At 68.7% G+C, this 57,671-nt stretch carries 51 protein-coding genes and 3 pseudogenes (2 of these 54 cut by a window edge); 25 read left to right on the forward strand and 29 right to left on the reverse strand.

Annotated elements, in window-relative coordinates; genetic code table 11:
- The 3 genes in view from OVA21_RS16470 to OVA21_RS16480 are tightly spaced (at most 42 nt apart) and all read left to right on the forward strand, a layout consistent with a single transcriptional unit that may run on beyond the window.
- A protein-coding gene (locus OVA21_RS16470) for a transglycosylase domain-containing protein (RefSeq protein WP_268092877.1) crosses the window boundary here: on the forward strand, nt 1-1,471 show its 3' portion. It extends 830 nt beyond the left edge of the window; 1,471 of the gene's 2,301 nt are visible here — the last part of the coding sequence; its start codon lies off the left edge, out of view; its stop codon occupies nt 1,469-1,471.
- 42 nt (nt 1,472-1,513) lie between these two features.
- Nucleotides 1,514-3,076, forward strand: a complete 1,563-nt coding sequence (locus tag OVA21_RS16475) for a glycosyltransferase family 87 protein (protein WP_268092878.1) — start codon at nt 1,514-1,516, stop codon at nt 3,074-3,076.
- Nucleotides 3,073-3,264, forward strand: coding sequence for a hypothetical protein (locus tag OVA21_RS16480; RefSeq protein WP_119192320.1), 192 nt, complete (start codon nt 3,073-3,075; stop codon nt 3,262-3,264). The genes OVA21_RS16475 and OVA21_RS16480 overlap by 4 nt, the downstream gene beginning before the upstream one ends.
- A gap of 60 nt (nt 3,265-3,324) precedes the next feature.
- Here OVA21_RS16480 and OVA21_RS16485 read toward each other — a convergent pair whose 3' ends face one another.
- Nucleotides 3,325-7,236, reverse strand: a complete 3,912-nt coding sequence (locus OVA21_RS16485) for an NACHT and WD repeat domain-containing protein (protein ID WP_268092879.1) — start codon at nt 7,234-7,236, stop codon at nt 3,325-3,327.
- 279 nt (nt 7,237-7,515) lie between these two features.
- On the opposite strand from OVA21_RS16485, the gene OVA21_RS16490 reads away from it, so the two are divergent.
- From OVA21_RS16490 to OVA21_RS16515, 6 genes are all read left to right on the forward strand, one after another.
- Nucleotides 7,516-7,776 (forward strand): LuxR C-terminal-related transcriptional regulator, encoded by a 261-nt coding sequence (locus OVA21_RS16490; RefSeq protein WP_067720216.1) that lies wholly within the window; start codon nt 7,516-7,518, stop codon nt 7,774-7,776.
- A gap of 157 nt (nt 7,777-7,933) precedes the next feature.
- A complete protein-coding gene (rpsF, locus tag OVA21_RS16495; protein WP_067720016.1) occupies nt 7,934-8,221 on the forward strand; it encodes a 30S ribosomal protein S6 in 288 nt (95 codons plus the stop codon).
- Between the two features lie 105 nt (nt 8,222-8,326).
- Complete coding sequence (locus tag OVA21_RS16500) at nt 8,327-8,902, forward strand: single-stranded DNA-binding protein (RefSeq protein ID WP_067720013.1); 576 nt, start codon at nt 8,327-8,329, stop codon at nt 8,900-8,902.
- Nucleotides 8,903-9,017: 115 nt separating this feature from the next.
- Entirely contained in the window at nt 9,018-9,470 is a 453-nt protein-coding gene (rplI, locus tag OVA21_RS16505) for a 50S ribosomal protein L9 (protein WP_067720010.1), read from the forward strand.
- Nucleotides 9,471-9,989: 519 nt separating this feature from the next.
- Nucleotides 9,990-11,780 (forward strand): replicative DNA helicase, encoded by a 1,791-nt coding sequence (gene dnaB / locus OVA21_RS16510; RefSeq protein WP_268093179.1) that lies wholly within the window; start codon nt 9,990-9,992, stop codon nt 11,778-11,780.
- A gap of 143 nt (nt 11,781-11,923) precedes the next feature.
- Nucleotides 11,924-13,021, forward strand: a complete 1,098-nt coding sequence (locus OVA21_RS16515; RefSeq protein WP_268092880.1) for an IS630 family transposase — start codon at nt 11,924-11,926, stop codon at nt 13,019-13,021.
- A 221-nt stretch (nt 13,022-13,242) separates the two neighbouring features.
- On the opposite strand, the gene OVA21_RS16520 is transcribed toward OVA21_RS16515, so the two are convergent.
- From OVA21_RS16520 to OVA21_RS16540, 5 genes are read right to left on the reverse strand one after another with little or no spacing between them, the layout of a single operon-like run.
- Nucleotides 13,243-14,181: a hypothetical protein gene (locus OVA21_RS16520; RefSeq protein ID WP_268092881.1), complete on the reverse strand. Its 939-nt coding sequence runs from the start codon at nt 14,179-14,181 to the stop codon at nt 13,243-13,245.
- 33 nt (nt 14,182-14,214) lie between these two features.
- On the reverse strand, nt 14,215-17,325 hold the full coding sequence (locus OVA21_RS16525; protein WP_268092882.1) for a type I restriction endonuclease subunit R: 3,111 nt from the start codon (nt 17,323-17,325) through the stop codon (nt 14,215-14,217).
- Between the two features lie 2 nt (nt 17,326-17,327).
- On the reverse strand, nt 17,328-17,756 hold the full coding sequence (locus OVA21_RS16530; RefSeq protein ID WP_268093180.1) for a restriction endonuclease subunit S: 429 nt from the start codon (nt 17,754-17,756) through the stop codon (nt 17,328-17,330).
- 42 nt (nt 17,757-17,798) lie between these two features.
- The gene (locus tag OVA21_RS16535; protein WP_007633589.1) at nt 17,799-18,683 is read right to left on the reverse strand and encodes an IS3 family transposase; all 885 of its coding nucleotides are present in this window, start codon (nt 18,681-18,683) and stop codon (nt 17,799-17,801) included.
- The gene (locus OVA21_RS16540; RefSeq protein WP_006898371.1) at nt 18,680-18,973 is read right to left on the reverse strand and encodes a transposase; all 294 of its coding nucleotides are present in this window, start codon (nt 18,971-18,973) and stop codon (nt 18,680-18,682) included. Before OVA21_RS16540 ends, OVA21_RS16535 begins: the two co-directional genes overlap by 4 nt.
- Before the next feature lie 462 nt (nt 18,974-19,435).
- On the opposite strand from OVA21_RS16540, the gene OVA21_RS16545 reads away from it, so the two are divergent.
- A complete protein-coding gene (locus tag OVA21_RS16545; protein ID WP_069388925.1) occupies nt 19,436-20,791 on the forward strand; it encodes an IS256 family transposase in 1,356 nt (451 codons plus the stop codon).
- Nucleotides 20,792-21,202: 411 nt separating this feature from the next.
- On the opposite strand, the pseudogene OVA21_RS16550 reads toward OVA21_RS16545, so the two are convergent.
- A pseudogene (locus tag OVA21_RS16550) lies at nt 21,203-23,181 on the reverse strand (type I restriction-modification system subunit M).
- Between OVA21_RS16550 and OVA21_RS16555 the strand changes: the two are divergent.
- Entirely contained in the window at nt 23,147-23,350 is a 204-nt protein-coding gene (locus OVA21_RS16555; protein ID WP_268092883.1) for a hypothetical protein, read from the forward strand. The pseudogene OVA21_RS16550 and the gene OVA21_RS16555 overlap by 35 nt on opposite strands.
- Nucleotides 23,351-23,415: 65 nt before the next feature.
- Here OVA21_RS16555 and OVA21_RS16560 read toward each other — a convergent pair whose 3' ends face one another.
- Entirely contained in the window at nt 23,416-23,580 is a 165-nt protein-coding gene (locus OVA21_RS16560; protein ID WP_268092884.1) for a hypothetical protein, read from the reverse strand.
- Nucleotides 23,581-23,607: 27 nt separating this feature from the next.
- Nucleotides 23,608-24,363, reverse strand: a complete 756-nt coding sequence (locus OVA21_RS16565) for a hypothetical protein (RefSeq protein WP_268092885.1) — start codon at nt 24,361-24,363, stop codon at nt 23,608-23,610.
- A gap of 287 nt (nt 24,364-24,650) precedes the next feature.
- Between OVA21_RS16565 and OVA21_RS16570 the strand changes: the two are divergent.
- The 5 genes and pseudogenes from OVA21_RS16570 to OVA21_RS16590 all read left to right on the forward strand — a co-directional run.
- Nucleotides 24,651-25,223 (forward strand): annotated as a pseudogene (locus OVA21_RS16570) (IS630 family transposase); the annotation flags it as partial.
- Between the two features lie 54 nt (nt 25,224-25,277).
- Nucleotides 25,278-26,633, forward strand: coding sequence for an IS256 family transposase (locus OVA21_RS16575; RefSeq protein ID WP_216824164.1), 1,356 nt, complete (start codon nt 25,278-25,280; stop codon nt 26,631-26,633).
- A 45-nt stretch (nt 26,634-26,678) separates the two neighbouring features.
- Nucleotides 26,679-27,185 (forward strand): IS630 family transposase, encoded by a 507-nt coding sequence (locus OVA21_RS16580; protein ID WP_442778940.1) that lies wholly within the window; start codon nt 26,679-26,681, stop codon nt 27,183-27,185.
- 50 nt (nt 27,186-27,235) lie between these two features.
- Entirely contained in the window at nt 27,236-28,333 is a 1,098-nt protein-coding gene (locus tag OVA21_RS16585; protein ID WP_081470573.1) for an IS630 family transposase, read from the forward strand.
- 502 nt (nt 28,334-28,835) lie between these two features.
- The gene (locus OVA21_RS16590; protein ID WP_268092886.1) at nt 28,836-29,600 is read left to right on the forward strand and encodes a metal-dependent hydrolase; all 765 of its coding nucleotides are present in this window, start codon (nt 28,836-28,838) and stop codon (nt 29,598-29,600) included.
- A 141-nt stretch (nt 29,601-29,741) separates the two neighbouring features.
- Here OVA21_RS16590 and tal read toward each other — a convergent pair whose 3' ends face one another.
- Nucleotides 29,742-30,854: a transaldolase gene (gene tal / locus OVA21_RS16595; protein WP_268092887.1), complete on the reverse strand. Its 1,113-nt coding sequence runs from the start codon at nt 30,852-30,854 to the stop codon at nt 29,742-29,744.
- A gap of 56 nt (nt 30,855-30,910) precedes the next feature.
- Nucleotides 30,911-31,720, reverse strand: coding sequence for an SDR family NAD(P)-dependent oxidoreductase (locus OVA21_RS16600; RefSeq protein ID WP_268092888.1), 810 nt, complete (start codon nt 31,718-31,720; stop codon nt 30,911-30,913).
- A 184-nt stretch (nt 31,721-31,904) separates the two neighbouring features.
- Between OVA21_RS16600 and OVA21_RS16605 the strand changes: the two are divergent.
- A pseudogene (locus OVA21_RS16605) lies at nt 31,905-33,202 on the forward strand (MFS transporter).
- Here the strand turns inward: OVA21_RS16605 and OVA21_RS16610 are convergent.
- Entirely contained in the window at nt 33,150-33,782 is a 633-nt protein-coding gene (locus tag OVA21_RS16610; protein WP_163376877.1) for a response regulator transcription factor, read from the reverse strand. The pseudogene OVA21_RS16605 and the gene OVA21_RS16610 overlap by 53 nt on opposite strands.
- Nucleotides 33,779-35,071 (reverse strand): sensor histidine kinase, encoded by a 1,293-nt coding sequence (locus OVA21_RS16615; protein WP_268092889.1) that lies wholly within the window; start codon nt 35,069-35,071, stop codon nt 33,779-33,781. The genes OVA21_RS16610 and OVA21_RS16615 overlap by 4 nt, the downstream gene beginning before the upstream one ends.
- 168 nt (nt 35,072-35,239) lie before the next feature.
- On the opposite strand from OVA21_RS16615, the gene OVA21_RS16620 reads away from it, so the two are divergent.
- From OVA21_RS16620 to OVA21_RS16645, 6 genes are all read left to right on the forward strand, one after another.
- Entirely contained in the window at nt 35,240-36,292 is a 1,053-nt protein-coding gene (locus OVA21_RS16620; RefSeq protein ID WP_163376879.1) for an FtsX-like permease family protein, read from the forward strand.
- A gap of 161 nt (nt 36,293-36,453) precedes the next feature.
- Complete coding sequence (locus OVA21_RS16625) at nt 36,454-37,158, forward strand: ABC transporter ATP-binding protein (protein WP_268093181.1); 705 nt, start codon at nt 36,454-36,456, stop codon at nt 37,156-37,158.
- Between the two features lie 175 nt (nt 37,159-37,333).
- Nucleotides 37,334-37,543, forward strand: a complete 210-nt coding sequence (locus OVA21_RS16630; RefSeq protein WP_268092890.1) for a hypothetical protein — start codon at nt 37,334-37,336, stop codon at nt 37,541-37,543.
- Nucleotides 37,544-37,605: 62 nt separating this feature from the next.
- Nucleotides 37,606-38,997, forward strand: a complete 1,392-nt coding sequence (locus OVA21_RS16635) for an NAD(P)/FAD-dependent oxidoreductase (RefSeq protein ID WP_268092891.1) — start codon at nt 37,606-37,608, stop codon at nt 38,995-38,997.
- Between the two features lie 123 nt (nt 38,998-39,120).
- Nucleotides 39,121-39,684: a dihydrofolate reductase family protein gene (locus OVA21_RS16640; protein WP_268092892.1), complete on the forward strand. Its 564-nt coding sequence runs from the start codon at nt 39,121-39,123 to the stop codon at nt 39,682-39,684.
- A 264-nt stretch (nt 39,685-39,948) separates the two neighbouring features.
- The gene (locus tag OVA21_RS16645; RefSeq protein ID WP_268092893.1) at nt 39,949-41,379 is read left to right on the forward strand and encodes an MFS transporter; all 1,431 of its coding nucleotides are present in this window, start codon (nt 39,949-39,951) and stop codon (nt 41,377-41,379) included.
- A 90-nt stretch (nt 41,380-41,469) separates the two neighbouring features.
- On the opposite strand, the gene OVA21_RS16650 is transcribed toward OVA21_RS16645, so the two are convergent.
- From OVA21_RS16650 to OVA21_RS16690, 9 genes are all read right to left on the reverse strand, one after another.
- Nucleotides 41,470-41,646: a hypothetical protein gene (locus OVA21_RS16650; RefSeq protein WP_172812101.1), complete on the reverse strand. Its 177-nt coding sequence runs from the start codon at nt 41,644-41,646 to the stop codon at nt 41,470-41,472.
- Nucleotides 41,647-41,814: 168 nt separating this feature from the next.
- Nucleotides 41,815-42,372: an HdeD family acid-resistance protein gene (locus OVA21_RS16655; protein WP_268092894.1), complete on the reverse strand. Its 558-nt coding sequence runs from the start codon at nt 42,370-42,372 to the stop codon at nt 41,815-41,817.
- A gap of 105 nt (nt 42,373-42,477) precedes the next feature.
- On the reverse strand, nt 42,478-42,975 hold the full coding sequence (locus tag OVA21_RS16660) for a beta-class carbonic anhydrase (protein WP_067713089.1): 498 nt from the start codon (nt 42,973-42,975) through the stop codon (nt 42,478-42,480).
- Nucleotides 42,976-43,048: 73 nt separating this feature from the next.
- Entirely contained in the window at nt 43,049-44,263 is a 1,215-nt protein-coding gene (locus tag OVA21_RS16665; protein ID WP_268092895.1) for an oxidoreductase, read from the reverse strand.
- Nucleotides 44,264-44,409: 146 nt separating this feature from the next.
- Nucleotides 44,410-45,321, reverse strand: coding sequence for an NAD(P)H-binding protein (locus OVA21_RS16670; RefSeq protein WP_268092896.1), 912 nt, complete (start codon nt 45,319-45,321; stop codon nt 44,410-44,412).
- Nucleotides 45,318-45,575 (reverse strand): HPr family phosphocarrier protein, encoded by a 258-nt coding sequence (locus OVA21_RS16675; RefSeq protein ID WP_067713081.1) that lies wholly within the window; start codon nt 45,573-45,575, stop codon nt 45,318-45,320. Before OVA21_RS16675 ends, OVA21_RS16670 begins: the two co-directional genes overlap by 4 nt.
- Before the next feature lie 60 nt (nt 45,576-45,635).
- Entirely contained in the window at nt 45,636-47,714 is a 2,079-nt protein-coding gene (locus OVA21_RS16680; protein ID WP_268092897.1) for a PTS fructose transporter subunit IIABC, read from the reverse strand.
- 123 nt (nt 47,715-47,837) lie between these two features.
- Complete coding sequence (locus OVA21_RS16685; protein WP_132064135.1) at nt 47,838-48,797, reverse strand: 1-phosphofructokinase family hexose kinase; 960 nt, start codon at nt 48,795-48,797, stop codon at nt 47,838-47,840.
- A complete protein-coding gene (locus OVA21_RS16690) occupies nt 48,794-49,561 on the reverse strand; it encodes a DeoR/GlpR family DNA-binding transcription regulator (RefSeq protein ID WP_132064136.1) in 768 nt (255 codons plus the stop codon). Before OVA21_RS16690 ends, OVA21_RS16685 begins: the two co-directional genes overlap by 4 nt.
- Before the next feature lie 140 nt (nt 49,562-49,701).
- On the opposite strand from OVA21_RS16690, the gene OVA21_RS16695 reads away from it, so the two are divergent.
- Together OVA21_RS16695 and OVA21_RS16700 are read left to right on the forward strand one after the other, a co-directional pair.
- On the forward strand, nt 49,702-51,471 hold the full coding sequence (locus OVA21_RS16695; RefSeq protein ID WP_268092898.1) for a phosphoenolpyruvate--protein phosphotransferase: 1,770 nt from the start codon (nt 49,702-49,704) through the stop codon (nt 51,469-51,471).
- A gap of 167 nt (nt 51,472-51,638) precedes the next feature.
- Entirely contained in the window at nt 51,639-52,394 is a 756-nt protein-coding gene (locus OVA21_RS16700) for a dienelactone hydrolase family protein (RefSeq protein ID WP_268092899.1), read from the forward strand.
- A 228-nt stretch (nt 52,395-52,622) separates the two neighbouring features.
- On the opposite strand, the gene OVA21_RS16705 is transcribed toward OVA21_RS16700, so the two are convergent.
- The 7 genes from OVA21_RS16705 to OVA21_RS16735 all read right to left on the reverse strand — a co-directional run.
- Nucleotides 52,623-54,794, reverse strand: a complete 2,172-nt coding sequence (locus OVA21_RS16705; protein ID WP_268092900.1) for a bifunctional lysylphosphatidylglycerol flippase/synthetase MprF — start codon at nt 54,792-54,794, stop codon at nt 52,623-52,625.
- Between the two features lie 147 nt (nt 54,795-54,941).
- Nucleotides 54,942-55,472 carry a bifunctional adenosylcobinamide kinase/adenosylcobinamide-phosphate guanylyltransferase gene (locus tag OVA21_RS16710; RefSeq protein ID WP_067713064.1) on the reverse strand — a complete coding sequence of 177 codons (531 nt, stop codon included), beginning with the start codon at nt 55,470-55,472 and terminating at the stop codon, nt 54,942-54,944.
- Nucleotides 55,469-55,765, reverse strand: a complete 297-nt coding sequence (locus tag OVA21_RS16715) for a hypothetical protein (RefSeq protein ID WP_067713061.1) — start codon at nt 55,763-55,765, stop codon at nt 55,469-55,471. The genes OVA21_RS16710 and OVA21_RS16715 overlap by 4 nt, the downstream gene beginning before the upstream one ends.
- A complete protein-coding gene (locus OVA21_RS16720; protein ID WP_067713058.1) occupies nt 55,765-55,980 on the reverse strand; it encodes a hypothetical protein in 216 nt (71 codons plus the stop codon). The genes OVA21_RS16715 and OVA21_RS16720 overlap by 1 nt, the downstream gene beginning before the upstream one ends.
- 26 nt (nt 55,981-56,006) lie before the next feature.
- Nucleotides 56,007-56,915, reverse strand: coding sequence for a cytochrome c oxidase assembly protein (locus OVA21_RS16725; RefSeq protein WP_241504405.1), 909 nt, complete (start codon nt 56,913-56,915; stop codon nt 56,007-56,009).
- Nucleotides 56,916-56,921: 6 nt separating this feature from the next.
- Nucleotides 56,922-57,452, reverse strand: coding sequence for a DUF2243 domain-containing protein (locus OVA21_RS16730; protein ID WP_067713055.1), 531 nt, complete (start codon nt 57,450-57,452; stop codon nt 56,922-56,924).
- 15 nt (nt 57,453-57,467) lie between these two features.
- Nucleotides 57,468-57,671: the end of a sodium/glutamate symporter gene (locus tag OVA21_RS16735; protein ID WP_132063872.1), read on the reverse strand. The gene runs 1,275 nt beyond the window's last position; 204 of the gene's 1,479 nt are visible here — the last part of the coding sequence; its start codon lies off the right edge, out of view; its stop codon occupies nt 57,468-57,470.

Below are 57,671 nucleotides of genomic sequence, written 5' to 3' on the forward strand. Positions count from 1 at the left end.
GCAGGCGATCGAGCAGAACGTCGGCGACCCGAGCAACGGACCCATCCGCCGTCAGGTGCTGGGCGAGCTCGCGGCCGCCGGGATCGACGAGCAGATGCTCAACACGCGGGGCCTGAAGATCACCACGACGATCGACCCCCAGACCCAGTCGGCGGTCGTCGACGCCGCCCGGTCGAACATGCAGGGCGAGAGGCCGGAGAACCGGACCGCCATCGTCTCGATCAATCCCAAGACGGGCGGCGTGATCGGGTACTACGGCGGCGAGGAGGCCGAGGGCTGGGACTACGCCAACGCCCCCCTGCAGACCGGTTCGACGTTCAAGATCTTCGGCGTCGCCGCCGCTCTCGATCAGGGCATCGGCCTGGGGACCCAGATCTCGTCCGCACCGGTGACCACCGGCAACGTCACCGTCACCAACGTCGACGGCCGGTCCTGTGGCTCGTGCTCCATCTCCCAGGCGTTGCTGCTGTCGCTCAACACCTCGTTCATCCGGCTCCAGCGCATGCTGGACAACGGGGCCAACGACGTCCGCGACATGGCCCACCGCACCGGCATCCCCAAGCAGATCCCGGGTCTGCCGTGGGAGACGCTGAGCGAGCAGGGCGAGGATCCCTACGACGGCCTCATCCTGGGCCAGTACCCGATCCGCGTGCGGGACATGGCGACCGGCCTGGCGACCTTCGCCGCAGAGGGCGTCCACCGACCGACCCACTTCATCGAGCGGGTCGAGACCGCCGACGGCGAGGTGCTGCTGGACAACTCCTCGGTCGAGGGCGAAGAGGTTGTCGATCCCGACGTCGCCAACAACCTCACCTCCGCGATGGAGCCCATCGCCGCCTACTCGAACGGTCACTCGCTGGCCGGCGGGCGGCCCTCGGCCTCGAAGTCCGGCACCACCCAGCTCGGCGAGACCGGCTACAACAAGGACGCCTGGTTCGTCGGCTACACCCCGTCGATCGCGACGGCCGTCTGGGTGGGGACCGATGACAACCAGCCGCTGCTCAACGCCTGGGGCGGCACCATGTACGGCGCGTCGCTGCCCGCCGACATCTGGAAGTCCGCGATGGACGGCGCCCTGTCCGGCACGGAGTGGGAGAGTTTCCCCGAACCCGGGTACATCGGCGGCCAGGCCGGCGCGTCCCAGGGGCAGTCCTACGGTAGCGGCTCGGGCACCACGGGCGGGACCGGCACCGGTGCCGGCACCGAGGAGTACGACCCCCAGCCCAGTCAGGCCCCGGCCCCGGCCCAGCCCGCGCCGGCGCCCCAGGCCCCCGGCCCGCTCACGCTCCAGGTCCCCGGCCTGCCGGAGATCGTCATCCCGGGGGCCGGCGCACCGGCACCCGCACCCGCCCCGGCACCCGCACCCGAGCCCGCCCCTGTCCCCGGCGGCGGTGGTGCTGATGCCGGTGGCGGCACCGGCGGAGACGGAGGCACAGGTGGCGCAGACGGCGGCGGGGACGACGGGGCCTGATCCCGGGCGACCGGCCCCCGCCCCCGCCGCTAGGGTGTGATCGTGCAGAGCAACGGCCGTATCTCCCCGCTGCCGCTCGTCGACGACCTCCGCTCCCTGGAGCCGCACGAGCGGGTCCGCCCCGGTGACGGGGTCGGCGCGGAGGCCATCGCGGCGTGGGGTGGGCCGGTCGGTCGTCACGCGGTGGTCGGTCGTCAACGGTTCTGGACGCCGCTGCGCGTGATCATGCTGTTCGCCGTGATCTTCCTGGCGTTCGGGTTCTTCTCCAAGTCCGCCTGCCTGGAGACCACCCACCCCACCGACGGTTCGCAGCCGGGCCTCAACTGGGACGGCCGCCAGTACTACAAGGCGTGTTACGCGGACCCGCTGCCGCTGTACTCGGCCGAGGGGTTGGACACCGGCGCCTTCCCGTACAAGTACATGTGGATCGCCGACAACGGCGAGGTCCGCTACATGGAGTACCCGGTGTTGTCCGGGATGTTCCAGTACGTCACGGCCCAGGCGGCCCAGGCCTGGCACGCGGTCTTCCCCGGCGGGCTCATCGAGGTGGCCAAGTACTTCGTCCTGGGCAGCGTCCTGCTCGCGCTGGCGTGGATGATCGCCGTATGGGCCACCTACCAGTCCGCGGGGCGCAGGCCCTGGGACACGCTGCTCATGGCGGCCAGCCCGCTCATCATCTTCCAGGCCTTCACCAACTACGACCTGATGGCGATCGCGTTCGCCTCCGTCGCGCTGTTGCTGTGGGCCCGTTCGCGCCCGGTCTGGGCCGGGGTCGTGCTGGGCCTGGGCGTGGCGGCGAAGCTGTACCCGCTGTTCCTGTTCGGCGCACTTCTGGTGGTGGCCCTGCGCCGTCGGCGCTTCGCCGAGCTGGGTAAGGCGGCCGCGGCGGCGGTGGTGGCCTGGCTGGCCGTGAACCTGCCGATCATGATCCCGTTCCCCGAGGGCTGGCGGGAGTTCTACCGACTCAACTCGGACAGGCCCGCCAATCCCGAGAGCATCTACGCGGTCATCCAGACCCTCACCGGGTGGCAGGGCTTCGACGCGGCCCGCGCGGCGGGGGAGGCCCCTGCGACCCTCAACCTGGTGTCGTTGGTGCTGTTCGCGCTCGGCTGCATCGCGGTGCTCGTCATCGGACTCACTGCGCCCGTCACCCCCCGGGTCGCGCAGTTGGCGTTCCTCATCGTGGCCTTCTTCCTGCTCACGAACAAGGTGTGGAGTCCGCAGTACTCGCTCTGGCTGGTGCCCCTCGCGGTGCTCGCCGTCCCCCGCGTGCGGCTCCTGCTGCCGTGGATGGCGTTCGACGCCCTGCTCTGGGTGGCGCACATGTCGTACTTCCACGGCGTCGACAACAAGGGGATCGGCGCGGACGTGTTCCACCCACTCGTCCTGGTCCGCGACCTGCTGGTCGTGGCGATCTGCGCAGTGGTCATCCTCGAGATCTACCGCCCCCACCTGGACCGCGTCCGCATGACGCACCAGGGCACACCCGAGGGTCCGGACCCGCTGGCCGGGGTGCTCGCCGACCCGGACGAACCCCTCGTCGTCGCCCCGCCCGCGAGGCGCGACCCCGCCGACGCCCCCCGGAAAGAGGACGCCGCCCCATGAGCACCAACTCCATGATCTGGATGTTCGTCTGCATCCTGATCGGCTTCATCTGCATGGTCACCGCTGCCGGCGGCTACCGGGCCGGGTGGCGCCAGCCCGTGTGGATCGGCTGGACGGTGGCGGCCTTCCTGTTCCTCACCGTCATCCCGGTCACGCAGGCGTTGACGATCGGCCTCCAACACGGCTGACCGCCCCCGCACCGCCCCCGCCCCCGGTCAGCGGCCCGGCGCTCCCACTGCGCGACCCGCTCAGCCGCACAGGTCGAACGGCTCGGTGTCCGGGAAGTGCCGATCCCACTCCTCGGCGGTGAGCTGCACGCCACCGGCGCAGGCCTCGCTCACCACCCGGTCCGGGTCGAGCTGCCACATCCACATGGCGCCCTCGACGCCCACCGCGAGCAGGCCGCCCGTGGGCGAGGCGCTGCGGCCCTGGTAGAGCAGGGGATCGGTGGTCGATCCCAGAACCGCCCACGGTTGCGGCCCGGCAGGGTCGGACACGTCCACCACGGTGACCTGGCCGGTGCTCGAGGTGAGCATGACCAGGTCGTCGTCCGCGGAGAACGCGGTCCAGTAGATCTCCCCGGGCGGCGCGGTGAACGAGGACAGTTCGCGGGGCGCGGTCGCGTCGGCCATGTCCCACAGTCGGATCGTCTTGTCCCCGCCGGAGGTGGCCAGCAGTGGCGAGCCGTGCGCGTACCCGGCGGACGGCGAGGCCCCGATCCCGGTGGTGAGCCGGTGGGCGACGGTCGGCCGGTCGGGGTCGGCGGTGTCGAGGATGACCGTCTCGGGCCCGAGGGTCGGCACGACGAGTTGCCCGGAGTCGGCCGAGAACTCGGCGACGACGCACGGGTCGGGCAGCGGCACCGTGACCCGGAGCGTGGGCTCGGCGGGATCGGTGACGTCGACCAGTCCCAGGTCCGGGCTGGTGTCGCTACACACGGCGAGGGTCCGCCCGTCGGGGCTGAGCGGGCTGGCCACCACCACGCCGGAGGTCACGGGCAGGGCCGCCACCGATCGGGTGGCCGGCCCGAACGGCGCGGTGAACACCTGCAGGCCCCCGTCGGCGAGCCCCGCGTAGACGACGCGGCCGTCGGGGGACATGGCCACGGAGCCGGAGAACCGGGTCCCGGCGTCGGGGATGACGCGGCCGGTCTCGCGCGGGACCGGGCCGGTGGTGTCGACGACGGTGTGGTGCAGTTCCGCGGCGGTGACGCCGAGGACCCCGGTGGTCCGATCCGCCGAGGACGCGGTCTGGAAGATCGAGTTGGACTCCGAGGCCGCCCCTAGGCGCCCCAGCGGCCAGAGCCGGACCAGGCCGTCGACCGAATACGTCACGAGGTGGTCGGAGTCGGTGAAGCGGACCCCGGTCGCGACCTGCGAGGCCGGCAATTCGGTGAGCATCCGCCCGACGGGGTCGTAGACGCGGACCCGCTCGTCCGACCCGGCGGCGGCGAGCCGCCCCCGGTCGTCGTAGGTGACGTCGTGGACGTAGGCGTTCCATCCGGTCAGTTCGGGCAGCGGGCGGGCACCCTCGAGGGCCGCGGCACCGTCAGCACCACCGGCGCCGTCCAGCTGCCAGCGCTGCACCGACCGGTCGGTGGTCCCGGCCGCGATCCGGGTCCCGTCGGGGCTCACCGCGAGGGCGAGCGGGATCGCGACCGGCCCGGTGTCGAGGTCCGGCCCGCGGCGACCCCGGCCGGACGCATCGGCGTCGAGCAGCGTCTTGACGCCCGCGGTGCGGTTGGCCGCCAGCAGGGTCTGGGAGTCGGGCAGCCATGCCAGTGCCTCGACGGGCTTGGCGACCTCGGCCCCGGGATCGGGGACGGCGACCCGCGCGCGCTGGTCGGTGACGGCCAGCGCCCCGCCGCGCATACCCAGCGGCCACCGCAGGACACGGCCGTCACCGGTGCCGGCCGCGAGGGTGGTGCCGTCGGGGGAGAAGGCGACGGAGTGGAACGGCCCGGCGCCCTCCTCGAGGGCGGCCAGGATCGTGGGCCCCGTGGGATCGCGCAGGTCGACCAGGTGCACCGCGCCCTGTCCGGCGACCCCGAGGACCGAGCCGCCCGGCGACAGGGCGGCGGCGTACAGCTCGTGGCGCTCCCCGGCGCCCAGGGCGAGGGTCGCGACCGCGGCGGGGTCGCCCGCGCGGAAGATGCGCAGGACGCCGTCCGAGCTGACGGCGGCGACACCGCCGTCGTCCGGCAGCGCGATGACCCGTCCACTGCCGGGGGCGGCCTCGAACCGCAGTGGCACGTCGGCGCGGCTGGTGTTGAGCAGCGCCGAGCGCGCCTCGGTGGTGGGGTGGATCCGGTAGGCGGCCAGGGCCAACGCGCGGCCCAGGCCGGGGTCGCGGGAGAAGGCGGTGGTGGAGGAGACCGATCCGGAGCGGGACAGGGCCACGTCGCGGGTGTGGCGGGCGTCCGCGCCGGCGCGGAGTGCGACACCGCTCGCGACCAGGGCCAGGACGGTCACCACCGCCAACGACGCCGCCAGCACGGTCAGCGTACGGATGCGCCTGCGGTCCCTCCGGGCGACGGATCGGTGATGGGATTCGGCGGCGGCGAGGAACTGCCGCTCCGATTCCGCCAGGTGGGCGCTGGGGCCGTCGTCGTCGTCCCTCCACCTCAGGTAGTCCGCGGTCGCCGACGCGGGAGGCAACGCGGACTCGTCGCGCCCCGACCCCTCCCAGTCGGCGGCGGCGGAGCGCACGCGCGCCAGGGTGCGCAGGCCCTCCCGGTCCGCGTCGATCCAGTCGACCAGGCGCGGCCACGAGGAGAAGAGCACCTCGTGGGTGGGGGTCACCGCCTCGCCGTCGACGGTGAGCAGGCCCGCGTGGGCGAAGGGGGTGGCGACGACGAGGAGGTCCTCGGACAGCTCGGCGAGCGGGGCGTGGCGGCGGACGGGACGGGCGGAACGGACGTCGACCAGCCGGAGGAACAGGGTCCTGCACGCGGCCCGGCCCGCCGGATCCAGTTCCTGGTAGACCGATTCCGCCGACGCGCGGACGGCGCCTTCCACCCCGCCGGAGGAGTAGTAGTCGTCCACGGTGATGCGACGGCGGCGGCTGCGCTCCCAGCACACCAGCAGCACGTGGGACAGCAGCGGCAGGAGGGAGCGCTCGTCGGCGCCGCCGTCGGCGGGGGCGACCGCGTCGAGCAGCAGGTTCACCAGCGACGGCTCGACCGTGTAGCCGAGGGAGCGTGCGGGCTCGACGATGATCTCGGCGAGCTGCTCGCGGCTGGGCGGGCCGATCACCACCGGGTCGTCCAGGGCGTCGCGCAGGACGGGCTCGGCGAGGGCGGGCTGGAAGAAGTCCGCGCGCAGGGCGAGGATCGTCGGCCGGCCCTCGGCGGCGCGGGTGGCGAGCACGTCGAGCACCTCCGCGCGGCGCGCGGGGCCCACCTCATCCGCCCAGAGCTCCTCGAGTTGGTCGACGACGAGGTGGCCGGTGGCGCTCGCGAGTTCGCCGGTGATCCCGGCCGGGCGCACGATCGCCACGGTCGAACCCTCGGCGACCCACCGCGGGGCGAGTCCGGCGGCGAGCAGTGACGACTTGCCCGACCCGGAGGCGCCCACCACGACGAGCGGCCGCGTCCTTGAGGCGGTCACGCGGGCCAGGACCTGGTCGATCTCGGCCCCGCGACCGTGGAAGAGGGCGGCGTCGTCACTGAGGTACGAGCGCAGGCCGACATACGGGCTGCCGGTGTCATCGGGCTGGGGCACGGCCGAGCGGGGCGTCGGTCGGGCGTCGGTCGGGTCGGTCCCGGCCGGAGCAGCGGGGTCCGTCGACGATCCGGTCTCCCCGGGGCGGGCGCCGTTCTGCGTGCGGCGGGTGGTGCGTCGGGGCCCCGGACGCATCCGGACCCGCTCGACGGCCGCCCGCCACTCGTCGATGGTGGCCGCGGTGGCGGAGTCTGCGCGGGCGGGGTCCGTGCCGGCGGAGTCTGCGCCGGCAGAGCCCGTGCCGGCAGGGCCCGTGCCGGCGGGGTCCGTATCCGAGCCCGCGTCCCCGCCGACCCCGAGCAGGCGGAGCAGCTCCACGAGCGTCACCTCGCTCGCGCGGGTCGGCACGTGCTGGCCCGAGAACCAGCCGGAGGCGGTCCCGAGGGTCAGGGAGGGGACCAGCCGCACGACGTCGCGGACCGAGAGACCGGCCGTCACCCGGAGAGCGGTGAGCGCGGTTCCGAGCTCCTCCCGAGTCTGAATCTGAGAAGGAGCTGATCGTCCAACTGCGCCCTCGACGGGCTCGCGGGGGGTGTGCACGGTCAACATCGTACGGCCGGGCGACCGGCGTACGGAAGGGATTCGGAGGTCATGTGCTGGGGTTTCATACGATCGTAGGACGCATCCGTACGGACTTGTACTGACATTTCGGGGGAAGTTCACGCCGTGACCGGGCGTCGCCAGAATGAGTCGGAACTCATCGAACGAGAGGGCGCCATGACCGCCACGATCCCTTTTCGCCCCGCCGCGGCCCGTCCGGACCTCAGTGACCGGGAGGTCGAGGTCCTCATCGCCTGGCTCGCCTCGGACAGCAAGCGCGAGGTCACCGAGCGGCTGTTCCTGGCCGACTCCACCGTCAGCACGTACATCCAGCGGGTGCGTTCCAAGTACGACGCCGTCGGCCGGCCCGCGCGGACCAAGGTCCGGTTGCTGCTGCGGGCGGTGGAGGACGGTTACGTCAGACTCGACGACCTGTGAGGGGGTTGCACGCCCGCACGGCGGCGCTGCCACCGCCGACGGGGATTTCGTCTGCCGAGGTCACCGGGGTAGCCTTGAGCGGTTGCTGACGCAACGACCCTCCTGCCACGGAGACACCGTGGCCGAATCTGTAGTCCACAGGAGGTGATGAGGTCCCATGCGTCAATACGAAGTGATGGTCATCCTCGATCCGAGTCTCGACGAGCGCACCGTGGCGCCGTCGCTGGACACGTTCCTCAACGTGATCCGGCAAGAGGGCGGATCGGTCGACAAGGTCGATGTCTGGGGGAAGCGCCGCTTCGCCTACGAGATCAACAAGCAGACCGAGGGCATCTACGCCGTCGCGCAGATCAAGTCCGAGCCGGACGCGGTCAAGGAGCTGGATCGTCAGCTCGGTCTGAACGAGAACGTTCTCCGCACCAAGGTGCTCCGCGCCGACAAGTGACCCGGAGTGTCCGACCGCACCGGTAATCTGGGCGCGGTCGGTCGGCCTTCGATCACCATCCACCTCAGGCTGTAATACGCCGGCTTCAACACGGAGGACAAGCGCATGGCACAGGGCGACACCCCTATCACAGTGGTCGGGAACATCGTCGCGGACCCCGAGCTGCGGTTCACGCCGTCGGGCGCCGCGGTGGCGAACTTCCGGATCGCCTCCACGCCACGTCGCTTCAATTCGCAGACCAACCAGTGGGAGGACGGCGAAGGCCTGTTCCTCACCTGCAACGTCTGGCGGCAGGCGGCGGAGAACGTCGCCGAGTCGCTGCAGAAGGGCATGCGCGTCATCGTCAACGGTCGGCTGCGCCAGCGGTCGTACGAAACCCGTGAGGGCGAGAAGCGCACCGTCTACGAGGTGGAGGTCGACGAGGTCGGTCCGTCGCTCAAGTACGCCACCGCCAAGGTGACCCGCACCAACCGTGAAGGCGGCGGGGGCGGAGGCCAGCAGGGCGGCGGCTTCCAGGGTGGCGGCCAGCAGGGCGGCGGCTTCCAGGGTGGCGGTCAGCCGCAGGGCGGTTACGGCGGCGGCCAGGGCCGTGGTCAGCAGAACGACGACCCGTGGGGCAGCGCCCCGCAGGCCGGCGGTTCCGGTGGCTTCGGTGGCATGGACGACGAGCCCCCGTTCTAGAGCGCGTCGATTTCCCCGGGGCGCCACCCGCGTCCCACCCCATAAGCATGAGACATGACCTCGCGACATCCCGGCCCCGGTCGGGTCCGTCGGAGGAAAGAAAGGTAGACGGATCATGAAGCTGATCCTCACCGCCGACGTCGACAAGCTCGGTGCGCCGGGCGACATCGTCGAGGTCAAGGGCGGATACGGTCGTAACTTCCTGCTCCCGCGCGGGCTGGCCATCGTGGCCACCCGTGGCGCCGAGCGCCAGGTCGACTCCATCAAGCGGGCCCAGGAGGCTCGTGAGGTGCGCGACTCGGACCACGCCAACGAGCTCAAGCAGAAGCTCGAGTCGCTGGCCGACGTCAAGGTCGCGGTCAAGACCTCGGACACCGGCAAGCTGTTCGGTTCGGTCACCGCGGGCGATGTCGCCTCCGCCATCAAGGCCGCGGGTGGACCGACCCTCGACAAGCGTGCCGTCGAGATGCCCAAGGAGCACATCAAGTCGACCGGCGCCCACAGCGTCGTCGTCGACCTGGGTCACGACACCACCGCGCGCGTCGCGGTCGAGGTCGTCCCCGCCTGATTCACCGCGAAGGGCCCCGGTCGTCACAGTGACGGTCGGGGCCCTCGCTTTTGTGGACGGCCTGTGGATAACTAGTTGTAATGCCTAGGGTCCGGACGGTTCTCGGATCGGTGCCGTTCATCTTTCGTTATCCATTGTGTCCCTGTTTGTGACGTGGTAAGCGCCGCTCTCCACCGGCGCCACGACCTGCAACGATGATGGTGACCTGCGGATTTGCTGAAAGTGGCCAGCGGTTTCCACCGGTTGTCCACAGTGATACGCCCATCGGCCCTGCGTAACCCATATCCATTCACAGTTGTCCACAGGTGCTCTCTCGCAAATGTGGATAGACCTGTGGATAACCGGGTGGGCAGGGCGCCGGGCGTGTCGGCGGGGTGACCTACAGTGGAGAGGTCGCTCGGCGTCTGTTCAGGGTCGGTGCGCATTCGGGTTGGCGCCCGATCGGGTTCGGTGACGGTACGAGTTCTACGGCGGAGAGGATCGGTCATGGCGCAGGGGGGATTCAGCGGTCCCGGCGAGATGCCGCCTCCGCCGGACGAGGGCGGCGGCGGAGAGTTCGGCCGCACCCCGCCGCAGGACCTCACCGCCGAGCAGTCCGTGCTCGGCGGGATGCTGTTGAGCAAGGACGCCATCGCGGACGTGGTGGAGGAGATCCAGCCGGGCGACTTCTACAAGCCCGCGCACCAGGCGATCTACGATGTCATCCTCGACCTGTACGCACGCGGTGAGCCGGCCGACGCCGTCACCGTGGCCGCCGAGCTCGACCGCCGGGGTGATCTCCGTCGTGCCGGCGGTGCCCCCTACCTGCACACGCTCATCTCCACCGTCCCCACCGCGGCCAACGCCGGGTATTACGCGCAGATCGTCGCGGAGAAGGCGGTGCTGCGCCGCCTGGTCGACGCCGGCACCCGGATCGTGCAGTTCGGCTACTCGGGTTCCGAGGGCGCGGACGTCGCCGAGGTGGTGGACCGCGCCCAGGCGGAGATCTTCGAGGTCACCGAGCGGCGCACCACCGAGGACTTCGTGATCATCGAGGAGCTGCTGCAGCCCACGATGGACGAGATCGACGCGATCCACACCGCGGGCGGGCTCGCCCAGGGTGTGCCCACCGGATTCGCCGACCTGGACGCCGTGACCAACGGCCTGCACGGTGGCCAGATGATCATCATCGCCGCCCGCCCCGGCGTGGGTAAGGCGCTGGCCCTCGACACCGTCCTGCCCACGCCCGACGGCCAGACCACCATGGGCGAAGTCGTCGTGGGGGACCGGGTGCTGGATGCCGACGGGCAGCCCACCGAGGTCGTCGCCGTGACCGCGGTGTGGCAGGACCGCCCGTGCTTCACAGTGCGGTTCAACGACGGGACCGAGCTGGTCGCCGACGCCGAGCACGAGTGGCGTATCGAGATGGGCGGCACCGAGCAGGTCGTCACCACCAAGTCACTCGACACCCTCATGTTGGTCTGCGACTTCGGCATCGTCGTCCCCGAGAATCCCGGTTCCGGCCGGGCGCCCCGGCTCATCACCGACGTGCGCAGCGCGGAGAGCGTCCCTGTCAGGTGCATCGAGGTCGCCGCCGCCGATCACCTGTATCTGGCCGGCCCCACCGCGATCCCCACGCACAACTCGACAATCGGCCTGGACATCATGCGGTCCTGCTCCATCAAGCACGGGCTCTCCTCGGTGGTGTTCTCGCTGGAGATGAGCCGTACCGAGATCGTCATGCGCCTCATGAGCGCCGAGGCGCGCGTGAAGTTGTCCGATATGAAGTCCGGCAAGATGAGCGATGAGGACTGGACCCGGATGGCCCGGCGCATGGGGGAGATCTCCGAGGCGCCGCTGTTCATCGATGACTCGCCCAATATGACGATGATGGAGATCCGCGCCAAGGCCCGCCGGCTCAAGCAGAAGCACGACCTGCGGCTGATCGTGGTGGACTACCTCCAGCTGATGTCGTCGGGCAAGAAGGTGGAGTCCCGTCAGCAGGAGGTCTCCGAGTTCTCTCGTCAGCTCAAGCTGTTGGCCAAGGAGATCGACGTCCCATTGATCGCGATCTCCCAGCTGAACCGTGGCCCTGAGCAGCGAACCGACAAGCGGCCCCAGGTGTCCGACCTCCGTGAGTCCGGCTCACTGGAGCAGGACGCCGACATCGTCATGCTGCTGCACCGCCCGGACGCCTCCGAGCGCGACGACCCGCGGGCCGGAGAGGCCGACCTGATCCTGGGTAAGCACCGTGGTGGTCCCACGTCCACGATCACGGTGGCGCACCAGCTCCATTACTCGCGTTTCGTGGACATGGCGCGGGGGCTGTAGCTCTCGTTGTCGGTTCTCAAACAATCTGTCAGTTTCTCACGGGCGTGTCACACGGTTCGCAGGAATCTGTCACCTCGGTGGAGAGAACCCTAGTGTCGCGCGCGTTAAGTAGGTTTACGTTTGCGGGTGTGAAATCATGAGGTATGGCGAATCGACCTGCCCCGGCATTAGTTTTACGTCCTGGCGATCGTGAGGAATTGGAGCGGATGACGCGCTCTCAGTCGATCTCGGCAGGAATCGTTCAGCGTGCCCGGATCGTGCTGTTGGCCTCCGAGGGGCGGCGCAATGCGGAGATCGCGGAGCTGGCTGGGGCGTCGCGGCCGAAGGTGAATCTGTGGCGCGACAGGTATGAAGAGCGGGGCATCGCTGGCCTGGTTGATGAGAAGCGTTCGGGCCGGCCGCGCACGCTTGATCATGCGGCGATCGTGACCGCGACGTTGATGCCACCTCCGAAGTCTCTGGGGGTGACGCACTGGTCGTCGCGCCTGCTGGCGCAGCGGTTGAAGATCTCGCCCACCTCGGTGCTGACCGCGTGGCGGGCGTACGGGATCAAGCCGTGGCGGTCCGAGACGTTTCGCTTCTCCACCGACCCGGAGCTGGTCGGCAAAGTCACTGACATATGCGGCCTGTACTTGGCGCCACCGGAGAACGCGATCGTGTTGTGCGTGGATGAGAAGTCCCAGATCCAAGCCCTGGATCGAACGCAGCCGATCCTGCCGATGCAGCCCGGCCTGATCGAACGCCGTAGTCATGACTATGTTCGCCACGGCACTTCCACCCTGTTCGCCGCGTTGGATATCGCCACCGGCCAGGTCACCGCCGCCCTCAAGCCGCGGCATCGGAATCAGGAGTTCCTGGCGTTCCTCAAGCAGATCGAACGCGCCTACCGGCATGAGGTCGATGCGGACGGCAACCCGGTCGAGCTGCACCTGGTGATGGACAACTACGCCGCCCACAAGCACGCCAACATCAAGAAGTGGCTGGCCGACAATCCTCGGTTCACGGTCCACTTCACGCCCACTCACGCCTCGTGGATGAACTTGGTCGAAGTGTGGTTCGGCATCGTCGAGCGCCAAGCCATACGCCGCGGAGTCTTTACATCGGTCAAGGATTTGAATGCAAAGATCCGTGCCTTCATTGACGGTTGGAACAAGCGATCCCATCCGTTCGTCTGGACCAAAACCGCCGAGGAAGTCCTTGCGAAGGCCAACCGTAAGAAGACTTCAAATGCGGACCACTAGCGAGCCTTGCGTCGACGATTGTTTAGCGAGCACTCAGGGGTCAGGGAAACGTTGAGACCCTGGGGTTTCCGCGCGGCTCGAATGAATTGGCTTGGGTGGCCCAAGTTCGGGCTGACCGGGCTGCGGTTCGCGGGACGTCAGACTGCCCATCGAGTCTTACGTACTTGCCGATCGGCTGTTTCGCGATTTTCAGGGCACGTAAGCAAGGTATGTAACGTAGCTTAAGGATTGGCTGGCGGCGATCCGAATAGTTCGGTAGACCACGTCGCTACCGTGGACGTGAATCGCTTTGGGAAGTGCTCTATGTCTGGTCTCGTTCCGGGTGCGAGGGCAGCGCTTTCGAAGAGGCAAGCGGCGCACTCTGTCATGTTAATAGAAACTGCGAGGGCATCGGAGAGCATTGTCCAGATGGCGCCGCCACGTGAATAGTCGGAAAGCCATTTGTATCCATGGATGAAGCTTGAACCATAAGAGTAAAAGAGTGTGGATGAATGTTCCATCGAGTTGTTGGCTATCTCGCCGTCGTCGTGCAACGGTACGTGGTCATCAATCCAGCTTGCGGAGTATTCGACGAGTTGCGAGAATTGCGGCGGACGCTTGGCGGGGTAAGCGCTCTCGGAGCGGCTCAGCGTTGCGTTGAACCTTTCCCTGTGCGCCTTATTCATTCTTCGATGTTCGGGAGAATAGCGGCTGTCGGCCGCGGTTTCGGCCTTGGCCGAAAGCTGCAGAAACGAACGTTGCTTGCGTAGCTGTTCCAGTTCGATTCGGAGGCAACGATCGAGGCGTTCAGCTCGGTCCTCCCCGCTGAGCATCCAGATCGATGCCGCTGCACACTCCATAGCTTCGCGGCATAATCCGAGGACTTCGCTGAGGTGTGGCTGCCTGTGGCTTCTGCGCCGACGGATTAGAACACCAGCAGTGTGCAAGTTCTCGACAGCGGTCATTACCGGGTATATCGTCTGCTCAGTTACAGCCTTCGTCCCGCAAAGAAGTAGTGGATAAGCAGCGGCGAACTCGACGTCGTCGTCATGCAGAGAGCTGCCCGGTGCTGGCGAGTGTGGCTTCAACGACCAGTCATAGAGATCTCCTCCCCGCTTGCCCCGTGAATCAATACGGGACAAGACTCCGCCGCTTGCCGCATTGAAGAGCGTTTCGGTCAACGCTTGTCTTAGATTCCGGACCATCGGTTTGGATTAGCTCGCCTTGCTCAGTGTTCGATAGACGGCCGGCAGGAGCTCGCCGAGCAGTGCGCGGGCCAGATCTCGGTTGTTGAGGATCTGCGCGGAGAGGTCTGCGGAGGAGTCCATGGAACCGATGACTGCATCGGTGAAGGCAACATCAATATCGGGGCTCGCTCGGAACTGGGCGAGAGAGTTGTTCTGCGCTTGGGTCCGAAGGGTCTCGCTCTCTTCGAGCCGGTCCTTAATGTGGGTGACCACGTTGCGGACGGAGGAGTTGGGGTGGTCGCCGGCGAACAGGTCGTTGATGCGGTCGATCACCTCGTCGAGGGCGACCATGTCGGGGTCGCGGACGGTGCCGGTTCCGGCCTCGCGCGCGGGTTCGAGCGGGGTGCCGCCGGTGAGCTCGCCGTCCCGGGTGGCCTGCCGGTGGTGGCCGAGGTAGTCGATTGCCACCGCGGACAGATCGATCGGCGTGTCCTTCTCTCCGCTGCTTAGCTGCGGCGCCAAGAGCTTCAGATACAGTGCGAGCTTCTCCAGCCAGGGGTTCTCGTAGTCGAACAGCTGGGACAGGAACTCGTACTGCCGAACGTAGGTGCCCACGTCTTTTCGGAACATCTGCAGCTCGTCGATTTCCGCAGCGTCGGAAGCGTCGACCGCAGACCGCATCCGAACCGTGAAACGGTCGGCAGCGGGAGCGACCCACTTCACCAGCGCGTTGTGGCCCTCTCGGGCAAGGAAGGCATCGGCGAAGCCGTCGACCTCGGAGCGTTCGTAAATGCCGCCCACGGAGAGCTTGCGTTCGGTGTCGTGGACGATGTTGGGGTCAGTGACGTCGGCCAAGGTGGTGGCCTCGTAGTAGGGCGCGAACGCGTCAACGATGTCGTCGACCTCGTTGGCAAAATCCAGCACGAAGGTCTGGTCTTTCAGCGGCGGGAAGGTCCGGTTGAGCCGCGACAGGGTCTGCACAGCTTGAACCCCGCCGAGACGCTTGTCGACATACATGGCAACGAGCTTGGGCTGGTCGAACCCAGTCTGGAACTTGTTGGCCACCAGCATTACCTGGAACTCGTCGGTCGCAAACGCATCCCGCAGGTCGCGGCCCTTGAGACCGGGGTTCATGTTGATTTCAGAGAACGGCTCGTCGGTGCCGGACTCGGGGTCGGTGACCTCCCCGGAGAACGCCACCAGCGCGGCGACGTCGGTGTAGCCGTTCTTCTTCACGTAGTCGTCGAAGGCGAGTTTGTAGCGTACGGCGGCCTTGCGGGAACTGGTCACCACCATCGCCTTGGCCTGCCCGTTCAGCCGCCAGGCCACGTTCTGCCGAAAGTGCTCGACGATGATCTGCACCTTCTGTGAAATGTTCGTGGGGTGCAGTTTGACCCAGTTCATCACCGACTTCACCGCGGCGGACCGGTCGACCAGGTCGTCGTCGCCGCCCTCGGCGGTCACCGCAACGGTACCTTCCCCGGTGGCGCTGGTGGCGTAGGTCTTGCCGTTGTGCGACAGCCGGAACGCGGTCTTGTACGGGGTGTAGTTGCGCAGGACATCCAGGATGAAGCCCTCGTCAATCGCCTGCTGCATCGAGTACAGATGGAACGGCCGCGGCGTGCCGTCGGGGCCAGGGCGGCCGAACAGTTCCAGCGTGGTGGCCTTGGGTGTGGCGGTGAAGGCGAAGAAGGAGATGTTGCCGGCCTCGGCGCGGGCTTTGGTCTCGGCGGCAAGTATGTCCTCGGCCGACACGGCCCCGCCTTGGGCAACCTCGTCGAGCTCGGCCTGCGACAGGACCTGCTTGAGCTTGTTAGAGGCCCCGCCAGCCTGGGAGGAATGGGCTTCGTCGGCAATGATCGCAAAGGACCGACCACGGAGGCTGGTGCGGTCGGAGATAGCGTCCAGGGCGTAGGGGAAGGTCTGGATGGTGACGACGACGATGTGGGTCCCCGACTCGAGAGCCTCGGCCAACTCTGAGGATTTCGAGCCGGTCAAGCCATCGATGTGGGCCACGACGCCGGTGGTGCGGTTGATCTGCTGGATGGCCTCTTGCAACTGCGCGTCGAGAACGGTCCGGTCGGTGACCACGATGACAGAGGAGAACACCTTGTCGTCGTCATCGTCATACAGCGACGACAGGCGCTGGGCGAGCCAGGAAATGGAGTTGGTCTTGCCCGAGCCGGCGGAGTGCTGGATGAGATACTTATGCCCGGGCCCTTCGGTGCGGGCGGCCTGGACAAGTCGGGTAACGGCGTCCCATTGGTGGTAGCGGGGGAACAGCAGGGTTTCCTTGCGGGTCTTTTTGCCGGTGTCCGGGTCGCGCTTTTCGGTGATCTGCAGGTGCATGAAGCGGTCGAGGATCTCCAGCCAGGTGTTGCGCTGGAGGATGGTCTCCCACAGGTAGGCGGTGGCCGAGCCGTTCGGGTTGGGCGGGTTGCCGGCGTGGTGGCCGTTGCCGCGGTTGAAGGGCAGGAACACGGTGTCCTGGCCGGCGAGGCGGGTGGTCATGTGCACTTCGGTGTTGGAGACGGCGAAGTGCACGAGGGCGCGGGTGGCAAAGCCGAGCAGCGGCTCGCCCTTGGGGAGGCGATCCTTCTTGTACTGCTCGATTGCGTGCTCGACCGATTGGGTGAAGTCGGTCTTGAGCTCGGCGGTGGCGACGGGGATGCCGTTGACGAAGAAAACCAGGTCGATGGACTTCTTCGGATTGGTCTTGGAGTAGTGGACCTGCCGCATGACCCGTAGCCGCACCGCCTGGTACTTGGCGGCGGTGGTGGCATTGAGCCCGGAGTTGGGCTTGAACTGGCACATCGCGAAGTGAGCATTGAAGTCGGAGAAACCCCGCCGCAGGACGGCGAGCGTGCCGCCGTCGGCTTTGAGGTCCGCCGAGAGGGCCTTGGCCAGCCGCTGCAGGAGCGCTGCCTTGGATTTCTCCTGCGCTGCGGGTGGGTCGGCGGGTTTGACGCGCTTTTCCCATTCCTTCGGCTGGGTCTGTTGCAGCCACCAGAACACGTCCTCGGGGCACAGGGCGAGGTCGCGGTCGTACCCGGCGTCGTTGGGTGAGTACTCCCAGCCGTGCGCGGCCAGGTGCGCGCAGATCTCGTCCTCGAGCACGGACTCGTGATGCTGGGCCATGACTACACAGCCTCCCTCACGTCGATCTTGCCCGTCACCGCATTGGTGATCAGGGCCGACCGATACTCGCGGAGGGTTTCGATCATCTCGGTGGACTTAGCGATGAGAGTATCGACTTTGTCGGTAGTCTCATCGAGACGATCACGGATGTCTCGTTGTGTCCTGAGGTCTGGAAGAGGAATCGGCGTTTGGCCGAGTGTTCCAAGATTCAGCCGTCGAAAAGTGGCGCCGGTAATCTCCGCGTCCCAGAAGCTCTCCGCCTCGTAGGAGTCGAGAGCCCATACTAAGAATTCTGGGTCGACTGAGGACCGAACAGGCGCAACCCGCACGGTGTCTTGAGTCAGGTTCGAACCGGAGAGGTCATCTTCGAGGAGAGCAACCTTCCCGTACGCAGGCCCGATTGAAACAACAAGGTCACCGCCTCGAACTATGGACCGGCGATTGGAGTGTTCCCGCTAAAGTGGCCACTGCAATTAAGCGGCGAGTTCGTATATGTCTCTGAATCCTAGTTCAAACTCGGCTGGTGTCAAATAGCCCAGTGTGGAATGTCGTCGGGCCCTATTGTAGTACTCCTCAATCCAGGTGAATGTGCTCTTTTTGAGTGCTTTTAGAGTGGGCCACGGGCGCGTGTGAATGAGTTCCTTCTTGTAGCTCGCGAAGAATGATTCTGCGACCGCGTTGTCGAAACAAATGCCAGTGCGCCCCAATGATCGTCGGATATTGTTTTTCGTGCAGTACTTATGGAAGTCGGTGGACGTGTATTGAGTTCCGCGATCGCTGTGGAATATGACTTTTCCGGGTGGTCGACGACGAGCGATGGCCATGTCCAGTGCGTCGGTGACCAGCTCGGTTCGCATGTGGTCGGCCACGGCCCATCCGACGACCATCCGGGAGTGCAGATCGATGACGGTGGCCAGGTACGCCCAGCCGTTCCAGGTCCGTACGTAAGTAATATCGCCGCACCATTTGGTGTTCGCCTCGGCCGCCGTGAAGTCGCGGCCGATGAGGTCAGGTGCCCCAACGGGGCTGTCTCCGGCGACGGTGGTGCGTTTCCACGCCTTCGGGTGGCGGCCTTCCAGACCTGCGACCTTCATGAGCCGCCACACCCGCTTGTGCGAGACCCGGTGGCCGCCGGCGGCGAGTTCCGCACGCATGCGCCGAACGCCGGGACGGCCGTTGAGGTGCTCGTAGTGGTACTCGATCAGCGCTGTTAACTCGTCGTCTCGGAGGTCTCGAGCTGAGCGCGACTTGCCGCGCCACTTGTAGTAGCCAGAAGTCGATACGCCGAGTTGAGCACACATGAACGTGACCGGATATGAATCGGATTCAGCCCAGTCCGCGATAGCCGCGAATTTCACCGCGGGTCTTTCGCGAACCAGGTCGCTACTTTTTTTGCGAACTCCACCTCCATCCGGGCGTGCTTCACTTCTTCGCGAAGGCGCTCGAGTTCCGCCCGCTCGTCCTCATTCAACGGGCGGTCAGACTCACCGTTTCCCTCGTCTCGAGTCTTCTTCACCCATTTCCCCAACGTCATCTCGTGAACGCCGATACTGCGTGCAACTTCGGCGATCGCACGGCCATCATCGATGACCAAACTTACCGCGTTGGCCTTGTACTCGGCAGTGAAGCTCCGACGAGTAGATCCCATAATCCGCTCCCTCTATCTTGGGGGAACTCACCGCTCATCTCCGGGTGTCCACCAGAGCGGGAACGGTCCACGATATTGATCCGCGATCCCAGGGGAAGTCCGACGTAGTTTCTCTAAAGAGGGGGACTTTCCACGCCCTGGCATGTCAGACGGTCCGATGTAGGGAACACCGTCTTCGATGTGCTCTCCGCACTGCAGGATCCCGTAACTCATTGGTCGGGCCGGGTCGACCAATCGATGGAGGGGAATCGTTTGGTATCCGGAAAGGGTCACCGAGACTACTGATTGCCGTTCCTCGCGCAGGGTCGCGATGAGCTGCTCCTGCTTGTCGATCAGCGCATCGATCTTGGCGGTCTCGCGGTCGAGGAAAATGGCAATCAGCCGTTGTGTCTCAAGGGGCGGAGCCGGGGGGCGTGTCAGATGGTCTGTGTGAGTTGATCCGGAGGAGGAATCATGAACGCTATGGCTGTTGACGACCACGACGCTACGGATGTATCAGATGCTGCTGGGCTTCGCCGGGAGGTGTTCTCGGATGCGCTGATTGATCACGTACTCGCCGAGACCCGTTCGCGAGGGTTGGAGTTGACTGGCAAGGACGGCTTTTTGAACGAGATGCTCAAGGCCGTCCTTGAGCGGGGCATGGGCGCCGAGCTGACCGAGCATCTGGGCCGCGATGCCCACGCCCGTGGCGGGGACGGAAACCACCGCAACGGCACTTCGCGCAAGACCGTGGCCACCGAGGTCGGCCCGGTGGAGCTGGATCAGCCCCGCGATCGGCAGGGCTCGTTCGCCTCCCAGCTCGTCCCGAAGGGCGCCCGCCGGCTCGGCGGGCTGGAGGACCAGATCATCTCGCTGTACGCCGGCGGGATGACCGTCCGGGAGATCGAGCACCACCTCGCGCGGACCCTGGGGGTGGAGCTGTCGCACGAGTCCATCGCCAACGTCACCGACGCGGTCCTGGACGAAGTCGCCGCCTGGCAGCACCGCCCGTTGGAGGCGTTCTACCCGGTGGTGTTCCTGGACGCGATCCACATCAAGATCCGCGATGGAGCCCACGTGAAGACCCGCGCTGCCCACATCGCGGTCGGGGTCGATCTTGAGGGCGTCAAGCACGTGCTCGGCATCTGGGTGCAGGCCAAGGAAGGCGCGGCGTTCTGGGCCAGCGTGTGCGCCGAACTGGCCAATCGCGGCGTCAAAGACGTCCTGATCGTGGCCTGCGACGGGCTGACCGGACTGTCCGAGGCGATTGCCGCGACCTGGCCTTTCGCCGAGGTGCAGACCTGCGTGGTGCACCTGATCCGGGCCTCGATGCGGTTCGTGTCCTACAGCGACCGCAAGAACGTGGCCAAGGCACTCAAGCCGATCTACACCGCCGCCAACGCCGAGGCCGCCAGAGCCGCACTGGAGGCCTTCGCCGAATCGCCGCTGGGCGCCAAGTACCCCACCGCCGTCAGGTCGTGGGAGGCCGCCTGGGAGCGGTTCATCCCGTTCCTGGCCTTCGGCCCAGCCACACGCAAGCTGATCTACACCACGAACTCGATCGAGTCGCTGAACTACCAGCTGCGCAAGATCACCAAGAACCGCGGGCACTTCCCCAGCGATGCCGCCGCGATCAAGCTGCTATGGCTAGCCATACGCAACATCGAGGACCGACGAGACCGAGAACGCGCCAAGGACGCTCAACGCCGAGCAGACGGCCACGCAGGCCCCCGGAAATCGATCCCCAGACTCGTCGAAGGCGCCACCATCCACGGTTGGCGAGCCGCACTGGCCGAACTCGCACTGGCCTACCCGGAACGCTTCGACCCCCACATGTGACAGACATCACTAACCAAAACTCACACAATTATCTTGACAGGCTCGAGCCGGGAGACGCACTGAGTTCAAATCGCCTTGCGTCATGCTTGGAAGTGCCGTGCTTGTGGAGAGCAGGTCAAATGGGATCGTCGTGCACGCGTAATACAGAAACGTAGGATCTACATCCGCATACGGCTGCGCGCAGAACATCGTGTCGACAGTCCAGAACTCGCCATCGACCAGCAGGGGGTGATCGATGGTCCCCTTGCGTCCGAGCAACACGGCGGGCCCCGAGTAAAGCGGGCGGCTCGCTCTGGTGAACTCTCCGCCCGAGCCGTAGACAGGGAACTCTCCGAAGTCGTCTTGAACGTGGCTGTGATCTGAGCCGTTTCTGATCCGTGCTAACCGCCGGAGCTGCTGAGTGGGGTACATCTATGCCCCCACCTCCGCGAGCATGATCTGGATCTCGGCGACGAGCTGGCGGAGGTCCTTCTGGATCTCCTCGAGGGGCCGGGGTGGGTTGTATCGGTAGAAGTGACGGGTGAAGGGGATCTCGTATCCGACGCGGGTCTTGTCATGGTCGATCCACGCGTCCGGCACGTGGGGCAGGACCTCGCGGGCGAAGTACTCCTCGACATCCTCGGTTAGCGGCACGTTCTCGGTATCGCGCAGTGAGGTGTCGGGCTCGGGATTGCCCTTGGTGGTGATGACGTCGGCCTCGGGATCGTGTTCGCCGATCGTCGTCCAGATCGCTTTGATGATCGGGGCGCCAACCTTGGCCATGCCCGCGGTCTTCAGTGCCCCTCTGAGCTCGTTGACAAAGGCGTCGCGGTTGGTCCACGAGCGGCCCGAGAGGCTGTCGAGGGCACTACGGATGGCGTCCTGATCGGCCGTGGGGAGCTTGGCGATCGACTTGGTCGCGAGCACGAGCTCGGCAGTGTCGTCGGCGATGTGGAAACGCAGCTGCAGGGGGCGCTCCACCGTGATGGTGCGGTATCCGAACTCCGAGTTGTCGAACACCTTCGAGAGGGCGGGCGCCTCGTCGTCGTCGTTGTCGTGGTTTTCGAAGCCGTCGTAGAGCTCACAGATCTTCTCGATATCCTGCGGGCGCAGTTCCTTGCGCTTGGAGCCCAGGGACTTGCGCATCTTGCCGAACATCTCGACCGCATTGATGAGCTGGATCTTGCCCTTGCGCTCGTCGGTCTTAGCGTTGTCCAGGATCCAGATGTAGGTGGAGATGCCGGTGTTGTAGAACATGTCCGTCGGCAGCGCGATGATCGCGTCCAGCAGGTCGTTCTCGATGATCCACTGCCGGATATTGGACTCGCCCGAGCCGGCGCCGCCGGTGAACAGGGGCGAGCCGTTGAGGACGATCGCCAGCCGGGAGCCCTTGTCCCCCGGGGAGCGGACGGGCCGCATCTTGCTGATCAGGTGCATCAGGAACAGCAGAGAGCCGTCGGAGACCCGCGATAGGCCGGGACCGAAACGGCCCGCGAAGCCCCGCTGCTCGTGCTCGTCCTTCACGGCCTTCTGCTGGGTCTTCCACTCCACCCCGAACGGCGGGTTGGACAGCAGGAAGTCGAAGTGCTCGCCGTGGAAGCCGTCGTCGGTGAGCGTGTCACCGTTGTAGATGTTGTCCACGCCCTGGCCCTTGATCACCATGTCCGACTTACACATGGCGTACGAGCGCGGGTTGACCTCCTGGCCGTACAGCACCGGCTTGGCGTCGGGGTTCATCTCCACCAAGTGGTCGTAGGCGACCGAGAGCATGCCGCCTGTGCCCGCCGCGGGGTCGTAGATGGTGCGCACGATGCCGGGAGTGGTGAGCTCGAGGTCCTTGTCGGCGTACAACAGGTCGACCATCAGGGAGATGACTTCACGCGGAGTGAAGTGGTCACCGGCCTGGGCGTTGTTGGACTCGGCGAACTTTCTGATGAGTTCCTCGAAGATGTAGCCCATGTCGTGCCCGCTGACCCGATCCGGGTGCAGGTCGACGTTCGCGAAGTCCTTGACGATCAGGAACAGGCGGTCCTTCTTGTCCAGATCATCGATCAGTTCGGGGAGCTTGTAGCCGTCAAGACGTCCCGGATGTTGGGTGAGAACCCCTCGATGTAGTCGATCAAGTTGTCCGCCAGGCCCGCCGGGTCCGCGGCGAGCTTGCCGAAGTCCCACACCGAGGTGTTGAAGAACGGCAGCCCGAACCTTGACCGCAGAACCACGAACGGGTCGATGCCGCTGTCCTGCAACCGCGCGTACTCGGTGAGCACCTCCGCCTTGGTCGGCGCGAGGATCGCGTCCAGGCGCCGCAGGATCGTGAACGGCAGGATCACGTCGCCGTATTGGTTGGGCTGGTAGGGCCCGCGCAGCTTGTTGGCGATGGACCAGATGAAGGCGGCGTTGGTGGTGGGCAAGAGGAAAGTTTCCTTTGTGAAGAAGGGTTTCCACAAAGGTAACTGTCTGCTGGGCGGAGTTGACCGAAAGGGTATGCGCAATGGCGGAATCCGAACCGCCAGCGGTGGCGGGGTCGAGGGCTACGTGAAGCCCGGCGCGGGCCACCACGTCGGAGTTGTCCTTGAATGAGGCTGCAGTTCTGCGGCCCGTACGCTTCTTCGAAGGACGCTCGACACGCTACGCCAACGTAGGCACTACGCCACCTGTGGCTGACGGATGCCGTAGAGGCGTAGCTGCTCCTGGACCTCAGCTCGGACGCGGCTCGAGAGGTCAGCTTCGAGCAGTCTCTGCAGGTAGGACACCACTGCAGCATCTGCTTCGGACCGGGCACTGGGCTTCTCATGCGATCTGGGAGCCATTTTCAACCTCCTGTGGTGCCGCTGATTTTAGCTGAGGGGGAGGGCCTTCACTAGGAGGCTCGCGGTTGTCGCGGTCATCTTCCGAGCGGTGTCCGATGACAATACCCTAGTCTTGCCTTCCTTATGGATCGCGGGGCGGTCGACCGACAATACGCCCACTACCTCGCCCGCGCTAGAGATAATCGCGGCGGCACGTACCTCGCTGTACTTGCCTGCAAGCGCTGAGCGCTCAGAGTCCGTCATACTCTCGCGGCCGCGGCGCCCCTCGGTACTCCCCTTCTTCTGTTCCTCGAGCTCAGACACGGTCCACGAGGTATAGTCCTCGTTCTTGCTCTCCCACGCTCGCCCAATGCAGCCTGTCCCCATCGTCCACTTGACCCGGCTCTTGTGGGGTGTGCCACCGAAGCGAAGTCGGGCAATCCGTCTGAGTGTTCCAGGATGACGAACCAACTTCTGCCAGACGTTGCGACGAACGATGAAAACGCTGGCACCGAGGGTCGTTGTTTCAACTCCTGCGCTCCGGGCAATTCCTATCAGCGCCTCCGTCACCAAGACGAGACACTCCTGCTGCACCGCGCGGAGCTTATTCTCCCGCGCCCGCACTTTGAGGCTGAACACGCACACTAGAAACAGCGCTACGGAGGTGGCTAGTCCCGGGGCAGCGGCAATCCACCCTGTCGCGGGGAGCTTCCCAATCATGATGAGGGTTGTGGCGACGCCCGACGCCAGAGAGATGATGGCGAGAAGTCCATCCCAAAAGTTCTGCCGGATCCATCTCCTCACCTGCGAACACCTCATCTCTCCGCAACGTCGAGTCGGCATAATAGTTCCAAGGACGTAGAAGGCTAGACTATAGGCCTTGAACTGACGAACCCTCGTCGTGCACGGGGAGTGCTTGAGCGTGGCTCATGAACTGCGTGAAGTCGACGTGGGGAGCTTGCTATCAAGGCAGTCGATGAGTCAGGTGTGTGTGCGACGGCGCAAAGTGCTTTGCCCGGCAAGGCCACTCAGACCTACTAGTGTCGCGTGTCGTTAGTTCCTAAATGCTTGGGTGTTTGGGAGAATGGGTCATGCCCAATAACCCGGCTCCGGCTTTGATTCTTCGTGATGGTGACCGCGAGGAGTTGGAGTCGTGGACGCGGTCAACGTCGATCCAATCGGGGTTGGCGATGCGGGCGCGGATTATCCTGCTCGCGGCGGAAGGTCAGGCGAACTCTCGGATCGCTGACCGGGAGCGAACGACGCCGACGACGGTGTGGAAGTGGCGAGGCGGGTATGAGGCGGATGGGATCGCGGGCCTGTTCGACGAGTCGCGCTCTGGCCGGCCGAAGCGGATAGATGACCAGAAGATCATCACCACGACGTTGACTCCTCCGCCGAAGAAGTACGGGGTGACGCACTGGTCCTCGCGCCTGCTGGCGGATCATCTGAAGATCGGTAACGCCACCGTGGCCAGGGCGTGGCGCAAGTTCGGGGTGCAGCCTTGGCGGGCCGGAACGTTCAAGTTCTCCACCGATCCCGAACTGGTCGCGAAGGTCACCGACGTGGTGGGGTTGTACTTGGCGCCACCGGACAACGCGATCGTGTTGTGTGTTGACGAGAAGAGTCAGATCCAGGCGCTGGATAGGACCGCGCCGATGCTGCGGGCGTGTCAGATGGTCTGTGTGAGTTGAGCCGGAGGAGGAATCATGAACGCTATGGCTGTTGACGACCACGACGCTACGGATGTATCAGATGCTGCTGGGCTTCGCCGGGAGGTGTTCTCGGATGCGCTGATTGATCACGTACTCGCCGAGACCCGTTCGCGAGGGTTGGAGTTGACTGGCAAGGACGGCTTTTTGAACGAGATGCTCAAGGCCGTCCTTGAGCGGGGCATGGGCGCCGAGCTGACCGAGCATCTGGGCCGCGATGCCCACGCCCGTGGCGGGGACGGAAACCACCGCAACGGCACTTCGCGCAAGACCGTGGCCACCGAGGTCGGCCCGGTGGAGCTGGATCAGCCCCGCGATCGGCAGGGCTCGTTCGCCTCCCAGCTCGTCCCGAAGGGCGCCCGCCGGCTCGGCGGGCTGGAGGACCAGATCATCTCGCTGTACGCCGGCGGAATGACCGTCCGGGAGATCGAGCACCACCTCGCGCGGACCCTGGGGGTGGAGCTGTCGCACGAGTCCATCGCCAACGTCACCGACGCGGTCATGGACGAAGTCGCCGCCTGGCAGCACCGCCCGTTGGAGGCGTTCTACCCGGTGGTGTTCCTGGACGCGATCCACATCAAGATCCGCGATGGAGCCCACGTGAAGACCCGCGCTGCCCACATCGCGGTCGGGGTCGATCTTGAGGGCGTCAAGCACGTGCTCGGCATCTGGGTGCAGGCCAAGGAAGGCGCGGCGTTCTGGGCCAGCGTGTGCGCCGAACTGGCCAATCGCGGCGTCAAAGACGTCCTGATCGTGGCCTGCGACGGGCTGACCGGACTGTCCGAGGCGATTGCCGCGACCTGGCCTTTCGCCGAGGTGCAGACCTGCGTGGTGCACCTGATCCGGGCCTCGATGCGGTTCGTGTCCTACAGCGACCGCAAGAACGTGGCCAAGGCACTCAAGCCGATCTACACCGCCGCCAACGCCGAGGCCGCCAGAGCCGCACTGGAGGCCTTCGCCGAATCGCCGCTGGGCGCCAAGTACCCCACCGCCGTCAGGTCGTGGGAGGCCGCCTGGGAGCGGTTCATCCCGTTCCTGGCCTTCGGCCCAGCCACACGCAAGCTGATCTACACCACGAACTCGATCGAGTCGCTGAACTACCAGCTGCGCAAGATCACCAAGAACCGCGGGCACTTCCCCAGCGATGCCGCCGCGATCAAGCTGCTATGGCTAGCCATACGCAACATCGAGGACCGACGAGACCGAGAACGCGCCAAGGACGCTCAACGCCGAGCAGACGGCCACGCAGGCCCCCGGAAATCGATCCCCAGACTCGTCGAAGGCGCCACCATCCACGGTTGGCGAGCCGCACTGGCCGAACTCGCACTGGCCTACCCGGAACGCTTCGACCCCCACATGTGACAGACATCACTAACCAAAACTCACACAATTATCTTGACAGGCTCGATGCTGCCGATGCGCACCGGCAGCATCGAAAGGCACACCCACGATTACAAGCGGCACGGCACCACGACTCTGTTCGCCGCGTTGGACATTGCGACCGGGCACGTCACCGGCGCGGTCAAGCCGAAGCATCGCCATCAGGAGTTCCTGGCGTTCCTGCGTCAACTCGACCGCGCCTACCCGGAGGTTGACCTGCACTTGGTGATGGACAACTACGCGACCCACAAGACCCCGGCGGTGAAGGTGTGGCTGGCACAGCATCCGCGGTTCCACGTGCACTTCACCCCGACGTCCGGATCCTGGCTCAACCTCGTGGAAGTCTGGTTCGGGATCATCGACCGGCAGGCCATCCGCCGTGGTGTCTTTACATCTGTCAAGGACCTCAATGCCAAGATTCGCCAGTTCATCACGGGCTGGAACGACCGCAAACACCCGTTCGTCTGGACTAAAACTCCCGAACAGATCCTCGCGAAAGCGAACCCTAAACCAACTTCAGAAACGCGACACTAGTGTCGTGCGTGTGAAGTAGTTTTACAGTTGGGTTTGTGAAATCATGGGGCATGGCGAATCGACCTGCCCCGGCATTGATGTTGCGTCCCGGCGATCGCGAGAAGCTTGAGAGAATGACGCGCTCGCAGTCGATGTCGGCAGGCATGGTGCAGCGAGCTCGCATCGTGCTGCTGGCTTCGGAGGGCCGGCGTAATGCGGAGATCGCCGAGTTGGCCGGGGCGTCGCGGCCGAAGGTGAACCTCTGGCGGTCCAGGTACGAGGACAAGGGCATCGGGGGCCTGGCTGATGAGAAGCGTTCTGGTCGGCCGCGCACGATCGATCACGCGGAGATCGTGACGGCGACCTTGATGCCGCCGCCGAAGTCTCTGGGCGTGACCCACTGGTCGTCGCGGCTGCTGGCGTCCCGGTTGAAGGTCTCGGCCTCGACGGTGGTCACGGCGTGGCGTGCCTACGGGATCAAGCCGTGGCGCTCGGAGTCGTTCCGGTTCTCCACCGATCCTGAGCTGGTCGGCAAAGTCACCGACATCTGCGGCCTGTACCTGGCGCCGCCGGAGAACGCGATCGTGTTGTGCGTGGATGAGAAGTCCCAGATCCAGGCACTGGATCGTACTCAGCCGATCTTGCCGATGCAGCCCGGCCTGATCGAGCGGCGCAGCCACGACTACGTCCGGCACGGCACCAGCACCCTGTTCGCGGCGCTGGACATCGCCACCGGTCAGGTCACCGCCGCACTCAAACCGCGTCACCGGAACCAGGAGTTCCTGGCGTTTTTGAAGCAGATCGAGCGGGCGTACCGTCATGTCGTCGATGCCGACGGTCAGCCAGTTGAGCTGCACCTGGTGATGGACAACTACGCCGCCCACAAGCACGCAAACGTCAAGGCCTGGCTGGCCGAAAATCCCCGGTTCAAGGTCCACTTCACACCCACCCACGCGTCGTGGATGAACCTGGTCGAGGTGTGGTTCGGCATCGTCGAACGCCAGGCCATCCGCCGTGGGATCTTTACATCCGTCAAGGACCTCAACGCGAAGATCCGCGCCTTCATCGACGGCTGGAACCACCGATCCCACCCCTTCGTCTGGACGAAAACCGCCGACGAAGTCCTCAAGAAAGCCAACCGTAAGAAGACTTCAAATGCGGACCACTAGGAGGGGACTTCTCTATTTCAAGTGCTGTCGATCGACTCATCGATGCAATGATCGTGGGCTGTGAAAACTAGGTCACAAGAATGCTCAAGTTGTTCAAACGCAACTTTGAGTGCGGGAACCCCGTCGAATGCTTGTTTAGCTGCCGCCAATTTGCTGGCCCCTTCTCGCCACTTCCTACCTCGGGATCGCTGCGCGCAGGACTCAAGAAGGTTTCCCGGCCATCCATGACATGGCGGTGACAAAGATGCTTTGACGGGCTCGGCTGGCGTGCCCTAGTTTTGTCAATCTGCACCGGCGTGTCTCGTCAATCTGGGCTGCACGGCGACACTCTCGTCGTCGGTTGTGGAAACAGGTTGTCAGCCCGACGCTACGGTGTCAGTGAATTGCCGCTGGGCGTTCAGCGCACGGTTGGCCAGATCCATCGTCGGTGCGGTCGCTCTGGGCCAGGGGGCCCGGTCCGTATCCGGGGGCGAGCCTCGGTGGACAGCAAGGTGCGCTGCACATGGTGATGGGACCTACGCACGCGATGAGCGGCGCCGGCGCGGGGTTGGCTATCGGGGCCTTCCTCCCAGTCGAATGGGGTGGGGCCACCTCACCCACGGAGGTGCTCGTGTTTGCGGGTGTCACCGCCGGAGCGGCGCTTCTCCCGGACCTCGACACACCACAGAGCACCCTTGCTCGCAGCTTCGGGCTGGCCTCGAGGGCCCTCGCTCACATCACGGAGCGGGTCTCGAAGACCATCTACGACCTGACGATGACGCGCAAGGACGCCCGGATCAGCAACGGGCACCGCACCGCGACCCACACGTTGTGGTTCGCACTTCTTGCGGGCGCCGGCACGGCCGCCCTCGTCTCGGCGTTCGGTAAGAACGGCGCTATCGGGGTGCTCTTCTTCATGCTTGGCCTGGCCATACGCGGCCTGGCACCGAACTGGGCCAAGAAGCAGGATTGGATCTACGTCACCGGGCTCTCGTTGGCGCTTGCAGTAACGGTGTGGTTTGCGCTGCCGGCTTCGGTCGGCAGCGCCGCGCTCGGCGCAGCGGTCACTTCCGGTGTCGCGATGCACCTCCTCGGCGACGTGATCACCAAGCGGGGCGTGCCTCTACTCGGCGGCGTCGTCAGTATCGGAGGCGAGCGATGGTGGAACTTCCGCCTACCGGACCACTGCGAATCCGTGCGGGCGCCGGCATGGACAGAATGTTGGCCGCTGCCTGTACCGGCGTCACAGTTGTTTTGGCCTACTGCGTGGTGCGGGCGCCACACCTGATCGGCGCACCCTGGGTGGCCGGCACCTTCCACTGAGACGGGGTCCGGTAGCGAACAAGCGGCGTCGTCCACGAGTCCTTCTCCTGAGGGGCCCGTCGCGGCGGCGTGCCGATTTCGCAGACGGTGGAACCAAGGCGTGCGCTCACCCGGACGCCAGTTGTGCGCCCATCGCTGTGATCAGTTCGTTCCAGGCCGTGTCGAACTTGGCGACGCCCTCGCGCTCCAGCTGAGCGAAGACGTCACTCATGTCGATCCCGACCTCGCCGAGCGCCTCGAACAGCGCTGCAGGCTCGGCAAACCTTGTGGTGCTCGATTCCGAAGAAATGACTCCGTGGTCGGCGAACGACTCCATGGTCGCCGCCGGCATCGTGTTGACCGTCGCCGGTGCGACCAACTCACTGACATAGAGGGTGTCGCTGTACCGCGTGTCCTTCACGCCGGTGGACGTCCACAGCGGCCGCTGCGGTCGGGCGCCACGGCCGGCCAGGCTCCGGAACCGGTCGGAGCTCTCGAAGTGCTGCTGATACTCGGCGTAGGCCAGCCAGGCATTGGCCAGCGCGGCCTGGCCCTTCAGAGCCAGCGCTGCCGGTGTGCCGATGGCCTCGAGTCTGGCATCGACCTCGGTATCGACCCGCGAGACGAAGAACGACGCCACGGAGTGGATGGACGACAGGTCGTGGCCGGCCAGGGCGGCGGCGTCCAGACCGTCCAGGTAGGACTGAACGACCTGTGTGTAGCGCTCGACGGAGAAGATCAGTGTGACGTTCACGCTGATGCCTTCGGCCAGCACCCGACTGATCGCCTCCAGCCCGGCCGTGGTGGCCGGAATCTTGATCAGCAGGTTGGGTCGGTCCACGATCTGCCACAGCTCCTTTGCCTGTGCCACCGTGGCCTCGGCATCGTGAGCCAGTCGCGGATCGACCTCGATCGATACCCGCCCGTCTACTGTCCCGGTTCGCTCGTACACCGGCGCCAGGATGTCGCAGGCGGCACGGACATCGTCGGTGGTGACGGCCTGGATCACGGCGTCCACCTCATGACCTCGGCCTCGGAGGTGGCTGACCTGCTCGTCGTACGCCGTCCCGCTCGTCAGCGCCGCGTGGAAGATCGCCGGGTTCGTCGTCACCCCGACCACGGACCGGGTCTCCACCAGTTCCGCGAGGCGACCGGAGGAGATCAGGTTCCGGGACAGGTCGTCGAGCCAGACCGACACCCCGGCTCGGGACAGCTCGGCAAGTTGCGCATTCTGGGACATCGTTTGTGCTCCTGATCGAACTGACAGTTGGTGGTGCGGCTGCGGGAGGGCAGTGGTCAGCCCCAGCGGGACTGGCCCCCGTCGAGCGGAATCGTCGCTCCGCTCAGGTACGAGGCCTCCGCCGAGCAGAGCCAGGCGACCGGGCGGCCGATGTCGGTCACCGGGTCACCCACGCGGCCGGCGGGGATGGCGGAGAGGAACTCGGCGGCTTCCTCGGGGTTGTTGTCCATCCACCAGTCCAGCCCGGGACTGTGGGCATGCGGAGCGACGTTGAGAGCGCGGATTCCGTCGTCGGCCCATTCGTACGTGGCGGCCCGTGTGAGGGCGCGCATGCTCTCCTTCACGGCCCCGTAGATGCCGTAGTTGGAGGGATCCCACCGGACGGCTGCCGAGGTCACCAGGTTGATGATCACCCCACCGCCCCTCTGCGCCATGAGAGGGCGGGTCAGCTTCATCAGCGTGAGCGACACGCGGGGGCCGGACTCGAAGGCCTTGCGAAAACCGTCGTCGGGGTAGTCGGACAGTGGCAGGGGCCGGGCCATGTTCGCGTTATTGACGAGGATGTCGACCCCTCCGAAATGCGTGACCGCTGCGTCCACGATCGCCTCGGGTGCGCCCTCCGCGGTGATGTTGACCGGCAGGCATTCGGCCGCACCGCCGATCTCGCGAATCTCCTCGGCGACCTTCTCGAGTTTCTCGGGCGTCCGCCCGACCAGCAGGACCGAGGCGCCTGATTCGGCCAGGCCGAGCGAGATCCCGCGGCCCACGCCCTGTCCGCCTCCGGTGACGATCGCGGTCTTTCCGGCCAGGCGGTTCGCGCGATCCGTGCCGGGGGTGGCCGCGATCTCGGGACGGGTTCCGGTCATGTGGTCCTCCGATGTGGGTGCGGGGTGAGGCGGGACAATCGCTGACCTCGCCGCTGTAGTCAAGTGTGTACAGCCTGACTGTAGTCAACTGTGTACAGTTGGCGAAACCGGCAGGATCAATACCCGCTGGGGTATAGTGCGCCATGGACTGACCACACAGCGGACTCAGTCATGAAAGGGGAGCATGCCCCCCGAACGCGCACCCGTACTCGGCCTCAAGGCCAACGCCGCCCAGTTCACGCTGCTGGCGGCGATCAATGCGCTGGTCGGCGGCATGGTGGGACAGCAGCAGACCGTGCTGCCCCTGCTGGCGACGGACGTCTTCGGCCTGACCGGCTACACCTTCATCTTCACCTACGTCGCGGCCTTCGGTGTCACCAAGGCGATCGCGAACTACTTCGCCGGGACGTTTTCCGATCGATACGGACGCAAACCCGTCCTGTTGGTCGGGTGGCTCTTCGCCATCCCGGTCCCGCTCATGCTCATCTGGGCGCCCGATTGGGGCTGGGTGGTGGCCGCGAACATCCTGCTGGGCATCAACCAGGGCCTGACCTGGTCCACGATCGTGGTCATGAAGATCGACCTCGTCGGCCCGCGACAGCGCGGTCTGGCGATGGGGCTCAACGAGGCGGCGGGATACGGCGCGGTCGCGGTGACCTCGCTGCTCGCCGGCTATCTGGCCGGGCAGTACGGTCTGCGACCGGCGCCGTTCCTGGTCGGAGTGGCCTATACGGCCCTGGCCCTGGTGCTGTCCGGGATCTTCGTCCGCGAGACCCGCGATCACGCCCTGGTGGACGCGGGGCGGCACACCGCCCGCCCCGACGGACTGCACGACCATCTCCACGCCGACATGACGGACCGCGAGATCGCGATCCAGACCAGCTTCACAGAACCGGCTCTGTCCTCGGCCAGCCAGGCCGGGCTCGTCAACAACCTCAACTTCGGACTGTCCTGGGGACTGTTCCCCCTGTTGTTCGCCACCGCGGGTCTGTCCGTGGGACAGATCGGACTCCTGTTCGCGCTCTACCCCGCCGTCTGGGGCGTGGGACAGCTGTTCACCGGCGCGCTCTCGGACCGGATCGGCCGCAAGCACCTGATCTCAATGGGGATGGCCACCCAGGCGGTCGCCCTGGTCGTCATCGCCCTCGGCAGTGGATTCAGCACGTGGGCGGTCGGGACCGTGATCCTGGGAGCCGGGACCGCGATGGTCTATCCGACGCTGTTGGCGGCGATCGGCGACGTGGCCCACCCCGTGTGGCGGGGACGAGCCGTCGGGGTCTACCGCGTGTGGCGCGACCTGGGTTACGCGGTCGGCGCGGTGTTCGGGGGATCGTCGCCGACGCCATGGGGATGCACGCCGCGGTGTGGGCCGCCGCCGTGGTCAGCGCGGTGTCGGCGGCCGCCGTGGCGATCCGCATGTACGAGACCCTCACACCAGGCCCAGCTCACGTGCCCGCGCCACCGCCGCGGTCCGCGAGGTGACGCCGAGCTTGTCGAAGACGTGGACGAGGTGGGTCTTGACCGTCGCCTCCGACACGTGCAGCGACGCGGCGGCCTGCCGATTGGTCGCCCCGGTGGCGACGGCGCGCAGGACCTCCGCCTCCCGCTCGGTCAGCACCGGCCGCGGGTCGCGCATCCGGCTGATCAACCGCGCGGCGACAGTGGGGGACAGCGCGCTCTCGCCGGCGGCGGCAGCGCGCACCGCGCCCAACAGCTCGTCAGGGCCGGCGTCCTTGAGTAGATAACCGCAGGCCCCGGCCTCGATGGCGCCGAGAATGTCCGCGTCCGTGTCGTGGCTCGTCAGCACCAACACCTGCGGAGGGTCGGCCAGGTCGCGGATCGCGGCGGTGGCCAGCACACCGGCGGTGGCATCCCCCGCGAACCGCAGGTCCATCAACACCACGTCCACGTCCCCGATCCGGCACCGCTCCACGGCAGCGCCGGCCGCCGCCGCCTCGGCGACCACCTCGATCGCGGGATCGGCGGCGAGCAGTGCACGCAGCCCGGTTCGCACCACCGCGTGATCGTCCGCGATCAGGACACGCGTCCTCGTAGTCGTCATCTCTCGTACCCCAACCGGGTCCCCGGCGCCATCTCCCGCACCGGCAGCTCGGCACGGACCACCGTGCCCGACCCCGGCTCGGAGTCGACCTCGAACCGCCCGCCCAGGTCGCCCACCCGCCGCGCCATGCCGTCGAGCCCGAACGAGGCGGCGGTGCGCGGGGCGGCGACGTCGAAACCGCGGCCATCGTCGGCGATCTCCAGGACCACGGCGGTGGGGGAGCCGGACAGGGTCAGTGTGATCCGCTGCGGCGCACCGTGCCGCACGGCGTTCGCCAGCGCCTCCTGCGCTACCCGGACGAGCACCGCGGCGAGCTCCGCCGGCGGCTCGGTGGAGGACTCGGTGGCGTGCTCGCCGGCGTTCTCGGTGGCCACCGACACCTCGAGCCCGGGATTCTCGGCCCGGCACCTCGCGGCCACACGGCCCAGCGCCCCGGCCAGCGACACGCCGTCGAGCGGCGCGGGCCGCAGGGCGGCGATGAGCCTGCGCGTCTCGGTGAGGTTCTCGCCCGCCACCTCGCGGGCCAGGCGGATCTGGTCGACGGCGGGGCTCGAGGGCGCGGTGCGCTCGGCCGCGTGCAGCAGCATCCCGATGCTCGCGAGCCCCTGCGCGACGGTGTCGTGGATCTCCCCGGCCAGCCGCGCGCGCTCGGCCTCCCGGCCCACCTCCCGTTCCCGCCCGGCGAGCGCCGAGCGGGTGGCCACGAGCTCGGCAATCACCTCCCGCCGGGCCTGGGACTCGCGGTGCAGTGCCCGCACACCGGCCCCCAGGCCGAGGGCCACGAGCGCTCCCACCGTCGGGCCGATGACCCCGGCGGGAGTGAACCCGTGATGCAGGGCCAGGGCGACGACCGCCACGGCGGCCAGCGCCGCCACCGCCGCGGTGCCCGCCCACACGCCGAGCAGGAACTGGACCAGGAAGAACAGAGGAAATACCAGGTAGGCGGCCTCGGGAACCCGGACCACCAGGCACGCCCACAACGCCAGGACCGCGACCAGCCAACCGGCCCGGACGGCGGCGGTCGTCGGGCGACGGCGCGCCCACACCGTCCCCGCGACGTACACGACCGTGAACCCCACGGCGGCGGCGACCGCCGGCGGATCGGGCATGCCGGAGGTGTCCCGGTGCGCGCTGACCAACGTGAGGGCCAGCAGTGCGGCCACCAACGTGTGCAGCGCCACCTGGAGCTGCGCGAACACCGCACGCACCCCCGCCGACTCGGGCGGGAGCTCGGCGGCGGTGGTCGGCGCAGGGGCAGGCGCGGCGGCGGACGCGGGCGCGGGGATCATCCGGTCGACGCTAGTCGCCGGTGGGGCACCCGGCATCCATCGAACGATGGAGGCCGGCCCCACCGTTCGACGCCGCGGAACCACCCTCGTGGCCGATCCGGTGCGGCGTCGGCGGGACGAGCCTGGAGGCAGACCTCCACGACAGGTAGACCCCACGAAAGGGACCCCATGTTCTTCGCACTCCGCGAGCTCCGCACGGCGCGGTGGCGCTTCGCCCTCATCACGGGCGTCGTACTGATGCTGTCCGTCCTGGTGGCGGGCCTGCTCGGCCTGACCGCCGGGCTGGCGCACCAGAGCGTGTCCGCGCTCCGGGCGCTCGGCGCGGACGGCTCCGGCTTCGTCCTTCCCGCCGACGACTCCGGCGCCGTCGACCTCGACCGCGCCGCACTCACCGCCGACCAGGTGGCCGCCGTGGCCGCCGGGGACCCGTCGGCCGTCCCGGTGGGACTCGCCCGGATCACCCTGGACGACGGTACCGAGACCGGCGTCTCCGTCGTCGCCGTGGGACTGGCCGACGAGGTGGGATCGGTGGCGCCACCGGCGCCGGGGGAGGTCCTGGTCTCCGACGGTGTCGACGACGAGGTGGGCGCCGACGTCGGCGTGATCAGCCTCGGGGGCAGCGCGTTGGCGGTCGCCGGACACACCGGTGATCTCTGGCATTCGCACACCCCTGTCGTCGTCACCGACCTCGACACCTGGCACTCGCTCGCTCCGCGCGGCGGGGCCGCCACCACCGTGGCCGTGGCGGCGGACGTCGACCCGGAGGCCGTCGCCTCCGACGCCGGCCTCACGCTGGTCGAGGCCGACGGACTCGTCGGGGCACTGCCCTCGCACCGCGCCGAGAACACCTCGCTGAGCACGATGACCACCATGCTCCTCGCCGTCACCGCGCTGGTCGTGGGCGCGTTCTTCGCCGTCTGGGGGATGCAGCGCCGTCGTGACGTCGCCGTGCTCAAGGCGCTCGGGGCGTCCACCGCCGCGGTCGTCCGCGACTCGGTCGGCCAGGCCGCGGTCGTCCTGGCCGTGGGCGTCGCGGGCGGGGTCGGGATCGCCGCCCTGGTCGGCCTGGCAGTCGGCGGCACCGTGCCGTTCGTCGTCTCGGCCGGGACCACCCTCGTGCCGGCCGCGCTGCTCGCCGTGCTCGGCCTCGCGGGCGCCGCCGTCTCACTGCGGCCCGTGCTGACCGCCGACCCCAACTCGGCACTGGGGGCGGCCCGATGAACGGCTCCGAGTCCGGCACCTGCTTCACCTCGTCGTCGTCGACCCCGGCGTCCTCACCGCGACCCACCACCAGGAGAACCGCCATGCCCCGTACCGCACTGACCCGTACCGCCCTCCACGATGCCCCCGTGACCACCGCGCCCGTCCCGACCGCCCTCGGGATGGAGAACGTCGTCCTGACGTTCCCCGACGGCCACGGCAGGGTCACCGCCGTCGACGACGTCTCGCTCTCGATCGGGCGGGGCCGCAGCCTCGCGGTGACCGGCCCCTCGGGATCGGGGAAGTCGAGCCTGCTCGCCGTCGCCGCCACGCTCGCCCGACCGGACTCCGGGCACGTGTGGCTGGAGACCGGGGACGGGGCCGTGGACCTGGCCGCGGTGGACGCGCGCCGGGGGGCCGAGCTGCGCCGACGCGAGATCGGCATCGTGTTCCAGCAGGCCAACCTCATCGAGTCGCTCACGGCCCGGGAACAGCTCGAGGCCATGGTGTGGCTGGGGTCGCGGCCGTCCCGCGCCCGACGGCTCCACGCCCGCGAGCGCGCGGACGAGCTGCTCGGCGTGGTGGGACTGGGTGACGCCGCGGACCGGTCGGTCGGGGCGCTGTCCGGCGGGCAGCGGCAGCGGGTGGCCGTGGCGCGCGCCCTGATGAGCGGGCCGTCGCTCCTGCTCGCCGACGAGCCGACGAGTGCGCTGGACTCCGTGTCCGGTCGGGTCGTCATGGACCTCCTGCTCGGTACCGCGCGTGAGCTCGACGTGGCGCTGATGCTCGTCACGCACGACGCCACGATGGCGGCCCGGTGCGACTCGCAGGTCCACCTGGTCGACGGAGCAATCACCACCGCGGCGCCCGGCAGTAGTTTTTACTGATTTTCCCGGTGCGCGTCCCTACGCTGGGGCGATGACCATCGACGACGGCGACCCCCGGCCCTCCCCCGGGGCGTCCCGGTGAAGGGCACCGGCGGCGGGCGCCGGGTTCCTGCTGGCCCTCCTGGCGGTCTTCGCCGGGCTGGCGTTCGCCGTCTCCGACGACGAGACCGTCTCCGTGGACCGGCCGGTGATGATGTGGGTGCACGGGGCCACGACCCCCTGGCTCACGGCCGCGGCGGAGACCGCGAGCTACCTCGGTGGCCAGTTCGTGCTCGCGGCCTCCGTCGTGATCGCGCTGCTGCTGTGCTTCCTGCGCAGGTTCGGGTCTGACTCCGGTCCGGCACGGTTCGGCGGCTCGGGACCCCGGCCCGGTCGGGCGGTCTAGGATCGGCGGGAGTGGGCCCCGCGGGGCTCGGAACCCGGACAGTAGTGGGTCGAGGAGGCACCATGACCATGAACTCTCATCCGGTGACGGGTGCTCAGGCCCCGGCGGATCGTCGCCACCGCGTCGTCATCATCGGGTCGGGTTTCGGAGGCCTCGCCGCCGCCCGCGCCCTCGACAAGGCGGACGTGGACGTCACCCTGGTCGCCAGGACCGGCCACCATCTCTTCCAGCCCCTGCTGTACCAGGTGGCGACCGGAATCCTGTCGGTCGGGGAGATCGCGCCCTCCACCCGGTTGGTCCTCCGCGACCAGGAGAACGCCACGGTCGCCCTCGGTGAGGTGGACCGGATCGACGTGGCCGCGCGGACCGTCCACGCGGCCGCCGGGCACGTGGACTTCGAACTCGAGTACGACAGCCTCGTCGTCGCCGCCGGCGCGAACCAGTCCTACTTCGGGAACGACCACTTCGAGCGCTGGGCTCCCGGCATGAAGTCCATCGATGACGCCCTGGAACTGCGGAGCAGGATCATGGGCTGCTTCGAACAGGCCGAGGTGACCGAGGACGACGCGGAACGTCGTCGCCTCCTGACATTCGTGGTGGTCGGCGCCGGTCCCACGGGCGTGGAGATGGCCGGACAGATCGCGGAGCTGGCGCAGCGGACCCTGAAGAACAGCTTCCGCCGGATCGACCCGGGCCGGGCCCGCATCATCCTCATCGACGCCGCCCCCGCCGTCCTGCCGCCCTTCGGGCCGAAGCTCGGCAACGCGGCCCGCAGGCGGCTGGAGGAACTGGGTGTGGAGGTCCAGCTCAACGCCATGGTGACCGATGTGGACTACAGCGGAATCGAGGTCAAGGACCCCGACGGATCGCTCCGCCGGATCGACTCGACCTGCAAGATCTGGTCGGCCGGCGTCCAGGCGAGCCCACTGGGCCAGATGCTCGCCGACCAGACCAGCGCCGAGGTGGACCGGGCGGGCCGCGTCCTGGTGAACCCCGATCTCTCGTTGCCCGGGCACCCGGAGATCTTCGTGATCGGCGACATGATCAACCTCGACAACCTGCCGGGCGTCTCCCCCGTCGCGATCCAGGGCGGCAAATACGTCGCCAAGCAGATCGTCCGCGAGGTCGAGGGGGGACGGTCCCCGTCCGAGCGCCCGCCGTTCAAGTACTTCGACAAGGGGTCGATGGCGACGGTGTCGCGCTACAGCGCGGTGGCCAAGATCGGGCCGCTCGAGCTCCACGGCTTCCTCGCCTGGGTCCTGTGGCTGGTGGTGCACCTGGCCTTCCTCATCGGCTTCCGGAACCGCGTCATCACCCTGCTGTCCTGGGGGCTGCACATCGGTGACCACCGCTCGCACCTGAACTCCACCGCCCGGTGGGTCTACGCACGTCAGGCCATCGCCGAGGCGCAGGAGCGGGAGCGTCGGGACGCCGACCGCGCGGTGTCCGACTGACCCGACGCCGCCGCGGGCGCCGGACACCGAATCGCGGGAAACGCTCAGTCTGGAACCTGCGCACGGCACTACACTGCCCTCATCACGACCGCCCACATCACGGACAAGGGCTGGAGGACGGCCATGGGCACGCTGACCTACACCGCGACCGTCCCGGTCGACGGGTACGCCGCGGACGCGAGTGGCGACTTCAACTGGTCCGCCCCGAGCGGCGAGGTGTTCCGGTTCCACGTGGAACGTCTGGGGCCCGTCGTCCACGAGGTGCTCGGCCGGCGGACGTACAAGCTGATGGAGTACTGGCTGTCGCCACCGGAGGACGACTCGTGGAGCCCCGACGAGCACGAGTTCGCGGAGAGGTGGAAGGCGATCCCCCGCACCGTGGTGTCCTCGTCGATGACCGCGAACGACCTCGTCTCCGATCGTGATCGCCTCGTCCCGCGACTCGACCTGGACACTCTGCGCCGCATCGTCGATGAGGCGCCGGGCGAGGTGGAGATCTTCGGACCCACCACGGCCGGCGCGGCGATCCTCGCGGGGCTGGTCTCGGATCTCCGGTTGTTCGTCGTCCCCAGGGTCGTGGGCGGCGGACTGCGCGCGCTGCCCCCGGACACGACGCTGGACCTGGAGCTCGCCGCCCATCGCGTCTTCGCCGGCGGGACCGCGTACTCCCACTACCGGACGCGCTGACCCGGCACACGGCATCACCCGCGCCGCCCCTGCGCGCCGCATCACCCGCACGCCGCATCACCCGCACCACCCCCGCACGCCCCGGCGGCGGGGGAGGGATTGGACACCGTGCGCAGCGATCGCGAAAATCGACGGGCTGATCTGTGCCATGTGCACAGCCACCACTGGGCAGGGTGACCCACATCACCTGGCCGCCTACGCTTGTCGCGGTCGACGGTCGGTGGTCGACAGTAGATTCGCCGTTTTAGATGTCCTAGGAGGAACATGGCAACGCCGAACGGGTCCACAGGGCCCCACGGGACGGGTACCGCGGTCCCGGAGACGATCTCGGCCGAGCCGGTGCCCCGGCGCCGGATCATCCTCGCCTCGCTCATCGGGACCACGATCGAGTTCTACGACTTCTACATCTTCGCGACGGCCGCGGTATCGGTCTTCCCGCTGCTGTTCTTCGCAGGCGGTGACTCGGGCACCGCGTTGCTGGCCTCGATGGCCACCTTCGGTACGGCGTTCATCGCGCGGCCGCTCGGGTCCATCGTCTTCGGTCACTACGGGGACCGTCTCGGACGGAAGGTCACCCTCGTCGGCGCGCTGCTGACCATGGGTATCGCGACGTTCCTCATCGGCCTGCTGCCGACGATCCACCAGATCGGTCTCTGGGCCCCGGCGATGCTGACGATCCTGCGCTTCTTCCAGGGCATCGGCCTGGGCGGCGAGTGGTCGGGTGCGGCGCTCCTGGCCTCCGAGACGGCGCAACCGGGCAAGCGCGCGTTCGCCGCCATGTGGCCGCAGCTCGGCGCGCCGTTCGGCTTCATCCTCGCCAACGGCATCTTCCTGCTGCTCACGATCTGGTTCTCGTACGATTCCACCGCCGCGGAACTGGGCGACCCGTTCCTGGTGTGGGGCTGGCGTCTGCCTTTCCTGTTGTCGATCGTGATGGTCGCCGTCGGCCTGTACGTCCGGCTCCGCATCGAGGAGACGCCGGTCTTCGCCCGGGCGATCGCCAACAACGAGCGGGTCAAGACCCCGGTCTCGGAGGTGTTCCGCCGCAACTGGTGGGAGATCATCCTCGGCACGTTCATCATGCTGGCCACGTACGGCCTGTTCTACCTGATGACCACGTGGATCCTGTCGTTCGCGATCGGTGGCGCGGACGCCGGCGGGCTCGGTTACGGGTACCGGTCGTTCCTCATCATCCAGGTGATCGCGATCGTCCTGTTCGCCGCGTTCGTGCCGGTGGCCGGCCTCCTGGCCGACAAGCTGGGGCGCCGTCGGATGCTGATCGGCGTCACCGCCGCCATCATCCTGTTCGGCCTGAGCTTCGGCTGGTGGCTCGACCCGGACGCGATGGGTACGGGCGAGGACCTTGACGTGGTCCGGATGCTGCTCTTCCTGTGCGTCGGCATGATGCTCATGGGGCTGACCTTCGGGCCGATGTCCGCGGTGCTTCCCGAGTTGTTCCCCACCCATACGCGCTACACGGGCTCGGGAGTGGCGTACAACTTCTCCGCGATCCTGGGCGCGGCGCTGACCCCGTTCGTCGCGGTGTGGCTGGTGCAGAACTACTCGGTCGCCTACGTCGGCTACTACCTGGTCGGCCTGAGCGTGCTCACCATCATCTCGCTGGTCCTCGCCCCGGAGACCAGCAAGACGTCCATGTACTCCGACGAGCAGCAGGCCGAGGGCGCACACACCTGACGCCGTCGTGACGCCGATCTCCGGCGCGCGCTACAGAAGACCCCGGGACGAAGAACTGCGTCCCGGGGTCTTGCGTGTATCCCGTCCGGGTCAGGAGAGGCCGCCGAGGAGGTCCGTGGGCAACAGCCCGGTCAGAGAGTCGGTCGCGCTGCCGACGTCACTGCCGGCCCCCTGGAGAAGGGAGCCGAGACCGAGCGAACCAAGGAGCGGGGCGGCGAGGGAGCCCGCCGCGAGAGAACCGAGGGAACCGAGAGCGTCTGAACCCATTGCAGGGGAGTCCTTTCGTCGGGGTGATGAGGCGATCCGGGTCACAACCGGTGCGCCGGGGCCGAGGTTAACAGCGATCCGCACTGGGCTCGACCGGTGCGCTACCGGTCTCTGGAACATCTCCCGGGGTGCCCGCGTGCGGGGAGGCGGGTTTGGGTGGTCCGGCCGTCAGCCCCTAAGCGGGAAAGCGCGGGCCACGTTGAGTACGCCGAGGACGACGAGGGAGATCGCGAAGAGCCACCAGAGGAACCCCGCGCCCCACACCGGGGTGCTGAGCAGCGCGAATCCGGCGAGGACGGAGATGATCGCGAAGATGACCGTCACCGTGCTCGACCCGGTCTCGCCGAGGGTGAACAGAGCGGTGAAACCCTCGACGATCCACATCACGCCGATCATGACCGTGACGAAGAGAGCGAGGAACGCCGCCGACTCCTGGAGAGAGGCGAACGCATAGGCGCCGGCGAGGATGAACAGCACTCCGAGGAGGGCGTGGCCGATCCTGCTACCCGTGCTCTGCCACCTGGCGACGGCCGCCACGGCGATGTAGACGACGCCGGCCGCGATCGCGTAGACGGCCAGCACCCCGGTCACGGCAACTGCCGTCTTCGCGGGCCAGAAGAGGACAGCGACGCCGAAGCCCACGGCTATGAGGCCGCCGACTAGCAGGGCGACCCGAAACGGGTTGACGGAACGAGTGGTCTCGGCTGAGTGAGTGTGTGTGGACACTGCGGGGCTCCGTGCGGGATCGCCGGGACAGTTCGGCGCGGGATGAAGGAACCTCCAACTTAGCGCGATCGCCCTTCCCCGGGAAGGGGCATCAGCAGGTCCGCGTCACGCGCGGGCGACCTCGCGCAACTCCCCGGTGCCGACGTCGTAGACGAAGCCGCGGACGGCGGTGGCGTGGAGCAGGAACGGATCGGACTCGACGCGGGCGATCGACTGGCGCACGTCGGCCTCCGGCTCGGGGAACGACTCCGGCGCCCAGCGGGGCCGCAGGCCGGTGTCGGACTCGATCCGGTCCTTGAGGTCGTCGTCGCGGAAGGTGAGCATCCCGCAGTCCGTGTGGTGGATCAGGACGATCTCCTCGGTACCCAACAGACGCTGGCTGATCGTCAGCGAGCGCAGGACGTCGTCGGTGACGACCCCGCCGGCGTTGCGGATGACGTGCGCGTCGCCCTCGGTCAGGCCCAGCAGGCCGTACGGGTTGAGACGGGCGTCCATGCAGGCCACCACGGCGATCTTCCGCCCGGGCGGCATGGGCAGGTCGCCCTTGTCGAAGTCGGCCTGGTAGGCCTTGGCGGCCTCGAGCAGTTCGTCGGTGACGGTCATGGCCGAAGGCTAGTCCCGTTTCGGCGGTCCGGCCAGGATTCGTCTCGCGCTGCCGGAAACCCGGCGCGGCGGGTCAGGCGGGGGAGCGCAACGGCATCTCGTGCACCTCGCGCACGAACTCCGGCAGTGGCCCGGCCGTGCGCAGGACTTCGGCGATCGACGGATCCGCAAGGTGCAGTCGACCCACGGAGATGAGGTCGAACTCGCCGCGCTCCATGCACTCCACGACCGCATCGATGTTGTCCGCGGCGATGGCCGGCTTGCCCGACTTCTGCTCGCGCAGGGACGTCCCGATCCCCACCCCGCCCACGGCGCCGGACGGCAGGCCGGTGAGCCGGCGGGCCCAACCGGCCAGGGTCACCTCGCCGTCGTCACCTCCCAGGTCGGGGAATGCCGCGTCGCTGAACCGCCTGGTCGAGGCGTCGAGCAGATCGACCCCGGCCTCGGCGAGTGCGCCCAGGTAGACGCCCAGTTCGTCGGGAGTGGTCGCCTTGCTGACCGTGTAGTCCTGTTGGGTGTGCTGGGAGAAGCGGTAGAACAGCGGCGCGTCGGGGCCGATCGCGGCGCGGACGGCGGACACGACCGCGGCGGGGAAGCGACTGCGTGCGGCCAGGTCGCCGCCCCAGTCGTCGGCGCGGCGGTTGGTGTCGGCCCAGACGAACGCGTCGAGCAGGTAGCCGTGGCCGCCGTGCAGCGTCACGCCGTCGAAACCGGCCTCCATCGCCAGGCGCGCGGAGCGGGCGAACGCGTCGATGACCTCGGAGATGTCGGTGTCGGTCATCGGCGGCACCTCGGGCGACCAGCGGGCGACGCTGCGCTCGGAGTACGTGGTGACGCCCGGCGTCCCCCAGAGCCCGGACGGGCGCATGGGGTGCATCTCCATCAGCCGGTCGCGGTGGGCCCGGTCGAAGCGGGCGTTCGCGCCCCAGAGCGGGCCGACGTGCCAGAGCTGGGCGATGATCCGGCCGCCGGCGGCGTGGACGGCGTCGGTCACCACACGCCAGGCCGATACGGATTCCGGCGTGTCGAGGCGGGGGATCCACGAATGGTCGACCGAGGTCGGGTGGTCGACGCCGATGCCCTCGGTCACCACGAGTCCCGTTCCGCCTGCGGCCCGGTCGGCGTAGTAGTCGCGGTTGACCTCGTCCGGCAGGCCGTCGGGGCAGCCCATGCGGGTCATGGGGGACATGACGAGGCGATTGGCCAGACGCAGCGACCTGACCTCGAGGGGACGGAACAGGGCCTCACGGCCCGGGGCGACCGGCGGGGTGGCGATACGCGACGTCATGATGCGCGACCTCTTTGTTTCCTCGGGCGGTCGTCTCGGGCCTCGATCTCGAGACTCTCGCGGATTGACGAGTGTCAGTTGTGATCGAGGTTACCTAAGCGGGTCAGCGGATGTCGCATCGGCGGTGGCCGCGCTGGACATCCCACCTAGCCTGCGGCGTCCGCGAGCGCGACCCGGATCGCCTCGTCGATCCCCGTCATCTCCCAGTCCCCGGGGAGCAGCCCCGCGGCGGGATCGCCGACCACCATGTCGTGTTGCAGGCTCTCGATCAGCGCGCTGACCGTCGCCCCGTCCTGATCGACCAGGGGTGCCAGTCCGGCGGCGACGAGGTCCCACGGCACCCCGGGCACGGGGAGGCGCACCGTCGGCAGCCCGGCGATGCGGGAGTAGCGCGCCAGCAGCGCGGGGTAGGTCAGGGCCTCCCCGCAGCCGAGGTCCGCGTGGCCGGTGCGGGGCTCTCCGTCCAGGGCGTGACACAGGGCCTCCACGACGTCCCGTTCGGCGACGGGCTCGACCCTCCGGTGTCGCATCCATCGGGGCACCGGCTGGACGGGGAGCAGCTCGCAGAGCGTGCGGAGGACCTCGAAACTCGTCGAGCCCGCGCCCAGGATCACCCCGGCCCGGAGCGTGAACACGGGCGTGGACCCGGCCGAGAGCAGTGATTCCACCTCGAGCCGCGACGCCATGTGTTGCGAGAGCGGCAGCCGGTCGTCCCCCGAGGGGGCCAGTCCGGAGACGTAGACACACCGCTCCGTGCCGGCGGCGGCCATCGCCCGGCGCATCGCCTCCGCGCCCTCGGCGTCCTCGCGGCGGAAGTCGGCGCCGCCGCCCATCCGGTGGACCAGGTAGACCACCTCGTCGACCCCGTCGAGGGCGGCCGCGAGACTCGCCGGGTCGAGGACGTCGCACCGTACGGTCTCGACCCGATCGGACCAGGGGCGCGTCGCGGCACGACCGGGGTCCGTGACGCCGGCCCGGACGCGGTGACCGCGATCGAGCAGGGCGGGTACCAGGCGCGAGCCGAGATACCCGCCGGATCCCACGACCAGGACGGTCATTCCGCGTCGAGATCCTGCTCGATGAGCGCGGCGATCTCGGCCACCGCGTCGGCGTCCTCTCCGCTGACGGTCACCGTGGCGCCCTTCTCGGCGCCGAGCGCCATGATGAGCATCGCGGACGCGGCGTCGGCCTCCTCGTCGTCGTAGGTGATCTCGATGTCGGTCTCGTACTTCTCGGCGGCCTCGGCGATGATCCCCGCGGGGCGGGCGTGGAGGCCCTCGGCCGATCCGACGGTGACGGTGGTGCTGGGCATGGTGTCTCCTCTGTGTATTCCGGTGCCGGGGGTTCCCCCGTCATCGTGCAGGTTCTGGTGTCAGGCCGCGACCGGCTGTGCTGCGGCGGCCGGGGCCGGGGTGGGCTCGCGGCGGGTGGTCTTGGCGACCACCACGGCCGCGCACGCGACGAGGGTGCCGGCGAGGATGGCCAGGAGGTAGCCCCAGACCGGGTTGATGGCGAACACCACGAACAGCCCGCCGTGGGGCGCGTACGACTCGACCGAGAACGCCATGATGAGGGCGCCGGTCACGGCGCCACCGGCCATCATCGACGGGATGACGCGGAGCGGGTCGGCGGCGGCGAACGGGATCGCCCCCTCGGTGATGAAGCTCGCGCCCAGCAGGAACGCGGCGCGGCCGTTCTCCTGCTCCACCGGGCTGAACAGCCGCTTGCGCACCACGGTCGCCAGGCCCATCGCCAGCGGCGGAACCATGCCGGCGGCCATCACGGCGGCCATGATCCGCAGCGTCGCCGGGTTGTCGGCGACCAGCCCGGCCGTGGCGAACGTGTACGCCGCCTTGTTGATCGGCCCGCCCAGGTCGAAGCACATCATCAGGCCCAGGATGACGCCCAGGAGGATCACCGAGGAGCCGGTCATGCCGCCCAGCCACGACTCCATGGCGGAGGTCAGCGAGGCCAGCGGACGGCCGAGCAGCAGGAACATCAGCAGGCCGATCGCCAGCGAACCGATGAGCGGGATGAGCACCACCGGCATGAGTCCGGCGAGCCAGCGCGGCGTCTTCCAGGTGGTCATCCATCGCACGAGGTAGCCGGCGAGGATGCCGGTGACGAGCGCGCCGATGAACCCGGCGCCGAGGGTCGCCGACAGGGCGCCGCCGACGAAGCCCGGGGCGATGCCGGGACGGTCGGCCAGGCCGTAGGCGATGTAGCCCGAAAGCACGGCGATCATGAAGCCCATCGCGGCCTGGCCGATCGCGAACAGGACGGCTCCCATGTAGAGCCGCAGCCCGGAGTGCGTGAGGACCTCGGCTCCGGCGGTCCCGGCGGACACGATCTCGCCGTCGAGGTACCACACCTCCCCGGGCAGGTCGGTGAGTGAGAACCCGGTGGCGAGCTCTTCCCACACGAACGCGACGTCGTACCCGGCGAACAGGAATCCCAGCGCGAGCAGGAGCCCGCCGGCGGCGACGAAGGGGATCATGTACGACACGCCGGTCATGACGGCGCGCTGCAGTCCGCGAGCCCAGTGCTCGTCGGAGCCGGACCCGCCCGAGCCGGAGCCGCCGTCGGCGGCGCCGGAGTCCGCCGACACGCGCCGTGCCCGGGGGTCCTGGGCTGCGGCCAGCGCCTCGTCGAGGACCTGGTCGGGCGCGTCGATGGCCTTCTTGACCCCGTACTCGACGACGGGTTTGCCGGCGAACCGGCCGCGGTCGCGCACCCCGACGTCGGTGGCGAACACGACCGCGTCCGCGGCGTCGATCACCGCCGCGTCGAGGGGGGTGGCCCCGGCCGAGCCCTGGGTCTCCACGTGCAGTTCGACGCCGCGCGCCTCCGCGGCCTGGGCGAGCGAGTCGGCGGCCATGTAGGTGTGGGCGATGCCGGTGGGGCAGGCGGTCACCGCGACCACCCGGGCCGGCGCCGCGCCCGATGCCGCGCCCGCTGCCGAGCCGGGGGTCGAGGACGACGACGGGGTCTTCTCCTCCGGCCTGAGCACGCCCTCGATGACCGCGACCGCCTCGTCCGGCGTGGTGGCCGATCGGAGGGAGTCCACGAACTCGGAGCGCACCAGGTTTCGGGCGAGGGTGGCCAGGATCTTCAGGTGCTCCTTGCCGCCGCCGGCGGGGGCGCCGATCATCAGCACGAGGTCGGCGGGGCCGTCCTTGGCGCCAAAGTCGACGGGCGGGTCGAGCCGCGCGAAGGCCAGGCTCGGCGCGGACACCGCCTCGGACTTGCAGTGCGGGATCGCTATCCCGCCCTTCATGCCGGTGGCCGCCTTGTCCTCGCGGGCGAACAGATCGCGTACGAGCGCGTCGTGATCGTCGGCCCGGCCGGCGTCGACGAGGGTCCGGGCCAGCGCCCGGATCACCTCCTGCTTGGTGCCGCCGAGGTCGGCGTCGAGCCGCACCGCGGCGGTCTCGATGATCGGCTGGTTCATTGCCGTGCTCCGTGTTCTTCCGAGGGTGCTGGTTTGAGAGGTGCTGGGTTGGGAGGGTGCTGGGTCACGAGGGTGCTGGGTGGGAGGTCGCGGTCTGTGGGTGCTGGTCGCCCGTGCGGCGGGTCAGTCGAGTCGCCGCACGGTGGCGCGGAACGTGGTCGGGTCGAGGCCCAGCGGCAGTCCGGTACCGGGCAGTGAGGCGGCGACGCTGCCGTGGTTGACCGCCCACAGCAGCCGGTCCCGCGGCGGGAGTCCGCGGGACTCGGCCAGCAGGTAGCCCGCGAGCGCGGAGTCTCCGGCCCCGACCGTGGATCTGACCTGCACGGGTGGGGTGTTCGCGTACCACGCCTCGTCGTCGTCGACCAGGACGGCACCGGCGCCGCCCAGGGTGACCAGGGCTGCGCCCACGCCGCGGGCGCGCAACGCCCGCGCGGCGTCCACCACGGGGGTCGTGTCACCGGCGGCGGCGCGACGCTCCAGCTCGGAGCCGTCGACGCCGGCCAGCTGCCCGAGCTCCTCGCCGTTGGGTTTGACCAGGTCGGGCGCCGCGTCGGGCAGGCGTGCCGCGAGGGCGGCCAGTGGTGCGTCGGAGGTGTCGACGGCGAGGCGGGCCCCCGCGGGGCGGAGCGCACCGACCAGGTCCGCGTAGAAGTCGTCCGGTACGCCGCGCGGCAGGGACCCGCACAGCACCACCCACGCCGCGTCATCGGCGAGGGCGGCGACCGTGGAGCGGGCCCGGTCGATCGCGGCGCTGTCGAACTCGGGGCCGGGGGCGTTGATCTTGGTGGTGGTTCCGGCGGGGTCTGCGAGGGTGAGGTTGATCCGCACCGCGCCGTGCGCGGGGACGACGGACGTCGCGACGCCGGCCCCGGCGCACATCGCCACGAACGGGTCGTCCGCCGGGGCCGGGAACACCGCCTCCGCCCGGACCCCTCCGCCGGCGAGGACGCGGGCGACGTTGACGCCCTTCCCGCCCGGGGAGTCGTCGACGGCCGCGATGCGGTTGACCCCGCCCACGGTGAGCGGCGCGGGCAGCTGCGCGGTCCGGTCCACCGACGGGTTCATGGTGAGCGTGACGATCATGGCAGCACGACCTCGATTCCGTGGGTGTCCAGCGCCGTGGCCAGCGGGCTCGGCGGGGGAGCGTCGGTGACCAGGACGTCGACCCGGTCCAGCGGAGCGAACGAGACCAGGAACTCGTGACCGAACTTGCTCGAGTCCGCGAGCACCACCACCCGGCGGGCCGCCCGGCACATGGCGTTCTTGACCGCCGCCTCGTCCGGGTCCTGGGTGGTGAGGCCGCGCTCGGGGTGGAGGCCGTTCGTGCCCACGAAGGCGACGTCGACCCGGATCGACTCCAGCGCCCGGAGCACCGACGGACCCACGCACGCCCCCGTGAGGCCGCGGACCGTCCCGCCGAGGACGTGGAGGTCCTCCGACGCCGCGCGGTGCAGGCCGTCGGCGATGGGGACCGAGTTCGTGATGAGGGTGAGGCCGTGGTCGGCGGGCAGCGATTCGGCCAGGCGGTCCGTGGTGGAGCCGGCATCGAGCAGGGCCGCGCCCCCCACGGCGGGGAGCAGCCGCAACGCAGCCCGGCCGATCGCGGACTTCGCGTCCACGTTCTCCGACCGCCGCGCGGCCAGGGTGCGTTCGACGCGGCCACCGGGCACCGCCGGGACCGCCCCGCCGTGGGTGCGTTCGAGGTGCCCCTCGGATTCCAGGAGCGACAGGTCTCGGCGGATCGTCTCGGCACTCACGTCGAGGCCGGCCGCGAGTTCGGCGACGGTCACCCGCCCGGAGGCGGCCAGCGCCTCCGTGATGTGTCGCCGTCGTTCGCTCCCGTACATGGGCTCCGACCTCTCCGCTGTGATGACCGATTGTGTTGGATTCTGCCCGATACGGTTGGAAAGTCAAGCCGATTTAGTTATTCTCGTCACATAACCGATCGATGAGCCGGACGAGGGCGTCCGGTCCGCTAGGAGTTCCCATGACGCAGCAGTCGAAGTCCGGGACGGTCATCCGCGGCACCGGCGTGGTCGCCGGACTGGCCTACGGGCCCGCCCGGTGGGTCGTCAGGCAGGATGTCCTTGACCCGGGGGCCGCGGGCGCGGCGGTCGACCCGGGGGCCGCGGGCGCGGCGGGAACCGGGACGGCGACGGGAGCCGAGGCAGCGGGTGCGCCGGACGAGGCGCAGGTCGAGAAGGGCCGCGAACGCTTCGTCGCAGCGGCCCGGACCGTGGCCAACCGACTGGATCAACGGGCCGCCCTCGCCACCGGCGTCAGTGCAGAGGTCCTGTCCGCCAACGCCGTCCTCGCCCGGGACCGTGGCTGGGCCAATGCGGTGGTCAAGGAACTGAAGAAGGGCGTGGCGGTCGAGGCCGCGGCGGTGGCGGCCACGGAGACCTTCGCCGCGATGTTCGCGCGTGTCGGCGGTCGGCAGGCCGAACGCATCACCGACCTCCGCGACATCTGTGCGCGCGTCGTGGCCGAGCTGCGCGGCCTGCCCGAACCGGGCGTCCCCGACTTCGGCGCGCCGGGCGTGCTCATGGCCGACGACCTCGCCCCGGCGGACACCGCCGGGCTCGACCCGGCCATGGTGCTGGCGATCGTCTGCGAGCACGGCGGGCCCACCTCACACACGGCGATCATCGCCCGGCAGCTCGGTATCCCGTGCATGGTCGCCGCCGGGGGACTCGCCGCGATCGCCGACGGCGCCGACGTGCTGGTGGACGCCGCCGCGGGCACGGTCACCGTCGAGCCCGAGGAGGGCCCGGCCCGAGCGGCGGCCGAGGCGGACCGGCGCGGCCGGGCCGCCGCCGCAGACTGGAGCGGCCCCGCCGTCCTGGCCGACGGGCACGCCGTGCGCCTGCTGGCCAACGTCCAGGACGGTGAGGGGGCCGAGAACGCGGCGTCGGGCCCGGCCGGCGGGATCGGCCTGTTCCGCACCGAGCTGGCGTTCCTCGACCGGGCCGCCGAACCGACCCACGACGAGCAGGTCGACCTCTACGCCCGGGTCCTGGCCGCATTCCCGGACGGCCGGGTCGTCACGAGGACCCTCGATGCGGGCTCGGACAAACCGCTGGCGTTCGCGGGCATGACCGAGGAGGACAACCCCGCTCTGGGCGTCCGCGGCATCCGCGTGGACCTCATCGACCCCGGGCTGCTGGACCGGCAGCTCGACGCCCTCGCCGCGGCCGGCCGCCGGGTGGGCGGGGCACAGTCCTCACCGTGGGTCATGGCCCCCATGGTCGCCACCGTCGACGAGGCCCGCGACTTCGCCGCCCGGTGCCGGCGGCGCGGCCTGACCCCCGGGATCATGGTCGAGGTGCCGTCGGTCGCGGTGGCCGTCGACAGGTTCCTCCCGCACGTTGACTTCCTGTCGATCGGCACCAACGACCTCACGCAGTACGTCATGGCCGCCGACCGGATGTCGTCCGACCTGGCAGCCCTCACCGACCCCTGGCAACCCGCCGTGCTCCGGCTTATCCGGGCGGTTGCCGAGGCCGCGGGCCGGTCGCCGGACGGTCGCACGATCCCGGTCGGGGTGTGCGGTGAGGCGGCGGCGGACCCCAACCTGGCGTGCGTCCTGCTGGGGCTCGGAGTCAGCTCGCTCTCCGTGGCCACCGCCGCGCTGCCGTTCGTCGGAGCCGCCCTGGCGGGGGCCACCCTCGAGCAGTGCCGGGAGCTCGCGGCCCTGGCGTTGGACAGTGACACGGCGCTCGAGGCCAGGGACGCGGTGCTGGCCGCCCGGAGCTGACCGTCCCGCTCGGCGCGACCGTCCCGCTCTGCGCGACCGTCCCGCTCTGCGCGGCCGTCCCGCTCGGCGCGGCCGTCCCGCTCGGAGCGGCCGTCCCGCTCTGCGCGACCGGGCTGTGGTGCCCGGATCGCGGAGGTACCGTCGGTGACGACGGAAGGGATTCGACTGTGGACCTGACCATCGACACGGCGGACGGCACCGCGGAGGCGTTCGTCTCGCGGCCCGAGACCGCCGAGCACGACGTGCCGGGCGTGCTGCTGTTCCCGGACATCTTCGGTCTGAGGCCGCAGATACGCACGATGATGGATCGCATCGCGAGCTGGGGTTACGTCGTCCTCGCGCCGAACGTCTTCTACCGCTCCGGCACCGTCGACGACCTGGCCCCGACCGTCGATCTACGCGAACCGGGCGAGCGGGACGGCTACATCGCGAAGGTATTCCCTCTGAGGGAGGGACTCACCTCGGACCTGTCGCGACCGGACACCGCGGCCTACCTGGACGCGCTGCTGACGCTGCCCGGGGTCACCGGCGACGTGGGGGTCATCGGCTACTGCATGGGAGCGCGACTCGCGTTGCGCGCGGGCGGGGACCACACGGACCGCGTCGCCACCGTCGGGGGATTCCACGGCGGCGGGCTGGCGACGGACGAGAGCGACAGTCCCCACCTGAGTCTCGCGACCACCCGGGCCGCCGTCCTCCTGCGTCACGCTGACGACGACCCGTCGATGCCGCGGGAAGGGATGGACGTCATCGCGTCCCTGGCCCGGGAATCCGGTGTGCCCCTGGACCAGGACGTCTACCCCGGTGCCCCCCACGGGTACTCGATGGCGGATACGTCGATGTACGACGAGACCGCCGCGGAACGGCACTTCGAGGACCTGCGCGAGCATCTGGCACGGCGCCTCGCGCGCCACGGCGAATGAGCTGAGCCCGGACGGAGACCCCCGGCCCACCGCGGCCCTCACGGCCCCTCGGTTACTCCCGCCCGTCACGATGAACTCTCGCCTGCCCGCCGGGGCACGCGAGACGCCAGGCGCGGGAGCGGCTGCGTGGTGGGCGGTCAGGCGGGGGCGCGAGACGCCAGGCGCGGGAGCGGATGCCGGGAGGTCAGGGGCGCAGTGGTGCGTCCCGCCCCCGCCCCCGCCCCCGGCCTAGACGTCGACGGTCTCCGAGGGGCCCGAGCGGGCCAGGGCCGCGAGCTGGCGGGTCGTCGCTCCCGGCAGGTACGCCCGGCCGATCGCCATCCCGATCCGCGGCAGGTCCGCCTCGTCGCGGAAACACAGGTAGACGGGCTCGATCCTCGGATTGAACTTCGACTTGAACTGGTGGAGCGACCGGAACCCGTAGTAGGGCTCGAGTGCCTGACCCAGCAGATCGAGTCCGCGGTCGAGGACGGCCACCTCGTCGTCGTCGCCACTTCGCGCCAACGGCGCACCGGACAACGAGACGTAGTCGGCGCCCTCGTCCTTGAACTCCAGCGCGGAGCGGGCGATGAGGAACTCGACCATGTTGTTCGCGCCGGGGCCGTTGCGCTTGCGCATGAGATCCAGGGTCCAGCCGCGTACGCCACCGTCGGGCTCGCCGCGGTAGACCGGCAGCCAGGACAGCGCCGCCTGGACCACCCCGCCGGAGTCCACGGCCAGCGCGATGCGCACGTCGTCGTCGAGCGCCTCCTCGACCGTGCCGAGCGTGAAGCCCATTTCCGGCAGCTCCTTGTCGCCGACCCACTGCTCGGAGATCTCCCGCACCTGCGCCAGCACCGCGGCGGGCTGCTCGCGCAGTAGCCCGGAGACGTAGGTGGTGCCGCTCTTGTCCGCCTTGTTCATCGCGGAGCGGATCTTCTGCCACTTCTTGCCCGCGAAGGCCAGGTCGGGAAGATCCATGATGGTGTCCTCGGCGATCTGCAGCGCCCGCCACCCGTGCACCCGCATCCGATCCGCCGTCTCGCCGGACACCGAGAACAGGCACGGGACGGCGGCCTGCGCCTCGGCGAAGTCGACGAACGAGCTCAGCAGCACGTCGCGGTCGGCGGGGTCGGCGACGGGGTCGGCCAGCGCGATGATGGTGCCGACGTGCATCCGGTACCCCACGACCCCCGCCGAGTCGGGGCCCGCGGTGCTGGTGCCCGCGCCGAAGAAGTAGTTCATCGGCTGCCACGTGATCATCCACGACATCGTGCTGCCGCCGTGGCGCCGGATGAGCTCACGGACGCGCTCCACGACGTCGTCGGAATGGACGCGCGACCCGGTCACCCGTCGCCGCACCCGCACGCCGAACGCGCCCCGGCCCACCACCAGCAGCACGGCCTCGCCCACCCAGAGCAGACCGGTACCGAGGGTGACGGCGCCGAGGGACTCGAAGTCCGCGGCGACGACCAGGACCGTGACGACGAGGGTGACCACCGCGGTGACCAGGGCATAGGCGAGGGCCACGCCCCACGCTGCCCGGTAGCCACGGCGCAGCAGCTCCGCCGTGGCCGCGGCGATGAGGACGGACAGGAGCATGCCGATCAGGTTCACGTCCTCGGCCTCGGTGGGCCCGAGGGGGCCGTCGGAGGGCAGGAAATACACCACCACGTGGACCGCGGCGATGAACCACATGCCCGCCGACACCACGAGCCGGGTCTCCCGTCGCGTCCGCGGCCGCAGGCCGTGCTCGGTGCCGGAGAAGAACCGCTCGCCGACGGCGAGGAACACCACGAACGCGATGAAGTGGGTGAGGTCGGCCAGGCTCCCGACGAACAGGAACGACACGATCACATAGCCGTAGAGCAGCGCCCGCGCGCGCAGTCGCCAGGGCGAGACGAGGGTGGCCGTGGCGGCGGCGAGCACGGCGATCACCGCGGTCGAGCAGCCGACGTCCAGCACCACCGACAGCTCCGTGGCCCACTCCCAGCCGACCGCGTCGCCGGGGACGATCACGGCGACCGCCCCGAGCACGCCGATGAGCTGCCCGCCGGCCGCGGTCAGTGCCGTACGCACCGGGCCCAGGCGCCACTCGCCCATCCCGATGCCCGCCGCCACCAGCACCAGCAGGGACACGTGCTGCAGCGGGGTTAGCCCGAGCCAGGGCCCGGTCACGAGTGTCCACCAGCGGCCGCCCTCCAGCGCGGGCACGCCGTAGGCGACGTCGGGGAACCAGGTGGCGTCGCGGGCGCTGCGCCACAGGGCCTCCAACGCCACCCCGGTGACGAGCAGCGCGGCGACGATCACCGCCGTGACGGGGAGCCGTCGCGCCGCCGTGGCGACCGCGCGGGCGGCGACGGTCACGGGTGAGGGCGCGGCGGGCTCGTGGGACGTCTCTGTCAGCTGGTCGGTGCTCACGGGGTCCTCCGGGGGCGGCGCACGGCGAGGGGCGGGGTCGGTCCAAGTATGGGACCCCCGGGAGTGAGCGCGCTGTTATTCCGGCAGCAGACCCGCTGTGACCGAGGTCTCACGGGCGCGTTCCGCGGACCCGTCTCGCGCCGTCGGTCACAGCGTGAGGACCCGCCCGCACACGACCAGGTGCACCTCGTCGCAGCATTCGGCGACGGACTGGTTGAGCGCGCCCAGCAGGTCCCGGAACACGCCGCCCGAGCGGTACGGGGGCACGACCCCGGATCCGACCTCGTTGGTCACCAGCACCACGTCGTCGCGGGCGGTGAGGGCGGCGCAGAGGGCGTCGGTCCGTTCGTCGACGGCGGCGCGCGCCTCGTCGGCGGGGGCGTCCCACAGGCCCAGGTCGTCGACGGTGGCGGTGAGCCAGGTGCCCAGGCAGTCGATGAGGACCGGGCCGGGGGCGTGGCGCAGCGCGGAGGCCACATCGGGGGATTCCAGGGTGCGCCACCCCGCGGGCCGGTGTGCCCGGTGGTGGTCGACGCGCGCGGCCCAGTCGGGGTCGTCGAGCTCGTCGGCGGGGCGGCCCGGCGCGACGAACGTCACCGTGTCGGTGTCGCCGAGCAGTCGCACCGCGTGCCGGGACTTGCCGGATCGGACGCCGCCGGTCACCAGGACGCGCGTCATCCCCGCCGCCCCCGGCCGCCGGCGAGGGCCGGGCCAGAGAACAGGGCCAGTCCCACGACGAAGCCGAAGTCGTACCAGTTGCCGTTGTTGTTCACCTCGTAGATCGTCACGGTGTCGGTGAAGAGGGAGATGACGAAGGTGACGGGGAGGATGATCCCGTGCCACAGGCCGAGGAGGAACCCGGCGCCGGTGGGGGCGACGTCGACGTTGGGTCCGGCCGCGCACGCGCCCAGGGCGAGGACGACGACGAGGAGGACACCGGTGGCCAGGCCGGCCCGTGACCGGGTGGTCACTACCGCCGCCCGCGGGTGAAGTAGAGGATCGGCCCGATGAAGTTGATCGCGATGATCGCGGCCCATTTGCCCTTGGAGCCCTGCACCTTCGCCGCGGGACGGGAGGCGAGGTCCGCCCACGCGGTCGCGGCGAGTGACACCTGCACCGAGATGAGCGTGAGCAGGACCGTCTTCTGCGTGTCGGTCAGGTCGTTCCAGCGCTTCTTCGTGGCCACGGCGTACCTCCCGGATCGGATTTTTCTTATCCTAGGCGCTGCCCGGCGCGAGGGATACGCCGTTCGCGGCGTTCGCGCGGGTGACCGGGCAGCAGCCGGGGTCGGAGGCGCGAGCCGGGGTACCACCCGGCGAACAACAGGATGAGGATCGCCAGGTCCACGACGTCGCCCCCGTAGTACATGAGCTGCGCGCCGGCGCGGGCGTCGACCGGGTCCACGCCGGCGGGCGGGTGCGCGTAGAGCCACTTGGCGAGGATCGAGTGGGCGGCGATGAACACCACCAGCACGGTCGCGCGGACGCGCAGGGAGGCGCGGTGCGGGTTGGGGTCCGGGCCGATCATCGCCACGGTGAACGCGATCCCGGCGAGCAGGACGTGGACGTGGACCAGCAGGTGCAGGGCCATCGACCGGTGCATGAGCTCGAAGAGTTCGGTCGCGTAGAGGAGCCACACCCCGCCGCCGTTGAGGACGGCGGCGACGACCGGGTGGGTGACCACCCGTGCGGGCCGAGAGCGCAGGACGGCGGACACGGTGCGTGCGCCCGACGTCGGAAGCGTCCGCAGGGCCAGGGTGACCGGGGCCGCCAGCACGAGGAGCAGCGGCCCGATCATGCCCACGAGCAGGTGGGTGGCCATGTGGGCCGTGAAGTCGTGGCGGGCCGCCTCCGCGAGCGGACCGGCCCAGCCGACGCCCACACTGGTCAGCCCGGCGATCCAGACGGTGGTGCGCCACCAGGCCCACGGTCCGCGGCCACGGTGCCGGTACACACCGAGGAGGTACGCGGTCAGGGCCAGGACGAGGACGGCCGGTCCGACGGACTCGAGGATCCACCACTCGGCGGCGACGGAGGTCGCGTGGTCTCCCGGCGTGGTGCCGACCGCGCCGGCGCCCCCCGGCGTGGCGTCGCGACCGTCGTGCGCGTGTCCGGTGCCCACCGTCGATCAGCTCCGGGGCCGCCGAACCACGGGGGATGTGAGCGGCGCGTTCCTGGTCCGGCGCAACATGACCAGGCCGATCGTCAGCAGGATGATCGCGGAGAGGATCCACACCAGGTCGTAGACGAGCAGGTCCACGCCGTAGCGGATCTGGTGGATGCCGAGGAGCTTGTGGAACACGATCCCGTCGACCAGTTGGAAGAACCCGATGCCGGTGAGGACCGCCCCGGCCCAGCGCGTCCACGGGACGACGATCTGCTGGCGGACGTCCGCGAACATGAACAGCCCCCACACGGTGATCAGCCAGGTCGCCCCGTGGAACAGGCCGTCGGCGACCAGCGCCGTCGTCGTGGTGGACAGGTCGTAGAAGTGATGCCACTGCAGGAGCAGGTGGAAGACGAACAGGTCGATGACCGAGCCGGCGATCCCGCACCCGAAGAGGAATCCCGAGAGCACCAGGCGTCGCCCGGCGGTCGGATCGGGTGCGGGGTCCGGTCTGGGCCCGGCGGCGGGGGCGGGCGTCGACGGCGTGGGCATGGGCGGTCGCCGTGGTCAGCTCGCGGTGGCGGTGTCGGATTCGTCTTCCGGTTTCCCGGCCTTCTTCCACTCGGCCCGCTCCTTCATCTCCCTGGGTCGGAAGTAGAGCAGTCCGGACAGGACGGCGACGAGGAAGACAACGAGCATGGTGATGAACAGCGGCCAGACACCGGTGAGGAAGATGATCGGCACGGCCATCGCGGTGACGAGGCCGCCGCC

It is taken from the genome of Dietzia sp. SL131 (assembly GCF_026672565.1).
Taxonomy (GTDB): domain Bacteria; phylum Actinomycetota; class Actinomycetes; order Mycobacteriales; family Mycobacteriaceae; genus Dietzia; species Dietzia kunjamensis.

Coding starts and splice junctions, on each gene's coding strand:
- OVA21_RS16480 (WP_119192320.1), top strand. CDS start 3,073: ATGAGCACCAACTCCATGATCTGGATGTTCGTCTGCATCCTGATCGGC.
- OVA21_RS16490 (WP_067720216.1), top strand. CDS start 7,516: ATGACCGCCACGATCCCTTTTCGCCCCGCCGCGGCCCGTCCGGACCTC.
- rpsF (WP_067720016.1), top strand. CDS start 7,934: ATGCGTCAATACGAAGTGATGGTCATCCTCGATCCGAGTCTCGACGAG.
- OVA21_RS16500 (WP_067720013.1), top strand. CDS start 8,327: ATGGCACAGGGCGACACCCCTATCACAGTGGTCGGGAACATCGTCGCG.
- rplI (WP_067720010.1), top strand. CDS start 9,018: ATGAAGCTGATCCTCACCGCCGACGTCGACAAGCTCGGTGCGCCGGGC.
- dnaB (WP_268093179.1), top strand. CDS start 9,990: ATGCCGCCTCCGCCGGACGAGGGCGGCGGCGGAGAGTTCGGCCGCACC.
- OVA21_RS16515 (WP_268092880.1), top strand. CDS start 11,924: ATGGCGAATCGACCTGCCCCGGCATTAGTTTTACGTCCTGGCGATCGT.
- OVA21_RS16525 (WP_268092882.1), bottom strand. CDS start 17,325: ATGGCCCAGCATCACGAGTCCGTGCTCGAGGACGAGATCTGCGCGCAC.
- OVA21_RS16540 (WP_006898371.1), bottom strand. CDS start 18,973: ATGGGATCTACTCGTCGGAGCTTCACTGCCGAGTACAAGGCCAACGCG.
- OVA21_RS16545 (WP_069388925.1), top strand. CDS start 19,436: ATGGCTGTTGACGACCACGACGCTACGGATGTATCAGATGCTGCTGGG.
- OVA21_RS16555 (WP_268092883.1), top strand. CDS start 23,147: ATGGACCAGATGAAGGCGGCGTTGGTGGTGGGCAAGAGGAAAGTTTCC.
- OVA21_RS16560 (WP_268092884.1), bottom strand. CDS start 23,580: ATGGCTCCCAGATCGCATGAGAAGCCCAGTGCCCGGTCCGAAGCAGAT.
- OVA21_RS16575 (WP_216824164.1), top strand. CDS start 25,278: ATGGCTGTTGACGACCACGACGCTACGGATGTATCAGATGCTGCTGGG.
- OVA21_RS16580 (WP_442778940.1), top strand. CDS start 26,679: ATGCTGCCGATGCGCACCGGCAGCATCGAAAGGCACACCCACGATTAC.
- OVA21_RS16585 (WP_081470573.1), top strand. CDS start 27,236: ATGGCGAATCGACCTGCCCCGGCATTGATGTTGCGTCCCGGCGATCGC.
- OVA21_RS16590 (WP_268092886.1), top strand. CDS start 28,836: ATGGTGATGGGACCTACGCACGCGATGAGCGGCGCCGGCGCGGGGTTG.
- tal (WP_268092887.1), bottom strand. CDS start 30,854: ATGTCCCAGAATGCGCAACTTGCCGAGCTGTCCCGAGCCGGGGTGTCG.
- OVA21_RS16600 (WP_268092888.1), bottom strand. CDS start 31,720: ATGACCGGAACCCGTCCCGAGATCGCGGCCACCCCCGGCACGGATCGC.
- OVA21_RS16610 (WP_163376877.1), bottom strand. CDS start 33,782: ATGACGACTACGAGGACGCGTGTCCTGATCGCGGACGATCACGCGGTG.
- OVA21_RS16615 (WP_268092889.1), bottom strand. CDS start 35,071: ATGATCCCCGCGCCCGCGTCCGCCGCCGCGCCTGCCCCTGCGCCGACC.
- OVA21_RS16620 (WP_163376879.1), top strand. CDS start 35,240: ATGTTCTTCGCACTCCGCGAGCTCCGCACGGCGCGGTGGCGCTTCGCC.
- OVA21_RS16625 (WP_268093181.1), top strand. CDS start 36,454: ATGGAGAACGTCGTCCTGACGTTCCCCGACGGCCACGGCAGGGTCACC.
- OVA21_RS16635 (WP_268092891.1), top strand. CDS start 37,606: ATGACCATGAACTCTCATCCGGTGACGGGTGCTCAGGCCCCGGCGGAT.
- OVA21_RS16640 (WP_268092892.1), top strand. CDS start 39,121: ATGGGCACGCTGACCTACACCGCGACCGTCCCGGTCGACGGGTACGCC.
- OVA21_RS16645 (WP_268092893.1), top strand. CDS start 39,949: ATGGCAACGCCGAACGGGTCCACAGGGCCCCACGGGACGGGTACCGCG.
- OVA21_RS16650 (WP_172812101.1), bottom strand. CDS start 41,646: ATGGGTTCAGACGCTCTCGGTTCCCTCGGTTCTCTCGCGGCGGGCTCC.
- OVA21_RS16660 (WP_067713089.1), bottom strand. CDS start 42,975: ATGACCGTCACCGACGAACTGCTCGAGGCCGCCAAGGCCTACCAGGCC.
- OVA21_RS16665 (WP_268092895.1), bottom strand. CDS start 44,263: ATGACGTCGCGTATCGCCACCCCGCCGGTCGCCCCGGGCCGTGAGGCC.
- OVA21_RS16670 (WP_268092896.1), bottom strand. CDS start 45,321: ATGACCGTCCTGGTCGTGGGATCCGGCGGGTATCTCGGCTCGCGCCTG.
- OVA21_RS16675 (WP_067713081.1), bottom strand. CDS start 45,575: ATGCCCAGCACCACCGTCACCGTCGGATCGGCCGAGGGCCTCCACGCC.
- OVA21_RS16680 (WP_268092897.1), bottom strand. CDS start 47,714: ATGAACCAGCCGATCATCGAGACCGCCGCGGTGCGGCTCGACGCCGAC.
- OVA21_RS16685 (WP_132064135.1), bottom strand. CDS start 48,797: ATGATCGTCACGCTCACCATGAACCCGTCGGTGGACCGGACCGCGCAG.
- OVA21_RS16690 (WP_132064136.1), bottom strand. CDS start 49,561: ATGTACGGGAGCGAACGACGGCGACACATCACGGAGGCGCTGGCCGCC.
- OVA21_RS16695 (WP_268092898.1), top strand. CDS start 49,702: ATGACGCAGCAGTCGAAGTCCGGGACGGTCATCCGCGGCACCGGCGTG.
- OVA21_RS16710 (WP_067713064.1), bottom strand. CDS start 55,472: ATGACGCGCGTCCTGGTGACCGGCGGCGTCCGATCCGGCAAGTCCCGG.
- OVA21_RS16730 (WP_067713055.1), bottom strand. CDS start 57,452: ATGCCCACGCCGTCGACGCCCGCCCCCGCCGCCGGGCCCAGACCGGAC.